Consider the following 57,671-nt stretch of genomic DNA (forward strand, 5'->3'; position numbering starts at 1 on the left):
CTACACTCGTTCAGAGTAACCATTGTCTTCAATATACTGACCGCACTGCTTGCGATGGGTGCAGCACTATTACTTGCAACGGCAGCAGATCGCGTTATCCGCGGCAAGACGTTTTATCGTACGCTCCTGATCTGGCCTTATGCTGTGGCTCCCGCCGTCGCAGGCATGTTGTGGCTATTCATGTTCAACCCGGCGATGGGCACTTTTGCCTATATTCTGCGCCGCAATGGCATCGCCTGGGATCCTCTGCTTGATGGTAATCAGGCCATGGGCCTCGTCGTCGTCGCAGCCGCATGGAAGCAGATTTCTTATAACTTTCTATTCTTTGTTGCAGGGTTACAGGCAATTCCTAAATCGTTAATCGAAGCAGCCGCCATCGATGGCGCGCGAGGATCGCGACGATTCTGGTCTATCGTATTTCCACTTCTCGCACCCACATCATTCTTCCTGCTGGTCGTGAACACTGTCTATGCCTTCTTCGACACATTCGGCATCATCCATGCTGTGACAGGCGGGGGACCTGCCAGAGCAACCGAAACGCTAGTCTATAAGGTTTACAATGACGGTTTCGTCAACCTGAACCTCGGCTCTTCTTCGGCACAGTCCGTTATTCTGATGGCAATTGTTATTGCCTTGACAGCCTTTCAGTTCCGCTTCGTCGAGAAGCGTGTGCATTATTCGTGAGTGAGGCGACAATGATAGAAAAACGCCCAGTCTCAAATCTTATCGGACATCTGATTCTGATCGTAGGCATCATTATCGTCGCCTTTCCGATCTACTATACCTTCGTCGCTTCGACGATGACTTCAACCCAGATTATCCGCCCGCCAATCTCGCTGTTGCCCGGCGATCATTTCGTGGAAAACTACGGCGAAGCCATCTTCGGCGGTGTAGAGCGCGTCGTCGGCGTAAGTCTCGAGCGACTTCTTTGGAACTCGTTCGTGGTCGCCATGGCCATCGCTGTCGGCAAGATCATCATCTCCTTCATGTCGGCGTTCGCGATTGTATTTTTTCGTTTTCCACTACGCATGTTCTTCTTCTGGATGATCTTCATAACGTTGATGCTCCCGGTGGAGGTCCGTATCCTGCCCACCTACAAGGTGATTGTCGATCTCGGCTTGATCGACACCTATGCGGGGCTCACGCTGCCATTGATGGCGTCCGCGACGGCAACATTTCTGTTCCGCCAGTTCTTCCTCACCATTCCCGGAGAACTGGTTGAAGCAGCGCGTATCGACAACGCTGGCCCATTCCGGTTCATGCGGGATATTCTGCTTCCCCTTTCAAAGACGAATATTGCAGCGCTTTTCGTCATTCTCTTCATTTACGGATGGACCCAATATCTCTGGCCGCTGCTTGTTACCAATGACGCCAAGATGAACACGATCATCATTGGTTTGCGCCGTATGGTCGATTGGGCCGATGCGTCCACGCCTTGGAACTATGTCATGGTAACCGCCATTCTGGCTATCATCCCACCGATCCTCGTTGTGGTGCTGATGCAGCGCTGGTTCGTCAAAGGTCTCGTTGAAACGGAAAAGTAATGAGCAAAATCGTTCTTGATAACGTCCGCAAGAGCTATGGCGGCAATGTCGAAGTCATCAAAGGCGTATCGCTGGAGATTAACGACGGCGAATTTGTAGTGCTGGTTGGCCCTTCAGGCTGCGGTAAATCCACTCTTCTGCGCATGATTGCCGGTCTGGAAGGCATTACATCCGGCACAATCTCTATTGGAGAGCGTGTGGTCAACGATGTTGAACCTGCAGAACGCGATATCGCCATGGTATTCCAGAATTATGCGCTCTATCCGCATATGACGGTTCGAGAAAATCTTGCCTATGGCCTGAAGAACCGCAAAACGCCAAAAGATGAAATCGAACGTCGCATTGCCAAAGCGGCAAAGGCACTCGAAATCGAGCCTTTTCTTGAGCGTAAGCCGCGCCAACTTTCCGGTGGTCAGCGCCAACGCGTCGCCATGGGGCGTGCAATTGTGCGTGAACCCGCAGCTTTTCTCTTTGATGAACCGCTTTCCAATCTGGATGCCAAACTGCGCGTGCAGATGCGTGTAGAGATCAAGCGCCTCCAACGCTCGCTCGGCACCACCAGTGTTTACGTGACACATGACCAGATGGAAGCCATGACCATGGCGGACCGTCTCGTCGTGCTGAATGCTGGCCATATCGAACAGGTTGGCACACCAATCGAGCTTTACGAAAAGCCAGCCTCCACGTTCGTCGCAACGTTTATCGGCTCGCCGTCGATGAACCTGCTGCAAAGCGCAGACACCACTGGCTGGAAAACTGGCAATGCAGTGAAAACACCCGCCGGAAACTTCACCATCGGCGTTCGTCCGGAAGATATCCGTATTCTGGAGGATGGTGAACCAGATGTTGATGGTTTCAATGCAACCGTCCGGATTGAAGCTGTCGAACTTGTCGGCGCAGAAAGTTATATCCACGCTGGTTTGCCGGATGGTAAGCCGCTTATTTTCCGCGTTGCAGGACGCTCGGCACACAATATCGACGAGACCGTCAGGGTCGGTGCCCTAGCAGGAAATGTGCATGTTTTCGACGGTGACGGTCAGCGTTTAAATGATTGACATCAAAGCGGGTTGCGCCCTCAAGGGAGCGCAACCCGCTATAATAATCGATTTCTGTTTTAAAAATTATCCGCTACACAGAAGTGGAATATTTTTCCGCCTGTGAGGAAATTCCGATAGATGACGCATCAGCAGATACTCTCCTTTGCAGTAATCATACTCATGATGGGGGCGTTTATCTGGGGCAAATTCCGTTATGATGTGGTTGCACTCTGTGCGCTCCTCCTGGCGATAGCTGTTGGGGTCGTCCCCTTCGATCAGGCTTTCTCAGGTTTCAGCGATGACATTGTTATCATTGTTGGCAGTGCCTTGGTGGTGAGCGCAGGCGTTGCACGTTCAGGTCTCATGCAAGCGGCAGTCCAACGGTTCTTGCCAGAAATGAACAGCGTCAGGCTACAGCTTGTCGTTCTGGTGGCAGTCGTTACTATACTCTCCGCCTTTGTGAAGAACGTCGGTGCACTGGCAATCATGATTCCAGTCGCTTTTCAGTTCGCGCGCCGTTCCAACGTATCCCCCTCGACCTTTCTCATGCCCATGGCATTCGGCGCACTGCTCGGCGGCTTGATGACCCAAGTAGGTACTTCGCCGAATATCGTCGTTTCTCGTATACGTGGCGAGATGGTCGGCGAACCATTCACTATGTTTGACTTCACCCCCGTCGGTGCCGTGCTATCAGCCGTAGGGCTCATCTATCTGGCGCTTTTTTATTGGCTCGTTCCACAACGCACTCGCGAAAACGTATCGCTGGACGAAGCAATCAAGATCAAGAATTACGCGTCCGAAGCACGTATCACCAAATCTTCGACGATGACCGGCAAGCGCGTGACCGATCTCATCAAGGCGGCTGAAGGCGAAGCGATGGTGACTTCCATCATACGCAACGACCAGCGATTGACACCACTTCCCGATACGATGCTGACCGAAGGAGATGTCGTCCTTCTCGAAGGAGACCCAAAGGCGCTCGATGCGATCATAAGCGCTGGAAAACTCACCTTGTCCGAAAATCGCAACCCCTCCGAGACTAGCGGCTCCACCGACATCGAGGTGGTAGAAGCCGTTATCGGCAAGAATTCTCGCCTCGTCGGACTGACAGCCCAGAGACTTGCCCTTTTCGCGCGCTATGATCTCAACTTGCTGGCTGTCAGCCGACCGGGTGAACGTATTACCGAACGTCTCAGTGAGGTCATTCTACGCTTCGGTGATGTGATCGTGTTGCAGGGCAGACAGGCAAATCTATCCACCTTCCTGCCAGAGTTCGAATTACTGCCGCTCGCCCGCCGCAAGCTGATGCTCGGCAGCGTCAGGCGTGGATTGATCCCACTCGCCATTCTGATCGCCGCCATCGGGGCAACCGCATTAAGCCTTGTGCCTGTCGCAGTCGCTTTTTTTGCCGCTGCCGTCGCCATGCTGTTGTTCAAGGTGATCCCTCTTAATGAGGTCTATGACGAAATAGATGGTCCAATTCTGGTGATGCTTGCGGCACTCATCCCTGTTTCGGATGCGCTACGAACAACCGGCGGCACAGATCTCATAGCAGAAGGGCTCGCCACAATCGGCCATCAATTACCGCCAGCGGGTGCATTGGCGCTCATTCTTGTGGCCGCGATGATGGTGACACCATTTCTCAACAATGCCGCAACGGTGCTTGTTATGGCTCCCATCGCAACAAGTTTCGCTTCCGGACTCGGTTTCAAGCCGGAAGCATTTTTGATGGCGGTTGCGATCGGCGCTGGTTGTGATTTCCTCACACCAATCGGCCATCAATGCAATACGCTGGTTATGGGACCGGGCGGTTACAAATTCAGCGATTATCCGCGTCTGGGATTCCCACTATCAATCATCATAGCGATTGTAACAGTCCCAACACTGATGTTTTTCTGGCCACTGAAATAGCGCTAAAGCTGAACTGAGCGTATCCATTCGACGCTATCAGAGACTATCTTTTCCACAGGCTCGGCAATGTCTGCGCGGAAAACCTGCGGTTCGCCAACAGGGCTTTCCAGCGTAGCGATCTGGCTTTCCAGCATCGTTACCGGCATGAAATGCCCGGTGCGATGCCCCATGTGCTCGTGCAATACTTCAAAGCTGCCGTCCAGAAAGACAAACAGCACCGGCGCTCCTGCCGCAGAGCGAAGACGATCACGATAGCTCGTCTTTAGTGCGGAGCAAGAAATGACAATTCCATCGGTCGAGGCCGCTAGACGTTCACCAATTTTGTCGAGCCAGGGCCAGCGATCCTCATCCTGCAAAGGTATGCCCGCCGACATCTTATCGACATTGGACTTCGGATGCAGGGAGTCGCCTTCAAGAAACGGGAGAGCCAGCAAATCGGCAATTTTCTCACCCACGGTCGATTTTCCGGAACCCGAAACACCCATAACGATAATACGCAGCATCAGTTCCTCATACACTAGCGGTCATGCCGCCATCGACGTGCAAAACCTGTCCATTTACGAAAGAGGAGGCATTGCTGCTCAGGAAGACTGCAGCGCCGACCAACTCTTCCACATCGCCCCAACGGCCGGCCGGCGTTCTTTTTTCCAGCCATGCCGTAAATTCGGGATTATCAACCAATGCCTGATTCAGCGGCGTCTTGAAATAGCCGGGAGCAATCGCATTGATCTGCAGGCCATGTCGGGCCCAATCGGTGGCCATGCCACGTGTCAGATTACGGATTGCCCCTTTTGTCGCCGTATAGGGCGCGATGGAAGGCCGCGCTAGTTCACTTTGAACCGAAGCAATGTTGATTATCTTGCCGCGTCCTCGCGCGATCATATGGCGTGCAGCGGCCTGTCCAGCATAAAAAGCGCTGGAAATATTGGTTTCCAGAAGCTGCTGCCATTTCTCGATCGGAAAATCTTCGAGCGGGGCGCGATACTGCATCCCGGCATTATTGACCAGAATATCGAGCGCCCCGATTTCCTCTTCAATCCCATCGATGGCCGCGCGAACTTCTTCGGCATCCGTCACATCAAACGCAGATGCAAGGATCGTATGGCCCTCTTTTTCCAATAGCGCGACCGCCGCATCCACCTTGGTCCGATCACGGCCATTGATGATTACCGTGGCGCCATGTTCTGCAAGCCCTCGCGCCAATGCAAAACCGATGCCCTGGCTGGAACCGGTGATCAGGGCTATGCGCCCTTCCAGACTGAAAAGTTCGAAAGAAGAAGTCATCAGAAAGTTTCCAGTTTGAGACCGACGCGGCTTGCTGCCTGCACAATGTGGTGGCGCATCACTTCACGCGCTCGCAAGGGGTCACGTGAATGGATAGCATCCCTGATTGCCGTGTGCTCATCGATTGTGATTTCGACAATCTGTTCAAGCACCGCTCGTGCACGCGCCGCATTGATTGCCTGATTGATCCTCTCGGCAATGAAACCGAGGACCAATGGAAAATACTCATTATGTGTTGCGGAAGCGAGTGCGCGGTGAAATGCGAGATCAGCAGCTATACCTGTATCTGTCCATTTTTTCGAGCCGCTCATTTCCGCTAGTGCTTCATTAAGTTGCATCATTTCGTGTTCGTCATGATGCACTGCCGCGAGCCCGGCAGCTTCTATCTCCAGCGCCATTCGCAACTGGAACAGGCTGCGGAAACTATCACGATTGGCGAGTGTTTCAGGCTCTATGCGAAGAGCATGCCGCCGGTCGGGTTCCGTTACGAAAGCACCTACACCCTGTCGAGTTTCAACTAGGCCTTCATTGCGCAGCTGGGCAATCGCTTCACGTACAACCGAGCGACTGACACCAAAGCTCTGTGCGAGATTATGTTCTGTCGGGAGCTTTTGTCCCGGCAGAAGGCTACCTTCACTGATCTGCCGCGTAATTTCGGAAGCGATGCGTCCGGGAAGCTGCTCATTGCGCCTGATTTCACCAAACAAAGTGATAAAGTCTCCCTGATTGCCCGTGCGATTGGTGTGTCGTCACCCTTTTGAAGAGTCAAGCAAAAGCTGGCAGCCCGGATTCATGATATTATCTGGATCAATGACTTGCTTGAGAGCTTCAAGCAGTTTTCGTCGTGCAGGATCAATGCGCTTCTCGAAATCGTCCCTTTTCAAGCGACCGATGCCGTGTTCGGCGCTAATGCTACCTGCATAGCGATCCAGGACAGCATTGATCGTTTCTTTCGCAAGCTTGATCTTCTTGTCTTTCGTTGCAACATCGAGATTGCTTTCCGGAATGACATTGAGATGCACATTGCCATCGCCGACATGTCCGTAAGAAACGGCGAGACAATCTGGAAGAATCCTGGTCAGTTCCTGTTCAGCTTCGGCAACGAATGATGCCAGTTTTGAAAGCGGTACAGAAATATCAGTACGAAGGTGCTTACCGCGTAACGCCTGCCCCTCATTCATGGCCTCACGAAATGTCCAGAGATTTTGACCTTGTGCACGAGAGGACGCGATTGTTCCGTCAAGAACGAGGCCGTCTTCCATTGCGCCAGCGAGAAACTGTTCCATCAAGGATAGTATATCGACCAGCCCCGAACCTGAAATCTCCATCAAGACATAGGCGGGGTACTGTCCAAGTGGCATGGCAAGCTCTGGTATCGCCTCTTGCGCCAATGTAAAAGCAACCGGCGGCATGAATTCAAAAGCAGACATCAAATCACAGCATTGCACACGCGCGCGCCTATAAAGTGCAATCGCATCACCGAGCGAATTGAGCCCCAGCAGGGCTGTTTCCACCTTGTCTGGCAAAGGCATAAGTTTGATTGCCACACCGGTCACCACTCCCAGAATGCCTTCTGCCCCTATAAATAGCTGTTTCAGGTCAATGCCGCGATTGTCTTTCCTCAGTGTCGAAAGACCATTGAATACCGTACCGTCAGGCAGCACAACCTCCAGTCCCAGCATCAACTCGCGAGTCATGCCGTACCGCAACACATTGATGCCGCCGGCATTGGTGCTGACATTTCCCCCGATGCGGCAGCTTCCCTGAGCGCCGAGGGCTAATGGAAAAAACATCCCTTCGGCTGCCAGTTTGTCTTTCAGTTCGGAGAGAATGCAGCCGGCATCCACAATCGCTGAAAAATCATCCGGATCGATCTTACGAATACGGTTCATTCGCTCAAGGCTTAGAATGACAAGATTATCTTGACCATCCGGCACGCCGCCTTGCACAAGACCGGTGTTTCCGCCTTGCGGAATGATGGACAATCCCAGTGAGGCGCAGGCTTTAACCGCAGCAGAAACACCCTCTGTCGAACGCGGACGGATGACGGCAACCGCCGTATTTGCCACATCTCCCGGCCAGTCGCGACAATAGCCAAGCATGTCGTTTTGCCCGGTCATAACCAGATCATCGCCCAAAAGAGCAACGAGATCAGTTTGCTTGTTTCCGGTCATGTGCCCCAAACCGTACATGATATCCTCTTGGCTTTACCGATGCGCAATGTGCTGTCGCGGATGTACAACAGTCTTTGAGATGCGACAGGCTTTTCCGTTTCATTCCTGTGGCAAGACGGAGAAAACTGTTTTCAACGCCTACATATAAGGTTATCAGACAACCCTACAACACAAATCTGGTGGGAGATCGGATAAGTGTCGAAGTGGTAGCCAACGCGAGACATTCGAATAGGGTCGGCTGCAAGGCAGGGAGGAGGCCTTCTAAATGCATATCGCAATCATCGGTGCTGCAGGTATGGTCGGACGCAAGCTAACGCAGCGCCTTTCAAACGATGGTCATCTCGGGGAAACCCCAGTTGAAGAGCTCACACTTATCGATATCGTAGCAGCAGAACTTCCGAGCGGCTTTGCAGGATCGGTCGATACTCTCGCAGCGGATATATCCACCATGGAAACCGCTCAGAAGATCGTGTCAGGACGACCTGACGTTATCTTTCACCTCGCGGCAATCGTGTCCGGTGAAGCAGAGATCGACTTCGATAAAGGATATCGAATCAATCTGGATGGCACTCGGCATCTGTTCGACGCAATCAGGCTTGCCCACATTGCCGATGGCTATAAACCTCGCGTAGTTTTCACGTCGTCCATCGCCGTTTTCGGCGCCCCGCTCCCCTACCCGATCCCCGACGAGTTTCACACGACCCCGTTGACAAGTTACGGTACGCAGAAGGCAATCAGCGAGCTCCTGTTATCGGACTACACCCGGCGCGGCTTTTTTGACGGTATCGGCATTCGCCTGCCGACGATCTGCATACGCCCCGGCAAACCGAACAAGGCCGCATCCGGCTTCTTCTCCAACATCCTGCGTGAGCCGCTCTCCGGACAGGAAGCAATCTTACCTGTTCCCGAAGATGTCCGGCATTGGCATGCTTCACCACGCTCAGCCGTCGGCTTTCTGATCCATGGAGCCACCATCAATACGGAAGCAGTTGGAGCACGTCGCAATCTCTCCATGCCTGGTCTCAGTGCCACTGTAGGCGAGCAGATTGAAGCGTTGCGTCGCATTGCCGGAGAAAAAGCCGTCGGTCTGATCCGACGTGAACCAGACGAAATGATCATGCGTATGGTTGCAGGCTGGGCTCCCGGTTTCGAAGCAAAACGCGCACAGGCTCTTGGCTTCAGCGCAGAAACATCCTTTGATGAGATCATTCGCGTTCACATCGAAGATGAAATGGGAGGCAAGCTTTGACACGCAAGATCGCTTTTCTTGGAACCGGCCTGATGGGCGCACCAATGGCCAGTCGGCTGCTGGATGCCGGCTTTGATGTAACCGTCTGGAACCGGAACAGCGCCAAGTCTGCTCCTCTCGCTGAAAAAGGTGCCGCACTCGCTCAATCGGCCACCGAGGCAGTGGAGACGGCGGATGTTATCATCACGATGTTGACCGACGGTCCGGCGGTACGCGACGTTCTTTTCGACCAAGGGACCGCTGCCGTCTTGAAAAAAGGCAGCGTGGTCATCGATATGAGTTCAATTTCGCCAGACTTCGCGCGCGAACATGCCAAGCGTCTGGCGGCAATAGGCGTCGATCATATCGATGCCCCGGTTTCCGGTGGCGTAGTGGGCGCCCAGGAAGGCACGCTTGCCATCATGGCCGGAGGAGATGAAGCAATCATTGCTGGCCTAGCCGATGTTTTCAAGTCCATGGGGTGCCTTACCCGCGTTGGCCCGTCGGGTGCCGGTCAACTCGCAAAACTTGCCAATCAGCAGATTGTTGCCGTAACCATTGGAGCGATTGCAGAGGCAATGGTCCTGGTCGAAAAGGGTGGCGGGTCGCGCGCCGCATTTCGAGACGCTATCCGCGGCGGTTTCTGTGAAAGCCGCATTCTCGAATTGCACGGCAAGCGGATGATTGAGCGCAACTTTGAACCGGGCGGCACATCGCGCATTCAGCTTAAAGATCTCAATTCGATCCTCCAGACCGCGAGCGACCTATCGCTGAGCTTGCCATTGACCGAGACCGTACGCGAAGCCTTCGCATCTTTCGTGAAGGAAGGCGGTGGCGAGAAGGATCACAGCGCCCTGCTCCTGCATCTCGAAAAGCTTAACGAGAGCCATAAAGGCTAGCGCGTTGGCAATCCAATTGCATTTGGGAGGTGTAATGAAGATCACCGCAATCGAAACCACTCGCATCGCCGAACGGCCAAACCTGTTGTGGGTGGAAGTTCACACAGACGAAGGGATTACCGGACTCGGTGAGACCTTTTTCATGTCTGAGACTGTTGAGGCTTATCTGCACGAATATGTCGCGCCGCGCGTTCTCGGTCGCGATCCGCTGCAGATTGATCTGCTGGCTTCAGATCTTGTGGGGTATCTCGGTTTCCGTTCAACTGGCGCGGAAGTGCGTGGCAACTCCGCTTTCGATATCGCCCTGTGGGATTTATACGGCAAGGCTGCAAACCTGCCGATCGCCCAACTTCTCGGCGGCTTCAGCCGTCAATCCATCCGCACGTATAATACCTGTGCCGGAACGGAATACATCAAGAAGGCGACGGGCCAGCAATCTGCCAATTATGGTCTGGCTGGTGCTGGGGCTAATTATGACGACCTTAATGGCTTCCTGCACCGGGCAGACGAACTTGCACTCTCGTTACTGGACGAGGGCATAACGGCGATGAAAATCTGGCCGTTCGACATGGCGGCGGAAAAGACCCGCGGGCAGTATATCTCTCAGCCTGATCTAAAGGCGGCATTACAACCTTTCGAGAAAATCCGCACGGCTGTCGGTGACCGCATGGATATAATGGTCGAGTTCCATTCCATGTGGCAGCTTCTGCCGGCCATGCAGATCGCCCGTGAGCTAGCACCTTTCAAGACCTTCTGGCACGAAGACCCGATCAAGATGGACAGTCTTGGCAGCCTGAAACGGTATGCGGAAGCAAGCATTGCACCGATCTGTGCCTCCGAGACGTTAGGAAGCCGCTGGGCGTTTCGCGACCTTCTCGAAACCGGCGTAGCTGGCGTCGTCATGCTTGATCTGAGCTGGTGTGGCGGCCTTTCAGAAGCCCGCAAAATCGCAGCTATGGCGGAAGCTTGGCATCTACCGGTCGCACCACATGACTGTACCGGGCCAATCGTCCTCTGTGCTTCGACGCACCTGTCACTGAATGCGCCGAATGCACTTATTCAGGAAAGCGTTCGTGCGTTCTACAAGACTTGGTATCGCGATCTGGTCACAGCTTTGCCCGAAGTAAAGAATGGTATGATTACCGTTCCCCCCGGTTCCGGGCTCGGCATGGAACTCAATCCGGAAATGGACAAGGCCTACTCGGTCAGCCGCAGAAAAACAGATCGATCTAATTTTTGATGCGACCACGACCTGAAGGCTGGACTCAACTCCGGACTGCAAATAATAGTATTATTGTTGTCAGACATCCTGACAACATATGGCCTGCGGGATATGGTCATGCATTGGGAGGATATCTGTGCAAGACAAGCGTGAACTGAAAGCAAAGACAATTTTGCCTGACGACAGCCATTCAGCGGTTTTAATCGGCCGGGTGTGGTCAAAAGCTGAAAATGGCCCTTGTCCAGTATTGGTGAAAAGCGGTCATTTGCACGATCTATCCAGCTTGTCTGCTACTGTTTCTGGCCTTCTGGAGCGAGATTCACTGATTAGCGAATTGAAAAATGCAGAAGGCTTTCCAAATCTCGGCTCTGTTGACGATTTTCTTTCCGGTGATCGCGGGGAACTGCTTGCCCCCATCGATTTGCAATCCATCAAAGCAGCGGGCGTCACCTTTGCTGACAGTATGCTTGAACGCGTGATCGAAGAACAGGCAAAAGGTGATCCTTCCCGCGCTCGCGAAATTCGCGAACGCCTCGCCCCAGTCATCGGTGACAATCTGCGAGGTGTCGCAGCAGGCTCCGAGAAAGCCGCAGGTGTCAAAGCACTCCTTCAGGAAATGGGACTTTGGTCCCAGTATCTCGAAGTGGGCATCGGCCCTGATGCAGAGATTTTCACTAAATCCCAGCCGATGTCCGCCGTCGGCTGTGGTGCGACCGTCGGTATTTTACCAATTTCACAATGGAACAATCCTGAACCGGAAGTGGTTCTGGTCGTCACTTCGGACGGACGTATTGTCGGCGCAACTCTGGGTAACGACGTCAATCTCAGGGACGTCGAAGGACGTTCCGCTCTCCTGCTTGGCAAAGCCAAGGATAATAATGCTTCCTGTGCTATAGGTCCCTTTATTCGCCTGTTCGATGGCGAATTCACCATGGATGTGTTGCGCAAGCTCAAGCTGTCGCTAACTGTCCACGGAGCTGACGGCTTCGAGATGACCGGCGAAAGCCCGATGGAAGCGATCAGCCGTGATCCCGAAAACCTCGCATCGCAGATGATGAACCGCAATCATCAATATCCGGATGGCGCGGTATTGTTCCTCGGTACAATGTTCGCGCCCGTCAAGGATCGTCGCGGTGCCGGACAAGGTTTCACCCACGAAGTCGGCGACCGTGTGGAGATATCAACTCCCAAGCTCGGCCGCCTCATCAATTGGGTCGACCGGACCGATAAATGTCCAGAATGGACATTTGGCATCAGGGCGCTGATCCAGAACCTGCAAGCGCGCGATTTGCTCGATAAAGTCTGAGGGCGGATAGATGACGAAAGCCATAGACTTCTTCTACAAGATACTTGGCGCAATTCTCGTCTTCCTCCTTGCTGGCATGGCCATTATGGTTTTCGTCAACGTGATTTTGCGCTACGCCGCAAATTCCGGACTGACCGTATCGGAAGAACTTGCGCGTTATTTCTTCGTCTGGGTGTCGTTTCTCGGAGCCGTCCTCACCTTTCGCGAGAACAGCCACTTGGGCATCGAGTCACTTGTCGCCCGCTTCGGGCGACAAGGCCGCATTACCTGTATGGCAATCAGCTATCTGATCGTCGCGTTGTGCTCGGCAATTTTCTTCTGGGGCACTTGGAAGCAATTCGACATCAACGCCAGCATGGTCGCACCCGTCACCGGGCTTTCGATGATCTGGGTTTACGGTGTCGGACTATTCACCGGCGGCGCGATGTTTATCATTGCAGCCGAGCGCTTTCTCCGTGCCGTTACCGGTCGTCTGACCGATGAGGAAATTGCCACCTTTGCGGGCGAACATTCGCTCGACCATCTGATGGAGTAGACGACATGACGCTTGTAGTATTTGTCGGCTCGCTCCTCAGCGCCATGGCAATCGGCGTTCCGATCGCCTTTTCGCTTATGTTCTGCGGTGTCGTTCTCATGTGGTACATGGGAATGTTCAACACGCAGATCATCGCGCAGAACATGATTGCCGGTGTCGACTCCTTTACCCTTCTGGCAATCCCTTTCTTCATTCTGGCTGGTGAACTGATGAATTCGGGCGGCTTGTCCCGCCGCATCATTGATTTCGCCATAGCCTGCGTCGGCCATATTCGCGGCGGTCTCGGTGTCGTTGCCATTCTTGCGGCCATCATCATGGCCAGCGTATCGGGTTCGGCTGCTGCCGACACTGCGGCGCTAGCAACCATCCTCGTCCCCATGATGGCGAAAGCAGGCTATAATATCCCACGCTCAGCCGGACTGATGGCAGCCGGTGGCATCATCGCACCGGTCATTCCGCCGTCCATGGCAATGATCGTATTCGGTGTTGCGGCAAATGTATCCATAACGCAGCTTTTCATGGCGGGCATCGTGCCAGGTTTGATGATGGGTATTGCCCTGCTCTTCACCTGGCAGATCGTCGTCAGAAAAGACAACCTCAAAGTACTACCCAAGCAATCCGGCAAAGATCGGCTACAGGCAACCGGACGTGCACTATGGGCGCTCGGCATGCCGATCATCATTCTTGGCGGCATCCGAATGGGTGTCATGACGCCCACAGAAGCTGCAGTAGTCGCCGCAGCCTATGCCCTTTTCGTCGGCATGTTCATCTATCGCGAGCTGAGATTTGTCGATCTCTATGGCGTCTTTTTACGAGCAGCCAAGACAACATCCGTCATCATGTTTCTTGTCGCGTCCGCGCTGGTTTCGTCATGGCTGATCACCGCAGCAAACATTCCGGCGGAAATCAGCGGCTATATCGCTCCGCTGATCGACAGCCCGAAGCTGCTAATGTTTGCGATCATGATCCTAGTGCTTGTGGTCGGAACGGCATTGGACCTCACACCGACAATTCTCATCCTGACGCCGGTCCTGATGCCTATCGTTAAGCAGGCAGGTATCGATCCCGCCTATTTCGGTGTCCTGTTTATCATGAATAACAGTATCGGGCTTATCACGCCGCCGGTTGGCGTCGTGCTGAATGTGGTGAGCGGCGTCTCAAAGGTGCCGCTCGGAAAAGTGGTTGCTGGCGTCAATCCGTTTCTGATTTCGCAAGTGATCGTTCTGTTCCTGCTGGTTCTGTTTCCAAGTCTCGTACTGGTACCCATGAACTGGCTTCATTAGGTTCAACATCAACTCTGGGAGGAGAGTTCAATGAGAAAACTGATTATGCTGGCAACGACTGCTCTCATAGCAGGAGCGCTAACCGTACCTGCATTTGCCGAATTCCAGGATCGCAACATCCGCGTTTCGAATGGCATTAACGAGGACCATCCGGTCGGCAACGGCATCAAAGCGATGAATGAATGTCTTGCCGAAAAATCCGGTGGCAAGATGAAGATGACCGCGTTCTGGGGTGGAGCACTGGGAGGCGATTTGCAGGCAACACAGGCACTGCGCTCCGGTGTACAGGAAGGCGTCGTCACATCGTCATCGCCGCTCGTGGGCATCGTTCCCGCACTCGGTGTCTTCGATCTGCCATTTCTCTTCGCTAATGATAAAGAAGCAGATGCCGTCGTCGATGGCCCCTTTGGCAAGATGATGGACGAGAAGCTTGCGTCCGTCGGCCTCGTCAATCTTGCCTATTGGGAAAACGGCTTCCGAAACCTTTCAAACTCAAAACATCCGGTTAATAAGTGGGAAGACTTCAGCGGCATGAAAGTCCGCGTGATGCAGAACAACATCTTCCTCGACACGTTCCAGAACTTTGGTGCCAATGCGACCCCGATGGCGTTTGGTGAAATTTTCTCCGCGCTGGAAACAAAAGCTATCGACGCGCAGGAAAACCCTTACGTCACAATCGATACGTCAAAATTCTTCGAAGTGCAGAAGTACATCACAGAAACGAAACATGCATATACACCGTTTCTGTTCCTGTATTCCAAGCCGATCTTCGACACATATTCACCGGAAGAACAAGCTGCCTTGCGTGAATGTGCCGTTGTCGGTCGCGACATCGAACGCAAGGTCATTCGCGAACTGAACCAGAAGTCGCTCGAGAAGATCAAGGAAGCGGGTCTGGAGGTAAATACCCTCTCGCCGGAAGAGCATGCCCGCATGCTCGAGAAATCCCAGCCGATCTATGCCAAGTACAAATCCCAAATCGGTGACGATGTCATCGATGCGGTACAAAAGCAGCTAGGTGAAATCCGCAAATAGTAAAAGCCTGAACCAAAAGAATAGGCCGCGCTCACTGCGCGGCCTATCTCATTTCACTCAAGCCGCTTTCAGACGATTGTTAACTCGTTCAGCCAGCTTGCGGGCCCGTGCAAGACTATCGGCTTGTTCGGTACTGAAGCGATCTTCCCCGATTTCCATAATCACGAACGTATCGGGCAAGAAAGTCAGTTCATCGAAAATTTCTTCCCACGGAATATCGCCCCATCCGATCGGCAGGTGCAGATCGCCAATGCCGAGGGCTGTCGCTTCCGCAGGATGATAAAACTTGTTCATCGTATAAGGGCGACCAAAACTGTCGTGTATGTGCAGATGTCCGGTCACAGGCGCCATAGCGCGAATCTGCGGACGCCAATCCAGACCCAGGCGTGTGCATTCAATATAGGCGTGGCTGAAGTCGATCAATCCACATACGGACGGATGATTGATCGCGGCAACCGTTTCGGCGACCTGGGCCGGTGTCTGCCGATATTCAGCGTCGCTCATAGCGAAGATATTCTCCAGTGCGATCCGGACGCCATAGGTGTTTGCAAGCTCCGCCATTTCAGCGAGCGCATCTCGTTCCATCTTATCGAGATCAGGAATACGAGAAAGCGCTGGCATGGGAGCATGGCCAGAGTGATGAACCAGAATTTCCGCCCCGACACGGTCGCAAAGTTCGAGCATCGCTCGAACAACAGCCTTCTGATACTCTAGATGCTCGCGATCCATGAAGTTGGAAACGATCTGTCCGTGGACACTGTAGCGCGTATCAAACTGTCTGGTGATATTGACAAGACGATCCACGCGTTGCGGAATGAGACGTCCGCCCGAGATTATTTCCTCGCCATATAGCGACAATTCTACAGCTTCCGAACCAAGTTCGACGATGTTTCGGATTGCGCCCTCAAGCGTGCTGAAATTGCCGTCACCCGTCGGGGTGCAGAAGCCAATCGCTGATATTGTGTGGTCAGAGGTCATGATGCTCGTCCTGTCAGACATGAAAAATGCGCGAGCCGAATATCCGACATCGCGCATCCCCTCTGGCACGCGCCTATTTCAGGCGTATGACTATGAGAAACGATTTCTCCTCAATTGAGAGGAATCGCGTTTCCATCTTTGCTTGCCTGATATGTGTCGGACAATTCATCATATTTGGCGAAAATGGCATCAAGTCGTTTGCCAAGACGCTGGCGGTCGGCATCAGGCAGGGAGGCAACCATCTTTGGGATCGAGTGACTATGCCAGAAGGCATTATCGCGGTTATATCCACCCGGCTCCAGCGTGAAGACTTCCTTGAGGATCTTCAAATCGTGGGGGATCGAGAAAGAATCTCGTGAATCCTCGTGACTGAACAGGTAGTAGAAATTGTCAAAGCCACTCCATGTAATTGCCGAAAGGCACATGGAACAAGGCTCATGAGTGGAAAGAAAGACCATGTCTTTCGTATCCGGACGCCCGCTCTCCGGCATTTCGTAGAAACGCTTCAAGGTATGCACTTCACCATGCCAGAGTGGATTTTCAGTCTCGTTGTTGGTTTCCGCAAGAACAAGAGATAGATCCGATTTGCGCAACAAAGCTGCACCGAAAACCTTGTTGCCCTCTGCCACGCCTCGTTCAGTCAGCGGAATGACATTCTGCTCGATAACGTCGATCAGCTTTTCAAGCAGTTTCAGTTCATCTGTCTGCACAGTTCTATTCCTCCGGATGTTGCAGAAAAGCGCCGGGCTGTCTTAAGCCCGGCGCTTCTATTGTCACTCCGCAAAGAATGCGAAGCGGATGACGAAGAGTGCTGCAACCAGCCAGGTAGCCAGATGTACGTCACGCGCCTTGCCGGTGAAGGCTTTGAGCACGACGTAGCTGATGAAGCCGAAGGCCAAACCGTTTGCGATGGAATAGGTGAACGGGATAGCCAATGCCGTCAGCGCGGCAGGAGCAGCTTCCGTTACGTCATGCCATTCGATCTCGGTCAACTCACGCATCATCAAGCAGGCAACGTAGATCAGGGCCGGTGCTGTCGCATATGCAGGGACAGAGCCGGCGAGCGGCGAAATGAACAAGGCTGCGAGGAACAGCAGTGCAACAACCAGAGCCGTCAGACCTGTGCGACCGCCAGCCTGAACGCCCGATGCACTTTCGACATAAGCCGTCGTGGAAGACGTACCGAGAAGCGAACCACCAAGAATTGCCGTGCTGTCAGCAAAAAGCGCGCGTCCAAGACGGTTTGGCTTACCCGGTTCGATCAGGCCGCCGCGCTTCGCCACACCGATTAGGGTGCCGGTGGCATCAAAAACCTCGACCAGTACGAAAACCAGGATCACGTGCAGAATGCCCGTATGCAAGGCGCCCATCACATCAAGCTGAAGGAAGGTTGGCGCTAGGCTCGGAGGAGCCGAGAAAACGCCGCCGAACTGGCTGATGCCGAGAGCAATCGATGCAACAGTGACGACGAGAATACCGATGAGGATCGCACCGCGAACTTTCAGGGCATCCAACACAGCTATGATGAAGAAACCGGCAATCGCCAGCAGCGGGCCAGCTTTGGTCAAATCCCCAAGACCAACCAAGGTTGCCTGGTTGCCAACGACAACCCCAGCGCTTTTCAAACCGATCAGAGCCAGGAACATACCGATACCTGCAGCAATCGCGCTACGCAGAGAATGCGGGATACCCTCAACCAACCAGCGACGTATACCCGTCACTGTCAAAATCAGGAAAATAATGCCGGAAATGAAAACGGCACCAAGCGCCTGCTGCCAGGAAAAGCCCATCGCCCCAACAACGGTGAAAGCGAAGAAGGCATTGAGGCCCATGCCGGGCGCCATGCCGATAGGCCAGTTTGCGACGAGCGCCATGATAATCGAGCCGAGCGCCGCCGCAAGGCAGGTGGCGACAAAAACGGCATTTCGATCCATACCTGTAGTGGACAAAATATCCGGGTTTACGAAGATGATGTAAGACATCGTCAGGAAGGTCGTCACGCCGGCAATGATTTCCGTTCTCGCCGTAGTGCCGTGTTCCTGTAATTTGAACAGCTTTTCGAGCATCGTCCCTCCAAGGCAAGCGCCCGTCAATTAGCCCCTCAGTTCGCGTGAAATTGCGACGCGCAACACGTTGCGCTTCGTAATATGCCGAGCCGAGGCAACCTATGCGATTGCCATAATGTTAGTTGCCGCTGCAGATTTGCAGTCGGACATGTTCCCCATACACCCATCGCGGTCAAAAGCACAGTTCTGCCGTGTGAATGCCAGTTTGTTGACATGATTTAGTGTGGACTGAGATATCGCCACGCGCCAGTCACTGATTTGCCGGGAAATATTTGAAACAGATTCAAAAAAGACAGCTCATGAGAGCGGTTTTGATAGTTCTAACTGACTGTTTGAAATGAACTTTGCAACATCAAGGCCGTGCCGTACATGCCTAGCGCAAAAAACGTATGCGCAATAAGATTGAGCAAACGAACGTTACGCGCATTCGGCAATTTGGATGCCGCCCAGCCGATTCCCAAGCCGGGTTGCAACAGAAACCACCCTGCCGATACTGTCAGTATACCAAAAATCCAAACCGGCAAAAAGACAGGGTCCGCAAGCCATTCCGCACCACCATAGATGGCGAAGATAACACCGTAAAGAATACCGACCGCATAGTGCCCAATCCAGCCAAGAGCTACTTCATGCTTATAAGGCTTGGCATCAGAAATATCATCGTGGAAAATTTGCCCGTGGCGGAGATGCCAGAACCACCGACCGACCAGCCCCCAATTTGGGCGCGCCTGCCCCGGCATTGCTGCCAGTATCAATGCCCACAAGTCCATTATGATCGTTGCGCCGATCCCAATCAGGATTCCACCCCAGATAATGTCCATGTTTATTGTTCCTCTGCATCACCGGACGGCCAGATAAGCCTGAGACCGCCCGATGATGCAAGTGATAGATATGCGTGCACTCCTGCATTCCACGCAATACTAACTGGCAACGACTTCGCACAATAAAAAACAAGCACCGGCAATAGACACTGCTATGAAATAAAGGCGATGAAGATAGGTAAGCCAACCGCAGCTACAACGGAAAGGTCGTATCTTCATCGCCTGCCCCCGCAAAAGCAACTTGGCGGAAAATTGAGAGAACGACAATCGCGATCTGTCCCAAAATGGTACGGATTATGTCTCATTTCCTATGTAAGAAGAGCGATCAGTTAAAATTTGCGCTGCTGTCAGCGCGCTAAACGAAATTATACAAGCCGGAGCTGGAATCTCAGATCAAAGAATTAGCTATAGAAAAAACAAAAGCGCCGGGACTGGAGACCGACGCTTTGTTACTTTATTCGATTTTCACTTACGGGGCGATCTTTCAGGAGACACGCCATAAGTTATTACTTACCGAAAACCGCGCTCTGAATCTGCGAACGCGAAACACCAATATCGGCAAGAAGATGGTCGTCCATTGCACCAAGCTCACGAATAGCGCGGCGGCGGGATACGAACTGCTGTACTTTCTGACGAATGTTCATTTGCTTTCTCCTCGTTTGGATGATTGCTAAATAGGCGTTTGCCCAAATTTCCACCACGGATATGATTGCAAATGAGGCATGCGTTTTTGCTTGAGCTCAAAACCTTGAAAAGGTCGAATTTACTTCTTTTCCAAGCAATGATCCAATTATAGACTTAAATGCAGAATTTCAGAAATGTCTTTTGCCAATGAGCTTCTAATCGATTAAGGGAGCGGAAGGAATGAATTCCTCCCCGTTTCTTTCGGACATCGCCATGCTTTACGGTATTTTTCTCGCATTTGCGTCCTATGCGGCATTCGCTGTCAGCGACGCCTGCGTCAAGTTTCTTGATGGCATGCTCTCGCCATATGAAGTCGCATTCTTCGGTGCAGTGCTAGGTCTGCTGGCTATTCCTTTTACAAAGAAAGCTGACGATGCCTGGTTCGATATGTTTCGCACCACCAACATCAAGATGTGGCTGTTGCGGACCGTAACCGCTGCCATGGGCACGATAGGCAGCGTTACGGCATTCACGCATCTCTCCATGGCAGAAGCCTTCGCGCTCATTTTCCTGCTCCCAGCCTACGTAACAATACTTTCAGTGGTGTTCTTGAAGGAGCAGGTTGGCTGGCGGCGATGGTCGGCAGTTCTCATCGGCTTTGTCGGTGTTCTGATTGTGCTTCGCCCCGGTTTCAGAGAACTCTCGATCGGCCATCTCGGGGCTCTTGCCGCTGGCATGGGTGGCGCGATGAGCATCATCATCTTCCGCGTCATGGGGAAGCATGAAAAGCGCATATCGCTTTATACAAGCGGGCTAATCGGCCCTATCATCATCTGCGGGGCTTTAATGACCCCGTCCTATGAAGCGCCAAATACCGAGCAATGGATTTACCTCGCGGGCTACGGCCTGCTTGCAGCCCTCGCCAATATCCTACTGATGCTTGCGGCCCAACGCGCTCCAGCGAGCGCTATTGCCTCTCCACAGTATAGCCAGATGATCTGGGCGATCCTTTTCGGATATTTTGTTTTCCACGATCATATAGATACGCCAATGCTGATCGGCATTGTTCTCATTACTATTTCCGGCCTCTTCACCTTCATCCGCGAGAGACAACGCGGCGTTAAGGGGCCTCCGGCTGTTGTCACATCGGAACCGACTCCGGCGCTTTTGGAAGCCAAAGTGGAACAATCTTGAAGCTCGACAGCGACAAGTTCGCGCTTGTCTCGGACGTTGCCTGCTCCTACGATGTGGACAGCCTGTCTAGGATCGACGAAATAACGCTTCAAACAGAAGTGCTTAGGACATTGATCTGATTCAATCATATCGAGGCGCACCAAGCATTTTTCCGATAGCGATCTGTGTTTGAATGCGCTCTGACGCTGGCAGAAGCATGAGAAATATACTTGTCAAAGGACTAGGGAAATGACCGATAAACGGGCGATGTGGACCTATTACCAGGGCGAATGGCGTGAAGGAGATGTTCGCATCCTCGGTGCGGCATCACAAGCTACTTGGCTTGGTTCGCTGGTATTTGACGGCGCACGCTTGTTTGAAGGTGTTACGCCGGATCTCGACCGTCACTCAGCACGTGCCAACGACTCAGCCCGTGCTCTGGGATTGGAACCGACACTTTCCGCCAATGACATCGAGGCGCTTGCGCGCGAGGGCCTGAAAAAATTCGCACCGGGCACAGACGTTTATATCCGCCCCATGTACTGGGCAGAAGAAGGTGACGCCAGCGCAGTCGCTCCACTTGCATCATCCACGGATTTTGCACTCTGCCTTGAAGCGATCCCCATGGTCGAGCCGAAGGGCTTCACCATAACCACGACATCGTTTCGTCGGCCATATCTGGAAGTCATGCCGGTCAATGCCAAGGCGGCCTGCCTCTATCCAAACAATGCTCGCATGCTGCGTGAAGCAAAGGCAAAAGGTTTTAACAATGCACTGGTGACCGACGTCGTCGGCAACGTTGCAGAGACGGCCACATCGAACGTTTTCATGGTGCGTGGCGACGAAGTTTTTACGCCAGTTCCCAACGGAACCTTCCTCAACGGTATCACGCGCCAGCGTGTCATAAGTTTGCTGCGCGCAGCGGGCGTTACCGTTCACGAAACGACACTGAAGATCGAAGACTTCCGCCGGGCAGACGAAATCTTCTCCTCCGGCAATATGAGCAAAGTTGTGCCGATTATCGGTTTTGATGATCGCAAACTGGAATACGGGCCGCTGACCAAACGCGCTCGTGCTCTTTATTGGGAGTGGGCTCACGCCTGATCTCCAAACACAACATCTCCGGTCGTTGGATCGGAGATGTTTGTTCCTTCTCCCACAATAGCTGACCTCATCATCACATGATCGAACATACGCCCCTTTTTCTCGCAATTGCAGTTATTGCGGCATTTCTTGTCGGGCTTTCGAAAGGTGGCTTGCCGTCGGTCGGTACACTTGCCGTTCCGTTGATGGCATTGGTCATATCACCAGTTACTGCTGCCGCTCTTTTGCTTCCGATCTATGTCATCAGCGATATGTTCGGCCTGTATCTTTATCGCCACCACTTTTCCGCGCGTAATCTGGCGATCCTGACCCCGGCGGCAATTCTCGGCGTAGGCATTGGCTGGATGTTCAGTGCGCATCTGTCTCCGACATTCATCGGAATGCTTGTCGGATTGGTCGGCATCCTTTTCTGTTTCAATGCATGGTTCGGCGCACGCTATCGCAAACAGGCACGAAAGGCAGACGTTCCCGGCGGTGCCTTCTGGGGTGTACTTACCGGCCTTACCAGTTTCGTCTCTCATTCCGGCGCACCACCGTTTCAGATGTATGTGCTGCCGCAACACCTTCCAAAACTGGTCTTTGCTGGCACATCGACTATTCTTTTTGCCATCGTCAACGCCGCAAAGCTCGTGCCCTACTGGCAATTGCAGCAGTTTTCCAATCTCGACACATCACTCGGCCTTTGGCTCGTCCCTGCCGCCGTCATTGGCACCGTTGTTGGCGCAAGACTGACACGGATCATGCCCGACGGCCCATTCTTTCTGCTGGTGCAGCTGACATTATTCGGACTTTCCATCAAGTTGATTGCCGACTGGATTGCGCCTTATTTCTTCGGTTGAATACATTCGGTCACCGCTTGCAACACTTCACCCCTTCGGTCACGATGCTTTCATCAAGCGCCTTTTGGGAGAGAGGAAGCGGGGATGGCCGATGCTGATGCGATAATCATTGGAGCAGGGCTGGCGGGACTTGTCGCCGCTCACGAACTAGCTGCAGCCGGACGCAAAGTCATTCTCCTTGAGCAGGAAGGGGAAAATTCCATCGGTGGACAAGCGTTCTGGTCTCTCGGTGGGCTCTTCATGGTCGACAGTCCCGAACAGCGTCGCCTTGGCATCAAAGACAATATCGACCTCGCGCGACAGGACTGGTTCGGATCGGCACAATTTGACCGTTCCGAAGATCACTGGCCAAAACGCTGGGCTGAATCCTATCTCGAGTTTGCCGCCGGAGAAATGCGGGCGTGGCTTCATGGTCTTGGCATGCGCTGGTTTCCTGTTGTCGGCTGGGCAGAGCGTGGCGGAGCAAAAGCAGATGGTCACGGTAATTCAGTGCCGCGGTTTCATGTGACCTGGGGAACGGGACCGGCTGTTGTAGCACCGTTCGAACGGTCGCTCCGCGCAGCAATCAGCGAAGGACTCATAACCCTAAAATGCCGTCATAGGGTCAACAGCATCGCTACTAGCGGCGGGCGCGTCGGTGGCGTCTATGGAGCGGTGCTGGCGCCATCGACCGCCGAGCGCGGGCAATCTTCGTCACGCGATACTATTGGCGAGTTTGCCTATTTTTCTGACTGCGTAATCGTCACATCTGGTGGCATAGGCGGCGACCCGGACAAAGTTCGAAGGGCATGGCCACGCGACAGGCTGGGCATTCCTCCGAAAGAAATGGTATTGGGCGTTCCGGCTCACGTTGATGGACGCGGCATCGATATTGCCGTGGCTGCTGGTGGACATGTCATCAATGCTGATCGCATGTGGCACTATACGGAAGGCGTGCGAAACTGGAACCCAATCTGGCCAAACCATGGCATTCGCATTCTGCCCGGGCCGTCATCCATGTGGTTCGACGCCAGGGGCAATCGTCTCCCCGCGCCCTGTCTTCCCGGTTTCGATACGCTTGGCACTCTCAAGCATATTCTCTCGACCGGCTACGATTATTCCTGGTTCATATTGACTGAGAAAATCATCCGCAAAGAGTTTTCACTATCCGGATCGGAACAAAATCCGGACCTCACCGGCAAAAACTGGAAGCTTTTGCTTAAAAGCCGCCTCGGCAAGGCTTCCCCACCGCCGGTCAAGGCGTTCTTGGACAATGGAGCCGACTTTATTACAGCCGGAACGCTGGACGAACTTGTTGCAAGAATGAACGGTTTGACTGACGAAAAAATCCTCAATCCAGATCATATCCGCTATCAAATGGAAGCGCGGGATCGCGAAATAGCGAACCGTTATTCCAAGGATGCACAGGTGATGGCAATCCACAATGCCCGCGCCTATATCGGTGATCGTCTCACACGCGCGGTGCCGCCGCATTCTCTGCTCGACCCAACCAATGGTCCGCTTATTGCTGTCAAACTTCATATTCTGACGCGCAAGACGCTTGGTGGCTTGCATACCGATATGGATGCCCAGGTGCTGAATGCGGCTGGCGAAAAAGTGCCTGGATTATATGCAGCAGGCGAGGCTGCTGGCTTTGGCGGCGGCGGTTATCATGGTTACAACGCGCTTGAAGGAACATTTCTCGGAGGCTGCATCTTTTCCGGCCGGACAGCCGGACGTGCAGCGGCAGCCAGAATATGACTCCCATTTCTGAAAAGTATCAGACTCAACATCGGCCTTCCGCGGCCTCATTCCATATATGAGTTTTTTATTTTTCAGTGTCGCGCCTACTCTCGAAACCCTATGCGGTGCGGCAACATAATGCCCCTGTAAGAAACAGGGAGTCCCTTAGGGGCAGTTCAGGCATGACAATGGATTTCGCCGTCCTTGCAATTGGGATTGGCTTTTTCGCACTGATGTTCGGCTATTTGCGCATCTGCGAACGGCTTTGAGGCATCGCCATGATGATTGAATACATCGCTGGCGCTTTGGTTGCAGCCTTCATAGCCGCTTATCTCCTTTACGCGCTCATACGACCGGAGCGGTTCTAGGCCAATCTGTGGCCCAGCCCGCGTAACCGGCAGCCTTTCAGGCCTCGGAAAAGACCATGACACTCAATGGATGGATTCAGATCCTCGTTTTTTGCGGGATCATCATTTTGCTCGTCAAACCGCTCGGCGGTTACATGACACGCGTTTTCAGCGGTGAGCGGACCTTCCTTTCACCTGTCCTCGTTCCAGTCGAGCGTGGGCTTTATCGCCTCGCAGGCGCAAGCGAACGAGAAGAACAGCATTGGATGACCTACACCGTCTCCCTCTTGCTATTCAATTTGGCCGGCTTTCTGCTGCTTTATATACTGCAACGGTTTCAGGGCTCCCTGCCCTTCAATCCGATGGGTATGAGCAACGTGCCGGCAGATCTCGCCTTCAACACCACTGCCAGTTTTGTCACCAACACCAACTGGCAGAACTATGGCGGTGAAAGCACTATGTCCTACCTGACACAAATGGCAGGGCTGACAGTGCAGAACTTCGTTTCAGCCGCTACTGGCGTTGCCATCGCCATAGCGCTCATTCGCGCGTTCTCGCGCAAATCCATGAAAACGCTTGGAAGTTTCTGGGTCGACCTCACACGCTGCACGCTCTACGTCCTTTTGCCCTTGTGCATTGTTCTCACTCTAGCTTTCGTCGGCCTCGGCGTACCGCAAACGATTGGGGCTTATGCTGAAGCAACGACGCTGGAAGGCGCAAGACAGGTGATCGCACTCGGACCGGTTGCTTCGCAGCTTGCCATCAAGATGCTCGGCACCAATGGCGGCGGCTTCTTCAATGCCAATTCGGCGCATCCCTTCGAAAATCCTGACGCTATCTCCAACATGATCCAGATGGTTGCGATTTTCGCTATTGGCGCGGCCCTCACCAACGTCTTCGGACGAATGGTCGGCAACGAACGCCAGGGTTGGGCGATTTTTGCTGCCATGGGCATATTGTTCGTTGCAGGCGTTGCTATCTGCTACTGGGCGGAAGCGGCAGGCAACCCCCTTATCCATGCGCTCGGCATCGATGGCGGCAACATGGAGGGCAAGGAAACGCGTTTCGGCATTGCAATGTCCGCACTTTTCGCCGTCGTTACGACCGCCGCGTCTTGCGGTGCGGTGATCGCCATGCATGACAGCATGATGGCACTGGGCGGAATGATCCCCATGATCAATATGATGCTGGGAGAGATTATCATCGGCGGCGTAGGCGCAGGCTTTTACGGAATTGTTCTGTTCATCGTCGTTGCCATTTTCGTGGCCGGGCTGATGGTTGGACGCACTCCTGAATATCTCGGCAAGAAGATCGAGGCCAAGGAGGTGAAAATGGCGATGCTCGCCGTACTCTGCCTGCCGCTGTCGATCCTTGGCTTTACGGCAATCGCCTCCGTCATTCCGGCAGGCTTGAGTTCCATTGCCAATCCGGGACCGCACGGTTTTTCGGAAATCCTCTATGCCTATACGTCGGGAACCGCCAATAACGGCTCGGCATTCGGCGGGCTCTCCGGCGACACGCCCTGGTACAATATCACCATCGGTCTCGCCATGCTGATGGGCCGATTTCTGGTGATCGTTCCTGCAATGGCAATAGCCGGTTCACTTGTCGCCAAGAAAGCAGCTCCCCAATCTGCAGGCACCTTCCCTACAACCGGCCCGCTTTTCGTAGGCTTGCTGATCGGCGTCATCCTTGTGGTTGGAGGTTTGATCTTCTTCTCAGCGCTGGCACTCGGTCCCATTGCCGAACACCTCGCTATGGTGAAGGGGCAGATGTTCTGATGCTGAAACCCTCTAGCTGCATTCTCTCGATCCTTCTAGCAACGACCGTTCTTCTTCTCGCGGTTCAGCTTGCCGGATTGATCTGAGCTTTCCGAACGGAAACGTAATTTTACTGGAGCCTCTGTTATGAGCCAGTCCAAATCCGCGAGCATTCTCGATGCCCGCATCCTTTTACCCGCCATCGGCGATGCCTTTCGCAAGCTCAACCCCAGAAGCCTTGCACGCAATCCGGTAATGTTTGTGGTTGCCGTCGTTTCGCTACTCACGACATTGCTGCTTTTGAAAGACGTGGTCGCCGCCAATCCAAATGTCGGTTTCTCATTCCAGATCGTATTGTGGCTGTGGTTCACAGTCCTGTTTGCCAATTTTGCCGAGGCCGTCGCAGAAGGCCGCGGCAAAGCGCAGGCAGATTCGTTGCGTCGGACGCGAACGGAAACTCAAGCCAAACTTCTGGATAATCCCGGAGGCCCAAGCTGGAAAAGCGTGCCGGGAACGAGCTTGAAAGTTGGCGATATCGTTCTGGTAGAAGCGAATGACATTATTCCCTCAGACGGAGAAGTCATCGAAGGTGTGGCATCCGTCAACGAAGCTGCCATCACTGGCGAATCCGCGCCGGTCATCCGAGAATCCGGCGGCGACCGCTCTGCCGTTACAGGCGGAACACAGGTCCTGTCCGATTGGATCAAGGTTCGTATCACAGCCGCGCAAGGTTCGACCTTCATCGACAAGATGATCAGTCTCGTGGAAGGCGCCGAACGCCAGAAAACGCCAAATGAGATCGCGCTCAATATTCTGCTTGCAGGCATGACGCTGATCTTCGTTCTCGCCGTCGTTACGATCCCGAGCTTTGCGACTTATGCAGGCGGCTACATCTCTGTCACGGTACTGGTCGCACTTTTCGTCACCCTGATCCCGACCACAATCGGTGCCTTGCTTTCTGCTATTGGCATTGCAGGCATGGACCGCCTCGTACGCTTCAATGTGCTTGCCATGTCCGGGCGTGCAGTAGAAGCAGCAGGTGACGTCGACACCCTTCTCCTCGACAAGACCGGAACGATCACTCTTGGCAATCGTCAGGCAACTGCTTTTGTGCCGGTCAATGGCGTGACTGAGCAAGAACTTGCCGATGCAGCGCAACTGGCCTCTCTTGCCGATGAAACACCGGAAGGTCGTTCCATCGTCGTTCTCGCCAAGGAAAAATACGGATTGCGCGGGCGCGATATGCAAGGTCTTCACGCGCATTTCGTACCATTCACAGCACAAAGCCGCATGAGCGGGGTCGACATTGAAGGTTCCATCATTCGCAAAGGCGCTGTGGATGCTGTGCTTGCCTATGTGGGGCAGAGCAGGCACGCCGATGAAAGAACACACTCGGAACTGCAATCCATCGCTGACACAATCGCCAAGGCTGGCGGCACACCACTTGCGGTCGCTAAAGACGGCCACCTTCTTGGCGTTGTGCACCTGAAGGACATCGTCAAAGGCGGCATCCGCGAACGTTTTGCAGAGTTGCGTCGCATGGGGATCCGCACGGTCATGATCACCGGTGATAACCCGATGACCGCTGCAGCCATAGCTGCTGAAGCCGGTGTGGACGACTTTCTTGCGCAGGCAACGCCTGAAAACAAGCTGTCGCTGATCCGTGAAGAACAGGCGAAGGGCAAACTAGTTGCAATGTGCGGGGACGGCACCAATGATGCCCCCGCCCTGGCTCAGGCCGATGTCGGCGTGGCCATGAATACCGGTACGGTTGCCGCACGTGAAGCAGGCAATATGGTCGATCTCGACAGTGACCCCACGAAACTCATCGAAATTGTTGAAATCGGCAAGCAATTGCTGATGACACGCGGAGCGTTGACGACCTTCTCCATTGCCAATGACATTGCAAAATATTTTGCCATTATTCCGGCGATGTTTCTGGCCTTCTATCCTCAACTTGGCGCGCTCAACATCATGGGACTCGCTACGCCACAGAGCGCTATTCTGTCAGCCATTATCTTCAACGCCTTGATTATTGTAGCCCTGATCCCGCTTTCGCTGAAAGGCGTTACCTACAAGCCGGTTGGCGCTGGAGCGCTCCTCTCGCGCAATCTACTGATCTACGGCCTCGGCGGCGTCATCGTGCCGTTCATCGGCATCAAGGCCATCGATATGGCCATTACCGCCCTTGGCCTCGCATAAGGATTAGCAAAAATGCTGAAACAACTTCGCCCAGCGCTTGTGATGATCGTGTCGCTTACCGTCATAACGGGATTGCTCTATCCGCTTGGTATGACGGGTATCGCACAGGCGATCTTTCCTGCCAATGCCAATGGCAGCCTGATCGAAAAGGACGGTACAATCATTGGCTCCGAATTGATCGGACAAGGCTTCACCGGTGATCGCTACTTTCACGGTCGACCATCTGCCGCAGGACAAAACGGTTATGATGCCGCGAGTTCCGGCGGTTCCAATCTCGGCCCAACCAACCCAAAACTCATCGAGCGCATTAAAGCCGACGCCACTGCGCTGGCACAAAGCGAAGACTCCGCGCCACCGCCAATCAACCTCGTGACAACTTCCGCAAGCGGCCTCGATCCGCATATTTCGCCGGAGGCGGCTTTTTATCAGATATCCCGCGTTGCGAAAGCGCGCGGGATGAATGAAGCCGCATTGCGCGGAATTGTCGAGCAACAGATTGAAGCTCGCGAACTTGGCTTCCTCGGTGAACCGGTGGTCAATGTTTTGAAGCTGAACCTTGTTCTGGACAGGACAGGCGCCAAGTAGAATAACTGGCGGCGGCATGATTTGCCGCCCCTTCCTTTCAGGAGTGTTGTTTGACATCGGACCCGCTTCGCTTCGGCGAGAACAGACCTTCCCCCGATGCTCTGCTTGAACAGGCGGAACGCGAAACGCGTGGCCGCCTGAAGATATTTCTCGGTGCTGCGCCGGGCGTCGGCAAGACCTATGAAATGCTGATGTCGGGCCGCGCGCGCAAAGTCGACGGAATAGATGTCGTCATCGGCGTTGTGGAAACACATGGGCGAGCGGAAACCGAAGCCCTGACTGAGGGGCTTGAAATCGTGCCTCGTACGCAAGTGTCCTACCGTGGTCATCAACTTGATGAAATGGACATTGATGCCGTTTTGGCTCGCAAACCGCAACTGGTTCTTGTGGACGAACTGGCGCACACAAACGCATCGGGCAGCAGGCATCCCAAGCGCTATCAGGATGTCGAGGAAATTCTGGCGCGTGGGATTGATGTGTATACGACGCTCAATATCCAGCACGTCGAAAGCCTCAACGACGTTGTGGCGCAAATCACCCGCATCCGGGTACGCGAAACAGTGCCGGACAGTATCATCGACCGTGCCGACGATATAGAATTGATCGATCTCACGCCGAACGATCTCATCAAGCGCCTCAATGAAGGCAAGATTTATCTCCCGAAGACTGCAAAACGGGCAATCCGAAATTATTTTTCTCCGGGAAATCTGACCGCGCTGCGTGAATTGGCGCTGCGCCGTACGGCCCAGCGCGTGGACGAGCAGCTGCTCAGCCATATGCGCGCGCACGCTATTGAAGGGCCATGGGCAGCTGGCGACCGCATACTAGTTGCAGTCGATGATCGTCCCCGTAGTGTATCGCTGGTTCGCTATGCACGTCGGCTAGCAGACCGCCTGCGTGCGCCGTGGGCGGCCATTCATATCGAAACCGCACGTTCTGCCGGGCTTACTGAAGAAGCAAAAGACAGGCTTGCAACCGCATTAAGGCTCGCTGAACAGCTTGGCGGCGAAACAATCATCATTCCGGGCCAGTCCGTCGCTGAAGATATTGTCCGCTACGCTTCAGCCCACAACTTCACTCAGATCGTCGCCGGGAAGTCCATAAAGTCGCGCTGGCGTGAGATGATTGACGGCTCCACTGCGCGTGAACTTGTTCGGCTTTCCGGCGCTATCGATATTCATATTACGGCAGGTGTCGAGCATGAAAACGGAGGAGCCGGCCGCAAGGTCAGTACCGCTAGGCAGAACGCGACGCTCGATATCCGACCTTATCTGATCGGTATCGCCATTACTGGTGTAGCGCTTATCGCTGGATTGCTTCTCGACCAGTTTCTGGACGTACGCAGCATAGCTCTGGTTTTTGTTGTCGGCGTCCTCGGCGTTGCTGTCACCCTTGGTCTTTGGCCCGCGCTTTTCGCGTCCGTATTGAGCGCTTTCGCCTATAATTTCTTCTTTCTTTCTCCCCTCTATACGCTTTCCATCGCCGACCCCGAAAGCGTCGTAGCGCTTATTTTTTTCCTGTTTGTGAGCTTTATTGCCAGTAATCTGGCTAGTCGCGTTCAGCGGCAGGCCGCCGCTGCGCGACAACGCGCCCGCATGACGGAAGACCTGTATCTTTTCAGCAAAAAACTGGCGGGAACCGGTTCAATCGATGACGTGCTATGGGCCACCGCGTTCCAGATCGCATCGATGCTCAAGGTCCGCGCGGTGATCTTGCTCCCCGAAGGAAACAGCATCGCCGTCAGGGGCGCATATCCGCCCGATGACACTCTGGATGACGCTGATATCGCTGCCGCACACTGGACTTGGGAACATGATCTTCCTGCGGGGCGCGGTGCCAATACGCTCCCAGGTGCCAAGCGGCTATATCTGCCACTCAAAACCGCACGAACATCTGTGGGTGTCATCGGACTCGACAATGATCGCATAGGCCCCATTCTCACACCAGAACAGCAGCGCCTCTTCGAAGCTTTGGCCGATCAGGCCGCAATTGCTATCGAACGCGTTCAGCTTGTCGGTGATGTGGAGCGAGCCAGGCTTGCAGCGCAAGCCGACAAGCTGCGTTCAGCTCTCCTGACTTCAATCTCCCACGATCTGAAGACCCCGCTGGCCGCAATTCTCGGTGCCGCCACAACCTTGCGTGATTATTCCAGCTCATTGCCAGAGGCCGATCGGTCCGATCTGGTCACAACGATGGTAGACCAATCGGAACGCTTGAACCGTTTTATCGCCAACCTCCTCGATATGACACGGATCGAAGCGGGTGCGATGAAGCCCAATCTGTCCCTTCATTATGTTGGCGACCTCATTGGAGCTGCACTCAATCGTGCAGCCAAGATACTGGTCCATCATCAGGTCAATATTTCTGTTCCAGCTGATTTGCCCATGGTTCAGCTTGATGCTGTTCTGTTCGAGCAAGTTCTGTTCAATTTGTTCGACAATGCGGCGAAATATGCCCCTGAAAACACATCGATTACGATTAAGGCCCATGCTGGGCCGTCTCGTATGACACTCGAAATCAGTGATCGGGGCCCCGGCATTCCACCGGATGATCTGGAACGTGTATTCGATACATTCTATCGTGTACGTAAAGGTGACCATGTGCAGGCCGGAACCGGACTGGGTCTTTCAATCGCTCGCGGTTTTATTGAAGCGATGGGAGGCTCTATTCGAGCAAGCAATCGGCATGAAGGCACCGGTGCCGTTTTTACAATCACTTTGCCCGTCCTTGCTGATGAAGTTGACAAAAACTCATGAACGATCCGAAATTAAAGATTCTCGTTGTTGACGATGAACCCGCTATCCGGAAGTTGTTGCGGGTTGGGCTAACCACGGAAGGCTATACCGTTGTCGAGGCGGTGAACGGCGGCGAAGCTGATACACACATCGCAACGGAAAAGCCCGATATCGTGCTTCTCGATCTGGGGCTTCCAGATACTGATGGGCACGCTCTATTGCAACGCTGGAGAGAAACCGGTGTGACCTTGCCGGTTCTCATCCTCTCAAGCCGGACCGACGAAGCGGGGATCGTCCGTGCCCTCGAAGAGGGAGCCGACGATTACGTTCCAAAACCTTTCGGTATGAAAGAGCTTGCTGCGCGTTTGCGGGTCGCACTGCGACACAGGCTGCAACAGCAGGGAGAAAAGCCGCTTTTCCAAAGCGGCGGCCTTACGGTCGATCTTGTTCGCCGCATTGTGAAACTCAACGGCGAAGAAGTTAAATTGTCGCCGAAGGAATATGACATCCTTCGACTCCTCGTACAGCATGCCGGGAAAGTATTGACACACCATTTCATTCTCAACCAGGTCTGGGGGCCTGCGGCGGACGTTCAATATCTTCGCATCTATGTTCGTCAGCTACGACAGAAGATTGAAAAGTCGCCAGATCAGCCGCATTATATTCTAACTGAAACAGGCGTCGGCTACAGGCTGCGCGAAGCTGATCCAGCTCCCTGAGAAAGCCGGAACCAAGCCTTTGCGAAAGCGTTGTTTGCCAAACAACCAGGGTGATGGAGGCAAGCGTGGTCGAGCTGGTCAACAATATCGAGAATCTGGAATTTATCATTGCCAAAGCCCGAGAATATGATGTTCAGGTTCCCGCAACCGATGAAGAATCCGGTTCGAATGCCAGCGACGACAATGAAGTCGATATTCTCGATGCCTCGCTGGCAAACCCCACTCGCAAAGAACTTTTTGCGGCTATCCGCTCCCTAAATATCGACGAGCGGCAGGAATTGCTTGCCCTTATGTGGGTGGGTCGCGGCGACTTCAGCGCTGATGAATGGGACGAAGCCCTTTCAACTGCCGCCGATCGCGACAATGGTCGCGAAGCTAAATATCTCATCGGTACACCACTTCTGGGAGATTATCTGGAGGAAGGACTGGTCGCCCTCGGCTTCGATGTCGAAGCCTACGATAATGAATAAGAAAAATTGATGTTTCCATGTACCCTTCTGTTTTGACGCCGCCATATCCGCGCATTAGTGTCGAGCGCAAATCGGGTTGGTTCATGCTGACCCTGAACATTAAGCGCGACGGAGGACGGCACGATGCTTCAGAAAAACCTCGACCAGAAAACTGACTTCTATATTGATGGGGCGTGGCGCGCTCCATTAGAAGCCAAGACCATTGAGGTCATCAATCCCGCCGACGAAAAGCCTTATGCCGTCATTTCTGCGGGTTCTTCACAGGACATTGATCTGGCGGTCGCAGCCGCACGCAAGGCTTTTCCGACCTGGAGCGAAACGCCAGCAGAAGAACGCATCGGCCATATCCGGCGGTTAGTAGAAATTTACGAAACCCGTTTGGAGGAAATGGCCAAGGCAATTTCGCTCGAAATGGGTGCGCCAATCACACTTGCGCGTGAATCGCAGGCCGCAGCTGGCCTCTCTCATACCAAGGCTTTCATCGCGGCCTTCGAAAACTTCGAGTTCGAAGAGATCCTTTCTCCGAAACACCCGAACCAGACGGTCGTGCGCGAACCGATCGGTGTTTGCGGCCTCATTACGCCATGGAATTGGCCAATGAACCAGATCGCGTTGAAAGTAATTCCCGCGCTTGCTGTTGGCTGCACCGTCATCCTGAAACCGTCCGAAATCGCGCCGATGTCGGCTATGCTGTTTGCAGAATTTGTGGATCAAGCAGGCTTCCCGAAAGGTGTTTTCAATCTCGTCAATGGTGAAGGCACCGTTGTTGGCGAAGCGTTGTCGCAACACGCAGACGTCGACATGATGTCCTTCACGGGCTCCACCCGCGCAGGAACGGCAGTTTCGCGGGCCGCAGCAGCAACGGTAAAACGCGTTTCGCTGGAACTTGGCGGCAAGTCGCCGAACATCGTTTTTGCCGATGCCGACTTGGAAAAAGCTATGTCACGCAGCCTTGCGCATTGCTTCGAGAATACAGGACAGTCGTGCAATGCACCGACGCGCATGCTGGTTGAGCGCTCCGTTTACGACAAGGCCGTGGAAATCGCGAAGAAGGTGACCGCAGGTACCAAGGTAGGCGACCCGGCCAAAGAAGGCGATCACATTGGGCCGCTTTCCTCCTCGATCCAGTTCGAGAAAGTTCAGCAGTTGATCCAGAAGGGAATTGATGAAGGTGCGCGGCTTGTGGCAGGTGGTACAGGGCGTCCCGATGGGTTCACCGAAGGTGATTTCGTCAAGCCGACCGTCTTTGCAGACGTGAACAATGACATGACGATTGCCCGCGAAGAAATCTTCGGGCCGGTGCTTGCAATGATCCCTTTCGAGACGGAAGAAGAAGCCATTGCCATTGCCAACGACACTCCATATGGACTTGCAGCCTATATTCAGACCGGTAGTCTGGAACGTGCAAAACGCGTGGCTCGCAAATTGCGCGCTGGCATGGTGCAGATCAACGGCACATCGCGCGCACCCGGTAGTCCGTTCGGCGGCTACAAACAATCGGGCAATGGTCGCGAAGGTGGCAAGTGGGGTCTGGAAGACTTCATGGAAGTAAAACTTATCAGTGGATGATCCTTACACGATCACAAGAAAAAGGCGCCGCTTAGCGGCGCCTTTTAGTTTCCCACTTGAGGTTCAAGTTTTCTCGATAACACGGATACGCTGATCCCCACCAATATCGATGAACTGCGTTGGTGGCGGCACTTCGTGAACATCATGTGAGCCGAAACTCTCAGGATAGAATCCATACCCCTGAGGAGCTTGGGGTGGGTTTTGATCGTCGATCAAACGACCGCCTGTTAGCTCCGTCATCGGATCGGGAATGGCCGAGATCAGTCGCCGGGTGTAAGGATGCATCGGATTTGAGAATATCCGGTCCCATGGCCCACTCTCGACAATCTGGCCAAAATACATCACCGCCACCCGATCGCTCATATGCTCCACGACACTCAAATCATGGCTGATCATGATATAGGAAAGGCCAAGTCGCTCTTTCAACTCCAGCAGCAGATTGATGATTTGTGCCCGGATTGAAACATCAAGCGCCGACACGGGTTCATCAAGCACGATAACTTTCGGATTGAGGAGTAATGCGCGCGCAATTCCTATGCGCTGGCGTTGGCCACCAGAAAACTCGTGCGGAAAACGCTTTGCCTGCTCGGGCTTCAAACCGACCAGACGCAGAATTTCTTCGATACGTCCATCCACTTCACCACGCGACGTCACACCGTGAAGTCGCAGAGGTGCGGCTAGCGACGTGTAGACTGTCTGCCGCGGATTGAGTGAAGCAAATGGGTCCTGAAAGACCATCTGCGCCATCTTGGCTCGTTCCAACCGGGATGGTTCGTTCTTTCCGGTGATCGGACGTCCTTCGAAATAAATCTGCCCACTTGTGGGCTTCTGTAAACCGACGATGGACAGTGCAAGTGTAGACTTACCGCAACCAGATTCTCCCACAATCGAAAGGCACTCACCCTTGTTAAGAGTCAGGCTGAGATTATTAACGGCGCGCAACATTTGCTTGGAAGGACTGAAAATGCCACCGCTCACCGGGAAGTAAACGCAGACATCGTCGATGCGGACCAATGGTTCTACCAGTTTGGTTGAATGTATGTCATTCATGATGGAAACACCTCACCACACCGGCATCCTCAAGTGGCGTCCAGCCCGGTTTTTGCGCACGACAAACATCGGTCGCGCGCGTGCAACGCGGCTCAAACCTGCAGCCTTTTGGAAAAGCGGAAATCGACGGCACGACACCTTCGATCTCCTGCAGCCGCAACTGACCTTCTTTCTGGCGAGAACCAAGCTGCGGGAGCGAAGCCAGAAGACCATGCGCATAAGGGTGCGCAGCATGGTGAAACAAGCCCGCTGTTATGCGTTCTTCGACCAGATGTCCTGCGTACATCACACCCACGCGACGGCACATTTTCGCAATGACACCCAGATCGTGACTGATCATCAGAACGGAAGTCCCTCGCGCTGTGCAAAGTTCTTGCATCAGACGCAAAATTTCCGCCTGAACCGTCACATCGAGCGCGGTCGTGGGTTCATCAGCGATCAGCAAATCAGGATTGCATGCAAGTGCAATAGCAATCATCACGCGCTGACGCATACCACCCGACATCTGATGCGGATAGTTCTTCACACGTTGCTCTGGCGCAGGGACTTGAACACTCGCAAGCGCTTCGACCGCCTTACGCTCAGCCTCGTGCCAAGTGGCACCTTGGTGCAGCACGAACATTTCCGCAATCTGCCGACCTACTGGCGACAACGGATTGAGAGCAGTCATCGGCTCCTGAAAGATCATCGCTATACGATTGCCACGCAGCTTGCGCATTTCGCGCGACGAGATGGACCGCAAGTCCTGCCCTTTAAAGCGGATCGCTCCTCCGGTTATCGACAGCGGCTTGCGCAGAAGCCCGATCATCGACAGCGCGGTGATGCTTTTTCCGCAGCCAGACTCTCCGACCAGACCGAATGTCTCGCCAGCTCCAATAGTGAACGATACATCCTCGACCACATTATGTTTGCTCGAACCGGAGACGATATCGATCCGAAGGTTTTCTACCTCAAGAAGTGCTTGTTCGCTCATATCTTACGGGTCCTCATATGCGGGTCGAGCCAGTCGCGAAGACCGTCGCCGAACAGATTGAGCCCAAGTACTGTGAAGAATATGGCGAGGCCGGGAAACACTGCAGCCCAAGGCGCGTTCACGATCAACTCACGCGCATCGGTGAGCATGTTGCCCCAGCTTGGATCTGGTGGACTGATACCGAGACCAAGATAGGAAAGTGCTGCCTCGGCGAGAATTGCATCCCCCATTCCGAGCGTGCCTATCACTAGAACAGGTCCGATCATGTTGGGCACGATCTGCGTGATCATGATACGTACGTCGCTATAACCAAGCATTTTGGCAGCCTGAATATAGCCCTGCTTTTTGAGCGACAGAGTGGAACTTCGCGCAATGCGGCAAGTCCAGGACCAGTTCGTCAGACCAAGTGCAAGCAGAAGGCTCGGCAAGCCAGGGCCAAGGACAGCCATGATTGCCAGCGCGAAGATCAGCGACGGAATTGCGAGCATCAGATTGGTGAGGCCGTTGACGAAATCGTCCCACCATCCGCCGAAATAACCGGCCGAAATGCCAAAACACAGACCGATAACAGTGTTGATGCATTGCGAGACGACACCAACAGTCAAAGATACTTGCGCACCATAGAGGATACGCGAATAAACATCGCGGCCTTGTGCATCCGTGCCGAACCAGAACTGTGCATCAGGCGGAAGTTCGGCATTCATCAGGTCGGCATCAAGAACGGGATTATAGTGTGCCAGCAATGGCGCAAAGACAGCCGCGGCCACAATGACAATACACACGAACCCGCCAAATGCGAGATTGAAACGCAGCTTCATGGGCTTACTCGTGGCTTATGCGCGGGTCGATAACCGCGTAGAGAATGTCAACAATCGTATTGATGACCAGAAACCACAATACGATTACGAGAATTGCCCCCTGCACGACCGGAATGTCGCGCAAAGAAACGCTATCGATCAGCAAGGAGCCAAGACCCGGCCACGAGAATAGTTTCTCCACCACCACGGCCTGTCCCATCATCGATCCGAACTGTAGGCCGATGGTCGTGATAATCAGCACCAGCGCATTGCGCATGACGTGCCATTTCACCAGGCGAAAGCTGCTCATGCCTTTAGAGCGGGCGGTACGAATGAAGTCAGCCCCCATAACTTCCAGCACGGCTGCACGTGTTGTTCTTGCTAGCAGTGCCAATGGCGCAACACCCAAGGTCAGCGCTGGGAGGACAATGTTTCGGATACCGCCATCACCATAGCCAAAGCTCGGCAACCATCCAAGTGTCAGTGCAAATAGATACATGGCCAGCAGGCCCAGCCAGAACTGTGGTAGCGAGAGGCCCGAGACTGCGCCTATCATCGTCACACTGTCGAGAAGGCTTCCGGGTTTAAGTGCCGCGAGAAACCCAAGCGGTACGCCTATCAGGATCGCAAACCCCATAGCCGCAAAAGCAAGCTTCAATGTTGGCCACATGCGCTCCTGAATAAGCGAGACAACCGGCTGTCTTGATCGATAGGACGTACCAAGATCAAACTGTGCCAGTTGAACCAGATAATTGCCGAAACGCACATGGACAGGCTTGTCGAGGCCAAATTCCTGAGTGATCTTTTCGACCATCTTCGGGTCGTTCATGCCCTTGCCATTGGCAATTAGGCCAGAAGCGATGCTGCCCGGAACAACACTGAAAATGACGAAGATCAGCAGTGATACAGCGACAACCGTCGGTATCATCTGCAAGACGCGCCGAAAAATAAAATAAAGCACATGGTCCTCCTTTCGGATCAGCGTAAACTACGCTGGAGCAAAGGGGATCAGTGGCCCGCCCGATAACGAGCGGGCCGATCCAGATCAGCCGGAATTAGCGACCGGTTGGAACTGAGTCATCAACCCACAGCTTTTCATAGGATTGAACTGCGAGCTCCGCCGAGTTCGGCTGCAGACCATGCAACCATGGCTGATGTGCCATGACCGCCTTGTTGTAGTTGAAGAACCACACCGGTGCTTCTTCCTGCAACAGATTGTTGGCCTTCTTTAGAAGTTCATTCTTCTCTTCTTCGGTTTTCGCCACCTTTGCCTCATCGACAATCTTGTCGAATTCCGTGTTAGAGAATTTCTGGTAGTTGCACGCAGATTGTGGAGTCGTGGAATAGAAGCACTGCATCGCCGTCAGTGCATCCGGACCGCTTTCGAGCGACCACATATAGGCCTGGAAATTGCCCGCCGGAACTACATCCGCAAGCACTGACGCTTCGACCGGCTTTGCCTTCACCTTGATACCGACCTTGGCGAGCATCGGAATGATCGCTTGAACGATGGTCAGGCCCCAGCTCTCGTTCTGCGTTGCCGTCAGCTCAAACTCGAAGCCGTCAGGATATCCAGCTTCAGCAAGCAAAGCTTTTGCTTTTTCAGGATCATACGGATAAGGCTTCGCATCCTTGTCGAAGGCTGGCGATGAGTTCGGAAGCCAACCAACAGCACGATAAGCCTTATCTTTGACAAGGCGCTTGATGATGAGATCGCTATCGATAGCGTAGTTGATTGCCTGACGGACGCGTTTGTCCTGGAACGGCTTGAAATCAGGATTGAAGCCAACGGCGCGCGTGTAAACCTCGGCCACCTCGACCATGTTCTTCGCAAGCTCGGGATCGGCTAGATAGGCTGTATACTGCGCTGGCCCGAGCACCGCTACGTCAATTTCCTTATTGCGGAACGCAACGTCGCGCGCGGCCGCATCACCCATGATCATGATGTTGATCTTGTCAGCGTAAGGCTTGCCCTTCTCGTAATACTTGTCCCACTTCTCAACCGTCAGGCGGGAGCCGGGAACGTATTCGGCAAATTTATATGGTCCGAGGCCGATCGGGTGACGCTGAAACTCTTCGCTATCGCCCTCACCTGCCGGATAAATGGCAGTGTTATTGCGCATGAACTGGAAGCCGGGATCGATTGGCTGCTTCAGTGTGATTTCGAGCGTATGGTCATCGATCTTCTTCAGACCGGAAATTTCCTTGGCCTTGCCCTGCGTATATTCTTCAGCCCCTTTGATCTCAGCGATGTAACGTGCCGGTGGGAATGCTTTTTTCGGGTCCATTATCCGGGTATAGCTCCAGATAATGTCGTCTGCTGTCAAAGGCTTCCCATTGTGGAAAAAGGCATCCTGTCGAAGCTTGTAGGTATAGACGAGCCTGTCATCGGACACTGTCACATCGGTTGCCAGACCGAGTACCGGCTTGTTGAGATCCGCATCCCAATCATAGAGTGTGCGGTGAATAGCTTTGGCATAGAACTCGTCCTGCGTGGCAGGCGAAGCCTGAATGTCGAGAGTCGAGAAGCTGTCGCCGTAAGGTGCGACAAAATTGATGACCCCTCCCGAACGTGGCTCGTCCGCAGCATAAGCTGCCGTTCCGGCCAACAGAACTGCAGACAGCGCCGCCAGAAATGCAAATTTTCTCATATTGTTCCCCTTCAAGTGTCGTTCTTGCGATTCAAATGAACCGTTCTTCAGGCAGTTCTGCCGAAACCTCGCTGCCCGAAATTGCCCCGAAGCGTTTAGCTTCAATTCTTTTTATCGCCCCCGAAAACCGGGAGCATTTATTTCATGACCGTTCAAATACGACCTCACCGTCACGCATAGTAAGAACACAATGCGTGTCGTTGAGAATCTCTTCCGGCTTCGCGGTAAGCATATTGCGTGAAAAGACTGCAATATCAGCAACCTGTCCAGGTGCAAGCTTACCCTTCACATTCTCCAGTTTCTGAGAGAACGCACCAAACTCCGTGTAGACCTGCAGGGCTTCTTCAATGGTCACGCATTCGCGGGCATCCATCACTGTTCCCTTGCCCGTTTCGCGCGTCAGCATCGAATAGATGTTCGGATAGGGATTCGGATGACAAACCGGTGAATCACTGCCAGTCGCAGGCTTGAAGCCCAGATCTTTCCAGGTTTTCAGCGGGTAGCTTGAAATTGCGCGCTCTTCGCCGAGAACAGAAATGTAGGCATCACCAAAGTCGTAGATGAAGACCTGCTGTGGGCATGGATAAATGCCAGCCTTTTTCATCCGATCATGCTGTTCTGGCGTAGAGAAACCGCAATGTTCGATACGATGGCGGCGATCTGGATCGGGATAAGCAGCGAGCGCCTTTTCATACGCCGTGATCAGCTGGCCGATGGCTGCGTCGCCGATAGCATGACATGCCAGTTGATAGCCCTTTTTATGGGTATCCAGCACCAACGCTTCCAGTTCCGCGTCTGGCAATATCTGGACACCAATATTGTCATCGTCGCCGAGATACGGCTTGCTCATCCATGCAGTTCGTCCGCCTGCAGAGCCGTCGAGGAAAATCTTGACAGCGCCGACCGTCAGCATGCCGTCACCAACGCCGGACACAAGACCTGCTTTATAGCATTCCTCCACGATGGAAGGCCCCGGATCGCCGAGCAGTACGAGCCAGGTGCGCACTGGCAAACGCTTATCCAGCTTGGCGAGATTATAGGCGCGGATTTCATCGAAACCTGCGACCTGACCGACAGCGGCATCCATGACGCTGGTTATGCCATAGGAAAGAAGCAGATTACCCGCAGCCTCAATGGCCTCGATCATCTCTTCCGTCGTTGCCTTGGGGATGGCCTTGCGGACAGCCCCTTGAGCATTTTCGGCAACCATACCTGTCAGGGTGCCATTTTTCTGCTCAATCAGCCCGCCCTCTGGCACAGGCGAACTTTCGTTAATACCTGCCAGTTCAAATGCCTTTGAATTGAAGATCGAAACATGGCCGCATGCGCGTACCACCATGACGGGATTGTTTGGAGCAACAGCATCAAGTTCCGACTTATGCGGATGGCGACCGACATCAAGCTTCGTCTGGTCATAGCCGCGCGCCCTGATCCATGCCCCCGGAGGTGCAGAAGCAGCCTGTTCGCGAATGGCGTCGAGCAAGCTTTGCAATGTCGGTGCTGCCTGCGGCGTCGCATCGATCCACTTGAGTGTCAGTCCCACGGAAATGAGATGCAGGTGAGCGTCGTTCAGCCCAGGCGTGGCAAAGCGCCCTTTGAGATCGATCAAACGCGTATTAGCGCCCTTCAAAGACCAGATCTGGTCCCGTGTACCCGTGGCAAGAACCTTTCCTTGCCAGATGGCTAGGGCTTCAACCGTGCCCTCTTCATATCCACGCCAGATCGTACCGTTATAAACTATGGTATCGGCACACAATTCGGGCATTACAGGCATTTCAGCGATCCCCTCCCTACGTCACGCTTATATAAGGTAAGGGAGATTTCCATCGATGCTTTGACCGATCAAGCCGTGGATTTGTTAAATTTAGAGGGTGCAAATTGTTCAAAATGACAACCATGCAGTCAATTTGCCGAAACTTTTGCAAAGTCGACGTAACGTTTTCCTGACAAATAGCCAAAAACCGACATCGAATTGATGCCCCTCGCCGCCACCCTGCCAGCAATCGCAGCTTTTAAATCTCCGTATTCCAGCAAAGTATAGGTGGCGTCATTCGTTAGAGTGTCGCTTGATCCGGGAAACCGCGGATCAATGGCATACCCCCGGCCCGTTCCTTGGCGACTTAAGCGACCAGCGTACTTTAATCGTCAAGGGATGGGTTAAACAGGGCACCACGGTCGCGTGACAGTGGTGCCCTGAAAAAGACTATCAACCTCTCAATATGCCGATCCGGGTGTGTGATCTCCCAATTGTTCAGGCGTCAACAAGTCCGCATGATGGACTCGAGCAACATCTGGATGCGACCGGAGGCGACTTTTGAGATTATTTGCGCCGACCTCACGGAAGATTGGATTCAGCGCATCGACGGTGACGCCGCGCTCCTTAGTCTTCAACTCATTCGGCAAATCTATAACCGGGATAGTTGCATCGTATCGAGCACCCAGGAAGAAGGCGACGGAAAAGCGCTCCACGCCAGCTGGAGGTGCAACAACACCGTGTACATCCGCCCGCACGAATCCATTGGTGGCAAGTTCAAGCAATTCTCCCGTATTGATAACAAAAGTCCCTGGACCCGGGGGGGCATCAATCCATTCGCCATCCTCCCGCTGAACGCGCAGGCCGGGGACAACATCCTGTAGCAGCACAGTAACGAAACCGCCGTCCTTATGTGCCCCCACTCCTTGCTCGCTTTCCGCCACGTCGCGCCCCGGATAACGGATAATCTTCAGCAGTTGGGATGGATGCGGCTCATAAATCTGGGCGAAAAAGTCTTCCGACTGTCCTAAAGCCGCAGCAATGGCCTTCAGAATATCAATGCCAACGCGCGTCACCTCAGCCTGATAGGCAAGCAGCAACGGCTTAAGTTCGGGCAATGCTTCCGGCCACTGGTTCGGGCCGATCAGACGCTTCCATGCCGGGCTATCGGGACCAATCTCGGCTGTTTCTGATTCCGTGTTGATATCGAGCTGCTCTCGCCAATCCTGCTGGCCACGAGTGCGTTCAAAACCAGCACGATTATAACCGCGAAAATGGGATGATTTCACCATTTCGATCTTGAGTTTTTCTTCCGCAGGAAGTGCGAAAAATCTCTTTGCAGTCGCAACTACGTCTTCCACGAGTTTCGGATCGACGCCATGCCCTGTCAGGTAGAAAAAGCCATGATCGTGAAGCGTCCGGCGCAGTTCCTCGACGAAACTGGCGCGCTCTTCGACACTTCCGTTGAAACGGGATAAATCAAGCAAGGGCAGATTGATCGGCGTGGTATGTATAGTCATTGAAACCTCCTGAAAAGCTCTCAGCGTGAGCGACGGCTGCGCGCCACGCGGTGATTGACGAAACGAGCGGCGTGGTCGCCCGTGATCTGAATGGATTGCACGATTGCAACCAGAATGATGACGACGGCGACCATGACTTCCGGCATGAAGCGCTGATATCCGAAGCGGATTCCGAGATCGCCCAAACCACCACCGCCAACTGTCCCTGCCATCGCCGAATATCCAACAAGACTGACAAGTGTAACCGTTTGCCCTGCAATGATCCCGGGCAGCGCTTCAGGCAGCAGCACTTTGAAGATGATCTGAATGGGTGTAGCACCCATGCTTTCGGCGGCTTCAATCAGGCTTTGGTCTACTTCGCGCATCGCAGTTTCGGCAAGACGCGCATAGAGAGGCGTGATGGCCACTGTCAGCGGCACGATGGCCGCATAAGTACCAACTGTTGTTCCCGCGATCAGACGCGTCAAGGGAATGATCGCCACCATCAGAATGACAAATGGTGTAGATCGAACCAAATTGACGATCGTGCCTGCAACGCGATTGAAAACCGAGCGCTCAAGAAACTGCCCTGGACCGGTAACAACCAGTGCAACACCGAGCGGCAGGCCGATCAAGGTAGACAGAATGGCAGATGCGGCCACCATAGTCGCCGTCTGCTTCAGCGATTCAAGCAAAAGCCCGACGAGCGCCGGCGGAAGCAGACCGGACAACATGACCGATGACCTCTCCATGAAGATTGAGTGAAGACAGATAATTGCGAACGTCCGCGAGATCGGCGGAACCACCCTCAGCGATGAGTGTTATGATGCCCAGTGGTCTGCCACCGATATAGTCTATGCGCCCGTGCAATATATTCGGATTTATCCCGAAGCGCTGCACGAGCGTTGCGACGACCGGTTCATGGGCAGCTTCCCCAGAAAATATGATGCGCAGAACCGGGGCTGACCCGCCAACAGGTTGTAGAAGCAACCGCTGCGATACTTCGGGCGGCAAGTCGTGGGCGACGATGCTCGCTAAAAACGAACGGGCAATTGGGGATTGAGGAAAGGCGAAGACATTGAAGGTCGCTCCGCTTTCAACGACCTTGCCACCATCAAGAACCGTCACATGGTCTGCGATCTGGCGCACCACATCCATTTCATGCGTAATGAGCACAATCGTCAGCCCCAGCCGCTGATTGATATCTTTCAATAACGAAAGAATTTGTTCCGTGGTTTCAGGATCAAGCGCCGATGTCGCCTCATCGGACAGCAAAACGCTCGGTTCCAGAGCCAATGCCCGCGCGATACCCACACGCTGTTTCTGACCACCAGACAATTCCGATGGATAGGCATCGGCCTTTCCCTTTAGACCCACCAGATCGAGCAGATCGTTCACCCGAGTTCTTATGGTGCTACGTCCAATGCCTGCGAACTCCAATGGTAGCGCTATGTTGCCAAAAGCAGTTCGTGAAGACAGCAAACTAAAATGCTGAAATATCATTGATAATTCACGACGAACCTGTCGTAATTCGTCTTGACGCAACGTCGTGATCTCACGTCCTGAAACAAAGATTTCTCCTTTGCTTGGATGCACAAGACCGTTCAGACAGCGCACGAGCGTACTTTTCCCGGCCCCCGAACGACCAATGATGCCATGGATCGTTCCCCTCGTGATCTTGAGTGAGACATCATCGATAACCGGACCAGCCGTCTCATCATAAATCTTTGTCAGCGAGCGTATGTCGATAATTGGCGGAACCGAACCCGTTTCGTCCGGTACAGCTTTTGACACAGATTCGTTCCGCACCAGCACGTTCATCTCACCAACCCGCTATGATGTTGCCATCGAACTTCTTTTCGATGAAGGCTTTGACGTCAGGAGACTTATAGGCTTCGACCAGCGTTTTGACCCAGGGTGCATCCTTGTTCTTCTCCGCGACGGCAAGCAGGCAGAAATAATCGGATAGCTGGTCTTCGATCAGGATCGCATCACGGGTCGGAACTAGCCCGGCACTCAGCGCAAAATGTGAAGTGATAACGGAAAAATCCACATCTTCCAGCGACCGCGGAAGCTGGGCTGTTTCCATCGGAATGATTTTGACCTTCTTCGGGTTATCGACAATATCGAGTTCAGTTGCGTTGAAAGTCACACCCGGCGTCAGCTTGATAACGCCGCCTGCTTCGAGAAGCTTCAAGGCGCGACCCGCATTGCTGGGATCGTTGGGGATCGAAATTTGCGCCCCTTCAGGCAGTTCAGCAAGAGATTTGTGCTTGCGCGAATAACCAGCCATCGGCAGCAACACAGTGCGTCCACCAACGGCAACGAGATTGAGGCCTCGATCTTTGTTCTGCTGATCGAAATACGGCGTATGCTGAAAGCCATTGGCGTCAAGATCGCCGTCATTTGTTGCCGGATCGATCAGTGCGCCGTCCGAAAACTCCACAATCTCGATATCCAGGCCCTTTGCTTTGGCAACGGGTGCGAGTGCTTCGGCGATTTCCGCATGCGGCCCCGAGGTCACACCAAACCGGATTTTTTCCGCAAGAGCTGGTGAAGCGACTAACATTGAAAAGAGTGCTGCAGAAACCGCGCCGCGCAAAAATAAAACTGAATGCATCTTGTTTCCCTGTAGTGATTTCCGGACGCGCCTATGATGCGGCGCGCCAATTGTACTTATTGGTCCAGCGAACCAGTCGTGAAACGGCCTCAAGCAGCGTTTCTTCGCGCTTGGCGAAACAGAAACGGACGTGACTGCGCACATCGCGCGCACCATAAAAAGATGAGATGGGAACCGGGGTTACACCTGCTTCAAGCGCCAGCCGTCGACAAAAATCGAGATCATCGCCTTCTGGATCGAGCGCCTCTATATCGGCCACTACGAAATAGGTGGCAGGGACCGCTACGACAGCAAAACCTGCAGATTTCAGCCCTTCAACCAGAATATCCCGTCGCGATGCCAACGTTGCCCTGAGTTCAACGAAGTAGCTATCAGGCAACGAAAGCCCAACGGCAACCGCAGACTGCAATGCCGGCGGCGTGGTGAAAGTGACATACTGATGGGCACGGGCAATCGGTGCTAAAAGCTTTGCGGAAGCCGTCACATAGCCGACCTTCCACCCTGTTAATGAAAAGCTCTTTCCAGCAGAGCCAATTCGCACGACACGGTCGCGGACTTTCTCAACACCGAACATAGAGTGAAACGGACGACCGTCGAAGATGAGATGTTCGTAAACCTCATCCGAAACGATCACGAGATCATGCTTGATCGTGAGTTCAGCGAGAAAGTCCAGCTCGTCCAAATCGAATATCTTGCCGATTGGGTTCATCGGCGTATTGACGACAATGAGTTTGGTGCGGGGAGAGATAGCGTTTACCAGTTCCTCTCGCGGTAATTCCCAATGAGGTGGCCTCAACCGCACCGGCACAACTTTCCCGCCAGCACGCCGGATAAGTGTTGCATAAGCATCGTAGACCGGCTCGAACAGGATAACCTCGTCGCCCGTATCCAGATATGCCAGAAACGTATCGGCCAGAGCTTCCGTGGCTCCGGAGGTGACTAGAACCTCCTTTTCCCAATCCACATCAAGACCGGGAAACCGCCTGGCGTTTTCTGCGACAGCCTGACGAAGAATAGGCAGGCCCATCATAGGTGGATATTGTTGCGAGGTTTCACGAAGGGCATGAGCAGCCGCATCAAGAAGTTCGGGAGGCTCAAAGCCTTCTGGAAACCCTTGTCCCAGATTGATGGCTCCACGTTCGGCTGCAAGCTGCGACATCGCCTCGAAGATCGACGTTCCCGCCTCGCCGAATACCTGATTGACCATTGAGGCTCCCCTGTTGCAATCGAACTTACAGGGAGAGGATAAAGCCTATAAAATTAGTGGACAAAGCATGGACTTGCCGCCCTCGACGGCCACGGGAAAAGCTTTTTTCAAATTTTACGAAACGTGAAACATTTTTAAGTTTCTCAGTTGCAACTGCATCCGCATTATGCCGCTACCCGATTGTGGCGATTGCGCCAGAGTTCCTCGGCTCTCTCAAAGAACTGCGCATGGCTTTCGTTTTCTGCGGAGGCCGCCGTCATCATGGCCATGGCTGCTGTCGCGACGATTGTGTTTTCTGCACGTTTATCCACGGCCGCGCCAGACCAGACGCCGTACCAGTACTCGAATGAACTGAAATTAGAATGCTTGTCGCTGCTCTCTTTGGAAAGTGTGGGAAGCAACAAATCCGTTTCCCTACCGTCAAGCAGCCTATAAATCATATGGGTTCTATGTGGAACCAGCTCGGCAACGTCGCGGCAGGTTGAAACGACGGAAATCGATGGGGTGCCAAGAAGCGCGCCCGCATCGCGGTGCAATTCGCGATATGCGGACTGGGTAACACCGAGAAATGTCGCCCCGAGATTCAACGGATTGAGAAGATGAACGAGACTGTTCATCGATGAACGCGACTCGAACAAAGGGTAAAGCGCCAGCAACGCATAAATCTGAGGAGCGAAACCAGCTATCGGCATGAAGCAGATGCCGTGCGCTCTCAATGCGCTTTCCGCGAGCGAGTGTGATGTTGCGATCGGCAGATTGATAGCTTCAGCCGCCAATTCAAGTTTGCCCGAGATTTCACCTGTGCCGCAGTTGCCATGCAGAGCGACGGGATAGCCGGCTCTTGCCACGAGCAAGGCCGAAAGCATGAACCATGGCGATTGCATGGAGTTCGGTGATAGATAGGCCGGCCAATCCAGAGCAGGCATGTTCAATTCTGCGTCCACGGAATAAATATGTCTCGCTGCACGCACCATGCCTGCAAGTTCTGGAGCAGTTTCTCCGCGATAATGAATAAGCCGGAGCAACGCACTGATCTGCATCGGATCGGCTTCACCGTTAAAGATCGTCGTGAATGCATCCTCGGCTTCGGACATTTCGAGAGGACGGGTATGCCCGACCTTCCGTCCGACAACGGCGATGTATTTTGCAAGCCTTCTGAGCGGATCGTTTTCACCCTGGATATTGGCGAACTGCGCGGCGAGCTGCTCTGGTGTTGGATGGTTTTCGAGTTCTACGACCTTACGAATACCAAGCGGAGGAGGCGCCGTAATGGTGCTTCGCTTCCATCCATGGTGTCCTGTGCAGCTCGATTTCGGCAATTCAGTCAGGTCTAGGCTCAGCAGCGTCTCAGCTTCATTCGCCAGCCGCCGCAGACGTCCACGCAGGGCTTCTGCTTTCGGCGTCGCTATCATGCTTCGACCAGAACGAACGAGAATAGGATCGTTGAACTTCTCGCGAATCTGACCGAGCAGTCGGCTCATAGCCGCAATACTCAAGCCCATCTGCCTGGCAGCACCGCCAACACTGCCTTCCACAAGAAGTGCATCAAGCGCGATCAGCAGGCGCAATTGCCCCAAACGAAGGCTTTCATTTTCACCTTTCTCCGTTTGTTGCTGCGTTTTCACCGGCTTGCCTGACATCGCCTTATTGCCCGTTCATTTGCGGTTTTCGAAATTTAGAATGCTTATAAAACATGACGATTGACGTCACCTTACTGCCATACATAAGGAGAGTTGAAAACTCAACTTTAAACGGTGACGAAAATGACCAGCTTGTTTCGGGGATTGTGGGCCAACGGTACACAAAACAGGCGTTGGGCCAGCAAATCGCTCATTTATCGGGCGGTTCTTGCGGGGACCTGTCTTTCTACAACACTACTTCTGAGCGAAACGATTGCTATTGCGCAAACAGCAACCAGCGCTGCAGAAGAAGCAACTTCAGATGAAGCCGCTGCCAAGAAAAGACAGTCATCTGTGACAGAAACGGGTATCGAAACAACAGCTGACGGCGCCGTCAAGCTCAATCAGATCGTTGTCACTGCAACCGGGTTCGAACAGAATATCACCGACGCTCCGGCAAGCATTACGGTGGTTCCTGGCGAAGAATTGGAAAAGGGCGCCTATCGCGATCTAACCGACGCTCTGAAGGACGTTCAGGGCGTTGCTGTCACTGGTTCGGCTGCCGAACGTGACATATTCATTCGCGGTCTCCCCGGTTCCTATACTCTACTGCTTGTTGACGGCAAGCGCCAAAGCACGCGCGATGCACGTACCAACGGAAATTCCGGCTTTGAACAAAGCTTTCTGCCGCCTGCAAATGCTATTGAGCGCATCGAAGTTATTCGCGGCCCTATGTCGTCTCTCTACGGATCCGACGCGATGGGTGGTGTTATCAACATCATCACCAAAAAGGTCTCCGACAAGTGGAGCGGTTCTTTCACGGTAGACGGTACGGCGCAGCAACACTCAAAGTTCGGCAATTCACTTCAAGGCTCTTACTATATCACGGGACCATTGGTTCCGAACCTCGTCGGCGTGCAGGTCTGGGGTCGCGGACTGAAGCGTCAGGAAGATAAAATCATCAACGGAACGCCAGAACAGAAAGATATTGACATCACCGGGCGCGTCACGATCACTCCCAATGAAGATCACGACATCATGCTCGAACTCGGCAAGACACGTCTTCGCCGTGATTCAACTGTCGGCAACAATATCGACCCAGTCCCCACGCGGGGAACCGCACCAGTCGATACTTACAATTACAACGATCGCGATCACTGGTCGATCAGCCACACCGGCCGTTGGGGTCCGACCACCTCTGATTTCTCCTTCATGCAGGAAACGGCCCGGCGCAGCAGTTTCTCCTGGGACAAGAAAAGCGATAACTTTGTCGAGGCAACCCGGTCTCCGCATATTCGCAACTCCATTCTCGATGGAAAGTTCACCACGCCATTCGAACTCTATGGCAATCACACCCTTGTAACGGGTGGTCAGTTTATGGACTCAGTTCTGACCGATCAGAATCCAGGTCGCCGCACCGGGTTTGATGAAGAGTTCAGCATCAAGCAGTGGGCACTCTTCGCGGAAGACGAGTGGTGGCTAACACCAGATTTTGGTTTGACCGGCGGTCTGCGTATGGACCACCATGAGATTTACGGATCGCATTGGAGCCCACGCGGATATGCCGTTTGGCACGTAACGGAACAACTGACCCTTAAGGGTGGTATTTCAACGGGCTTTCGTGCCCCTGAAATCCGGACAATTGCGCCCGGCTACGCTTACACGACTGGCGGCGGAAATTGTACCTACGGTCCGAGCGGCACTTGCGGTGTAATTATCGGCGATCCCAATCTGCAACCAGAAAAGAGTACCAGCTATGAAGCCAGCGCTCTTTGGGACAACCAGGAAGGTCTTCGCCTGGGTGCGACCTATTTCTATACAAAATTCACAGACAAGATCGCCAGCAACATCCAGTATGATCCGGTAACCGGCGAGCCGCGCCGCTGGGATCAGGATCCAAACTATGTTCTCTACTACAGCTACAACATTGACGAAGCTGTTTTACAGGGCGTGGAACTGACAGGTGAATGGGAAGCTACTTCCAGCCTCAACATTCGCGCAAGCTATACCTATACGGATTCCGAGCAGAAGACCGGCGAATATGCCGGGTTGCCGCTAGCTCGCACACCCAAGCATATGGCAAGTATCCGCGCCGACTGGATGACCCCGGTCGATGGGCTCAAGGCCTGGGCCTCCGGGAACTACCATGGCGAGGAAATCAATGCTGGCCTGCGCATTGGCACTGTTGGTGAACCCTATGCCTACAATGACAAAGGCAACGTTATTGCTCGCAAGTACAAAGCTTATGCGACATTCGACATCGGCGGTTCGTATGATTTCAGCGAAAATGTAACCCTCAATGCAGCCGTCTATAATATCTTCGATAAAAAGACGACTGTCGACGAACTCAACAACGTCGTTGAGGGTCGCCGCCTCTGGGTCGGCATGACCTCCCGCTTCTAGGATCGTAACAACAAGACGTCTGCCAGCAATGGCGGGCGTCTTTCCATGAATGGATGCTCATATGAGCGTACTGACGAATATCGTAAAAAAGATGCACCTGATGATGGCAGGGGTACTAGCAGCTTCCGCTGCGCAGGCTGCTGAGCCAACCACCTCGTCCTTTGACATGGAAGCCAACGGCATCGCCTATCGTATATTCATCGCTGCACCGCAGGAAGCTGCACCCGAAGGCGGTTATCCGGTCATATATTTGGTCGATGGCAATCGTATGTTGCCGATCGCGGCAAAACTCATGGCAGAGAACTCCGCCCTAAAGGCTGTATTTGTCGGTATCGGCTACCCGACTGACGATCAGGAAGAAATTGTTCGCCTGAGATATTTCGACCTCACACCTCCAACCCCTGACGATCTAATCCCCGTTCATTTCAACGTACCGAAGACCGGGGGACGAGATGCGTTCTTCGATTTTATCGACAATAAGGTAAAGCCCGAAGTCGAGAAGCGTTTCAATGTTGATAAAAGCCGGCAAGCCCTGTTCGGCCATTCCCTGGGCGGATTGTTCACCCTTTACGCCCTGTTCAACCACACGGAATCCTTCCAGATCTATAGTGCGGCAGATCCATCAATCTGGTGGAACGACCGCTCAATTCTAACAGATAAAGATCAGTTCATCACGCGCTTCAAGATTGCCCCTCGCCCGATCCGTTTGCTTATAGAAACCTCCGGCAAGCGCGGGAGCCGCCCCGGTCAGACGAAGCAGGACAATGAACGGCTTAAAAAACTCCGTGGCGGACCTTCCGGTTCAGACGTCTTCAAAGAGCTTTCAGAATTATCGCAGATGGATGCTGCCTTTCGTCGTTTCGAAGATGAAAGTCACGGCTCGATGATCCCGCTCACCGTTGAAGACAGCCTCAATTTCATTCTGCTCGGCAAAAACCCCGAGGCAAAAAACAACTGAATTTTGTCTCTCCGTCTTTGACGGAGAAGATACTTGACTGTAAAGCACAGGATTGATGAAAGGATCGAACACCATGCCGAATATCGCTCAACAAGTTACACGCTTGTGTGGCGCCGCCATCATGGCGCTGGGCATTGCTGCAACTGCAAATGCTGCGGGTCTAACCATCAAGCATGCTCAGGGTGAGACAGCGGTGCCAGCCTCACCGGCAAAGGTATTGATTTTCGATCTCGGCACTCTCGACAATCTGGACCGCCTTGGTATCAAGGTAAGCGGTGTTCCAAGCGGCATATCCTTCCCTGAATATCTTAAGAAATATCAGAGCGACGATTATGCGAAAATCGGCACATTGTTCGAACCGGACTATGAAGCCGTCAATGCAGCAGAGCCGGACCTGATCATCGTAGCGGGTCGCTCGGCCGCGAAATATGGTGAGCTTTCAAAAATTGCTCCCACCATCGATCTGACGACCAACGCGAAGAACTTCATCGCCGATACGGAAGCCAATGTCGAGAAACTTGGCCAGATTTTCGGGAAGGAAACAGAAGCGAAGGCGGAAGCCGAGAAGCTTGATGCCTCACTCGCTGCATTGAAGGAAAAGGCCGCCAACAAGGGCACCGGCCTTCTGATCCTCACTTCCGGTGGCAAGATTAGCGCTTATGGTCCCGGATCACGCTTCGGCGTCCTGCATGACAGCTTCGGGGTCAAGCCCGCAGCACCGGACCTTTCCATCGGTAATCATGGCCAGCCCGTCAGCTCGGAATTCATCCTCGAAACCAATCCCGACTGGCTGTTCGTCATAGACCGCGATGCGGCCATTGGTCGTGAAGGCAATTCAGCCAAGCAAGTTCTCGACAACGAACTCGTGCGCCAGACCAATGCCTGGAAAAAGGATCAGCTTGTCTATCTGAACGCTCAAAACTGGTATCTGATCGGCGGTGGCCTCGGCGCGCTTCACAGCACGATCGATCAGCTGTCACAGGCTTTCGACAAAGCGAAGTAACAGTTTTCCAAACCCAATCCGGTCGGGCCACCCATCGGTGGCCCGAATTCGCGATCAGGCAACAGAACAGGAAATGAGCTTGAAGGGACTTGCAGCAGCCGTAGCCGTTGTTGCCGTACTGGCTGTCATCAGCCTGTTAATCGGCGTCAGCGATGTGTCGCTGGGCACACTTTTCGGAGCCGGAAGAACCGACCGCGCAGCCGAAGTTTTGCTCATCAGCCGCATTCCACGCACCCTTGCAATCATTCTGGCGGGCATGTCGATGGCCGTTTCAGGCATGATCATGCAGATGCTGACACGCAACCGTTTCGTTGAACCATCGACGGCTGGCACAGTGGAATCTGCCAGTCTCGGCATTCTTCTGGTGATATTATTTGCACCCGAAACGCCTGTAATCGGCAAAATGCTGGTTGCTTCTGTCACAGCGCTTGCCGGAACCGCCCTCTTTCTTCGTATTCTTCGCGCGATTCCGTTGCGGTCCGTACTTGTGGTGCCCTTGGTCGGCCTCATGCTTGGTGGTGTCGTCAGTGCAATCACTACTTTCATTGCTTACCGCTTCGATCTCCTGCAATCGCTCAACTCTTGGACAACCGGCGATTTTTCAGGTGTCCTCCGTGGCCGCTATGAACTCTTATGGCTTGCATTTTTCCTGACCGTTATCGCCTACTTCGCCGCCGACCGCTTCACGGTCGCAGGACTGGGCGAAGATTTTACCACCAATCTTGGCCTCAATTACCGGCGCGTGGTTACGCTTGGCCTCGTCATCGTTTCAATGGTCAGCGCATCAGTCGTTGTGACTGTGGGCATGATACCTTTCCTAGGTCTTATCGTCCCAAACGTAGTCAGCATGTTCATTGGAGACAATATGCGGCGCGCGGTGCCCTGGGTGGCAGTTCTTGGCGCTGGGCTCGTTCTTACCTGCGATATTGTTGGGCGGCTGGTCCGCTTCCCTTACGAAATTCCAATCGGCACGATGATGGGAGTCGTGGGAAGCATCTTATTCCTCTACCTTCTGTTGCGGCGAGGTTCACGCCTTGCTTAAACGTCCTAGTTTGGTTCTCCTGCTGCTTTGCGTGCTCGCTCTCGTTGCGATGGCAGCATTCATGACAATCGGCGCAAAAGGAAGCTGGTCTTTCATCCTGTCCTTCCGTGGGACCAAGCTTGCGGCTATGGTACTGGTCGCATACTCGATTGCCGTTTCAACGGTGTTGTTCCAAACTGTTACGAACAACCGTATCCTGACCCCTTCGATCATGGGGTTCGACGCGCTCTATATCCTGATCCAGACATTGGTGATTTTCTTCTTCGGCGCCGTCCAGATCGATTGGATCGGACCGAATATTCGCTTTCTGGCAGAAACCGCTATCATGGTGGTTTTCGCTAGCGCACTCTATTACTGGCTCTTCTCCGGAGCAACGCGCAGCCTGCATCTCGTTATGCTTGTCGGCATTGTTTGCGGTGTTTTTTTCCGCAGCATTTCCAACCTGATGCAGCGGATGCTTGATCCAAATCTTTTCGCTGTCCTGCAAGACCGCTTTTTCGCCAGCTTCAACACCGTCAATAGCGACATTCTGATTATGTCAGCCGTCATCGTTGCTGCAGTTTCGCTCTACGGTCTGCGCTTCATCTATATCTTTGACGTCCTGTCACTCGGTAGGGATCCGGCAATCAATCTGGGCGTCGATCATCGGCGCATCGTGCGTAAAATCCTGTTCATGGTCACGGTGCTGGTTTCGGTTTCCACCGCACTGGTAGGGCCGATTACCTTTTTCGGTCTTCTGGTCGCCAATCTAGCTTACATGCTTGCCGGTTCGGCAAAACACCGGTTTATCCTGCCTATAGCCGTCTTGCTTGCAATCCTTTGCATTGTTGGCGGACAGACTATTCTTGAACGTGTTTTCTCGTTCAACACCGCACTCAGTGTCATCATCGAGTTTCTGGGCGGCCTCGTCTTCATCATCCTTCTCGTCAGGGGGCACGCACGTTGATAGAAATCAGCCAAGTCAGCAAATCCTACAACGGCACGTTTGTCGTCGATGAAGTGACTCTAAAACTACCTGCTTGCGGCATAACCTCGATCATCGGACCGAATGGTGCTGGAAAATCCACCTTACTCTCCATGGTCAGCCGTCTGCTGCCTATGGATAAAGGCCGTGTGACCGTAGACGGGCTCGATGTTTCAACGACATCCGGTGATGTACTGGCAAAGCGCCTGTCGATCCTGCGGCAAGAAAATGCAATCAATTCCCGCCTGACCGTGCGTGACCTGGTAACTTTTGGCCGTTACCCTTATTCCAAAGGCCGCCCAAACAGCGAAGATCGCAAACATGTCGAGCAGGCCATCGGATATCTTGGCCTTGGCGATCTGAGCGGACGCTTTCTGGATGAGCTTTCAGGAGGACAACGCCAGCGCGCATTCGTGGCGATGGTGTTATGCCAGGATACAGATTATGTGCTGCTGGATGAACCGCTCAACAATCTCGATATGAAGCATTCCGCTTCAATGATGAAGCTGTTGCGGCGGGCTGCAGACGAACTTGGGAAAACCGTCGTTCTGGTTCTGCACGACATCAATTTCGCATCGTGCTATTCCGACCATATAGTCGCCATGCGTCACGGCAAGGTCGTCCATCAGGGAAGCCCGGATGAACTCATTCATCCAGAAATTCTTGCAGACATTTATGAGATGGAGATTGCCGTCGAAATCATCGGCGGCAAGCGCATTGGCGTGTATTATCTTTAAGCAAACCTGTCCGAAGAAAACAGCGCTTGCAAGGCATCATAGGACGCCAGCACGGTTTCCATTTGCGCCGTGTGTCCCTTGACGAAAGCATCGCCATAGACCGTTTCATCCGGATATTCGGTGATGAGCGTCAATGGCACCGTATGGCGGTCATCGACGCCGACAAGGCACGGGAAGCCGTTGATGATGCGGAAGCCCGTTTCGCCTGCATGCTGCTCGAAAAGCCTGATCTGGGCATTATTGTACGCAACCAGACCATCAATCGCGGCCAGATGTTTCGTCACGCGGTCGATCAGTTCTTCTGCTTCCTTTTCCCAGGAGGCATGGTGGCGGATGATCAGGAAAAAGCCCTTCGGCAGCGTCCACATCGCAAAGGAACGCGGCACATAGCCGGAGAGCGGGCGCGTCCATTCATGCGACGGATAGCCGTGCAGGTTAACGTGCAGTTTCGCGTCCGTCCGCTTTTCTGCCTCGACGCGAATGGCTTTTTCGTAAAGCCCCTTGCCGCTGCGATATTCCAGATCATCACCCAGCGCCGTATAGCGCGCCGCGTGATGCATGTGATGCGGCTGAAGTGCGCAAAGCCGCTTGTGTATCTCGTATCCGTCCGGGTTTTCCTGCGGGGAGATCGTGAAATGCGCGCCTTCGCGCGTGGCAAGCCGGTTGGCTGCGCGCAACGCCCCGACAACACCCGTCGTCTCATTGGCATGCTGACCGGCGCTGATCATCATCGCGGCATCGCTGCCCTTGCGATACGTCGCACGCACCGTTCGGCTAGAGCGGGTCTTGGCGTCGAATGGCTCACCGCCCAATCTGGCGATTTCACGGCGGATCTGATCGGCGGAAAGCGGCGCTTGCGCCGTTTCCAGAACCTGCTCTGCAGTCAGCGCATCATCCGTGGAAAGTGGGCGCGTTTCCACTTTGACGGACGGTTCTGCATCGCGGAAGCGAACTTCCGGCACGATTTGGCCCGGTTGCAAGCCACGGTCACCGACCGGGCGACCGGACTTTTTCTGAAAAACTTCCAGCAGCGAGAAATAGATATCCTCGTGCATGGCTTCGGTGAGGCTCAGCGTCTCCTCATCGTAAGGCAGACGGCGATCGGTGATCGGCAGGCTGACTGCGATGTTCAGCTCATCGAAATAAGGTTCGCCGCGCTCCCAGTCATGGGCCGCAATGGTCGAAACCGTGTCATGAAACAGCTTTTCATACGAAGTCTCATAGCG

Annotated in this window: 51 protein-coding genes (2 of these 51 cut by a window edge); 29 read left to right on the forward strand and 22 right to left on the reverse strand. The window is 53.6% G+C overall.

Annotation, left to right across the window (positions count from 1 at the left end):
* The 4 genes from ugpA to F9K91_RS15165 form a co-directional block, all read left to right on the forward strand.
* Nucleotides 1-684, forward strand: the 3' portion of a protein-coding gene (ugpA, locus tag F9K91_RS15150) for a sn-glycerol-3-phosphate ABC transporter permease UgpA (protein ID WP_061347106.1). It extends 198 nt beyond the left edge of the window; only the last 684 of its 882 coding nucleotides appear in the window; the start codon falls outside the window, past its left edge; it ends in the stop codon at nt 682-684.
* A gap of 11 nt (nt 685-695) precedes the next feature.
* A complete protein-coding gene (ugpE, locus tag F9K91_RS15155) occupies nt 696-1,544 on the forward strand; it encodes a sn-glycerol-3-phosphate ABC transporter permease UgpE (protein ID WP_061347105.1) in 849 nt (282 codons plus the stop codon).
* Entirely contained in the window at nt 1,544-2,599 is a 1,056-nt protein-coding gene (locus F9K91_RS15160) for a sn-glycerol-3-phosphate import ATP-binding protein UgpC (protein ID WP_151554573.1), read from the forward strand. Before ugpE ends, F9K91_RS15160 begins: the two co-directional genes overlap by 1 nt.
* 120 nt (nt 2,600-2,719) lie before the next feature.
* Nucleotides 2,720-4,492, forward strand: coding sequence for an SLC13 family permease (locus F9K91_RS15165; protein WP_151554572.1), 1,773 nt, complete (start codon nt 2,720-2,722; stop codon nt 4,490-4,492).
* A 2-nt stretch (nt 4,493-4,494) separates the two neighbouring features.
* On the opposite strand, the gene F9K91_RS15170 is transcribed toward F9K91_RS15165, so the two are convergent.
* Genes F9K91_RS15170 through F9K91_RS15185 form a run of 4 tightly spaced genes read right to left on the reverse strand, consistent with a single transcriptional unit; the run spans nt 4,495 to nt 7,968 of the window.
* On the reverse strand, nt 4,495-4,995 hold the full coding sequence (locus F9K91_RS15170) for a gluconokinase (protein ID WP_151678111.1): 501 nt from the start codon (nt 4,993-4,995) through the stop codon (nt 4,495-4,497).
* Nucleotides 4,996-5,002: 7 nt separating this feature from the next.
* Nucleotides 5,003-5,776, reverse strand: coding sequence for an SDR family oxidoreductase (locus F9K91_RS15175; RefSeq protein ID WP_151678112.1), 774 nt, complete (start codon nt 5,774-5,776; stop codon nt 5,003-5,005).
* A complete protein-coding gene (locus F9K91_RS15180; protein ID WP_061347100.1) occupies nt 5,776-6,483 on the reverse strand; it encodes a FadR/GntR family transcriptional regulator in 708 nt (235 codons plus the stop codon). The genes F9K91_RS15175 and F9K91_RS15180 overlap by 1 nt, the downstream gene beginning before the upstream one ends.
* Nucleotides 6,484-6,525: 42 nt before the next feature.
* Nucleotides 6,526-7,968, reverse strand: a complete 1,443-nt coding sequence (locus F9K91_RS15185; protein ID WP_151678113.1) for an FAD-binding oxidoreductase — start codon at nt 7,966-7,968, stop codon at nt 6,526-6,528.
* Between the two features lie 247 nt (nt 7,969-8,215).
* On the opposite strand from F9K91_RS15185, the gene denD reads away from it, so the two are divergent.
* The 7 genes from denD (at nt 8,216) to F9K91_RS15220 (ending at nt 15,458) form a co-directional block, all read left to right on the forward strand.
* Nucleotides 8,216-9,199 (forward strand): D-erythronate dehydrogenase, encoded by a 984-nt coding sequence (denD, locus tag F9K91_RS15190; protein WP_151678114.1) that lies wholly within the window; start codon nt 8,216-8,218, stop codon nt 9,197-9,199.
* Entirely contained in the window at nt 9,196-10,077 is an 882-nt protein-coding gene (locus tag F9K91_RS15195) for an NAD(P)-dependent oxidoreductase (protein WP_151678115.1), read from the forward strand. Before denD ends, F9K91_RS15195 begins: the two co-directional genes overlap by 4 nt.
* Before the next feature lie 34 nt (nt 10,078-10,111).
* The gene (locus F9K91_RS15200) at nt 10,112-11,317 is read left to right on the forward strand and encodes a mandelate racemase/muconate lactonizing enzyme family protein (protein ID WP_151554565.1); all 1,206 of its coding nucleotides are present in this window, start codon (nt 10,112-10,114) and stop codon (nt 11,315-11,317) included.
* A gap of 79 nt (nt 11,318-11,396) precedes the next feature.
* Nucleotides 11,397-12,605 carry a fumarylacetoacetate hydrolase family protein gene (locus tag F9K91_RS15205; RefSeq protein ID WP_235913062.1) on the forward strand — a complete coding sequence of 403 codons (1,209 nt, stop codon included), beginning with the start codon at nt 11,397-11,399 and terminating at the stop codon, nt 12,603-12,605.
* 10 nt (nt 12,606-12,615) lie between these two features.
* Nucleotides 12,616-13,140, forward strand: coding sequence for a TRAP transporter small permease (locus F9K91_RS15210; RefSeq protein ID WP_151554563.1), 525 nt, complete (start codon nt 12,616-12,618; stop codon nt 13,138-13,140).
* 5 nt (nt 13,141-13,145) lie between these two features.
* Nucleotides 13,146-14,423, forward strand: a complete 1,278-nt coding sequence (locus F9K91_RS15215; protein WP_151554562.1) for a TRAP transporter large permease — start codon at nt 13,146-13,148, stop codon at nt 14,421-14,423.
* Between the two features lie 30 nt (nt 14,424-14,453).
* Nucleotides 14,454-15,458: a TRAP transporter substrate-binding protein gene (locus F9K91_RS15220; protein ID WP_151678116.1), complete on the forward strand. Its 1,005-nt coding sequence runs from the start codon at nt 14,454-14,456 to the stop codon at nt 15,456-15,458.
* 57 nt (nt 15,459-15,515) lie between these two features.
* Here F9K91_RS15220 and F9K91_RS15225 read toward each other — a convergent pair whose 3' ends face one another.
* The 5 genes from F9K91_RS15225 to F9K91_RS15245 all read right to left on the reverse strand — a co-directional run bounded on the left by F9K91_RS15225 (nt 15,516) and on the right by F9K91_RS15245 (nt 19,964).
* Nucleotides 15,516-16,436, reverse strand: a complete 921-nt coding sequence (locus F9K91_RS15225; RefSeq protein ID WP_151651134.1) for a sugar phosphate isomerase/epimerase family protein — start codon at nt 16,434-16,436, stop codon at nt 15,516-15,518.
* 110 nt (nt 16,437-16,546) lie between these two features.
* Nucleotides 16,547-17,146 carry a deaminase gene (locus F9K91_RS15230; protein WP_151651133.1) on the reverse strand — a complete coding sequence of 200 codons (600 nt, stop codon included), beginning with the start codon at nt 17,144-17,146 and terminating at the stop codon, nt 16,547-16,549.
* A gap of 63 nt (nt 17,147-17,209) precedes the next feature.
* Entirely contained in the window at nt 17,210-18,502 is a 1,293-nt protein-coding gene (locus F9K91_RS15235) for an NCS2 family permease (RefSeq protein ID WP_061347091.1), read from the reverse strand.
* A gap of 320 nt (nt 18,503-18,822) precedes the next feature.
* A complete protein-coding gene (locus F9K91_RS15240; RefSeq protein ID WP_151678117.1) occupies nt 18,823-19,320 on the reverse strand; it encodes a DUF2938 domain-containing protein in 498 nt (165 codons plus the stop codon).
* A 506-nt stretch (nt 19,321-19,826) separates the two neighbouring features.
* Nucleotides 19,827-19,964, reverse strand: coding sequence for a DUF1127 domain-containing protein (locus tag F9K91_RS15245; RefSeq protein WP_006471330.1), 138 nt, complete (start codon nt 19,962-19,964; stop codon nt 19,827-19,829).
* Nucleotides 19,965-20,217: 253 nt separating this feature from the next.
* Between F9K91_RS15245 and F9K91_RS15250 the strand changes: the two genes are divergently transcribed.
* From F9K91_RS15250 to F9K91_RS15305, 12 genes are all read left to right on the forward strand, one after another.
* Entirely contained in the window at nt 20,218-21,138 is a 921-nt protein-coding gene (locus F9K91_RS15250) for a DMT family transporter (protein ID WP_151678147.1), read from the forward strand.
* Nucleotides 21,139-21,366: 228 nt separating this feature from the next.
* Entirely contained in the window at nt 21,367-22,221 is an 855-nt protein-coding gene (locus F9K91_RS15255) for a branched-chain amino acid aminotransferase (protein WP_151678118.1), read from the forward strand.
* 77 nt (nt 22,222-22,298) lie between these two features.
* A complete protein-coding gene (locus F9K91_RS15260; RefSeq protein ID WP_151678119.1) occupies nt 22,299-23,060 on the forward strand; it encodes a sulfite exporter TauE/SafE family protein in 762 nt (253 codons plus the stop codon).
* Between the two features lie 84 nt (nt 23,061-23,144).
* Complete coding sequence (locus F9K91_RS15265) at nt 23,145-24,800, forward strand: FAD-binding dehydrogenase (protein ID WP_151678120.1); 1,656 nt, start codon at nt 23,145-23,147, stop codon at nt 24,798-24,800.
* Nucleotides 24,801-25,063: 263 nt separating this feature from the next.
* Nucleotides 25,064-25,150 carry a K(+)-transporting ATPase subunit F gene (gene kdpF, locus F9K91_RS15270; RefSeq protein ID WP_151554661.1) on the forward strand — a complete coding sequence of 29 codons (87 nt, stop codon included), beginning with the start codon at nt 25,064-25,066 and terminating at the stop codon, nt 25,148-25,150.
* A gap of 56 nt (nt 25,151-25,206) precedes the next feature.
* Nucleotides 25,207-26,910, forward strand: coding sequence for a potassium-transporting ATPase subunit KdpA (gene kdpA / locus F9K91_RS15275; RefSeq protein WP_151678121.1), 1,704 nt, complete (start codon nt 25,207-25,209; stop codon nt 26,908-26,910).
* Between the two features lie 126 nt (nt 26,911-27,036).
* Nucleotides 27,037-29,091, forward strand: coding sequence for a potassium-transporting ATPase subunit KdpB (kdpB, locus tag F9K91_RS15280; protein WP_151678122.1), 2,055 nt, complete (start codon nt 27,037-27,039; stop codon nt 29,089-29,091).
* Between the two features lie 12 nt (nt 29,092-29,103).
* Nucleotides 29,104-29,676: a potassium-transporting ATPase subunit KdpC gene (gene kdpC / locus F9K91_RS15285; protein WP_151678123.1), complete on the forward strand. Its 573-nt coding sequence runs from the start codon at nt 29,104-29,106 to the stop codon at nt 29,674-29,676.
* 50 nt (nt 29,677-29,726) lie between these two features.
* On the forward strand, nt 29,727-32,432 hold the full coding sequence (locus F9K91_RS15290) for a sensor histidine kinase (protein WP_151678124.1): 2,706 nt from the start codon (nt 29,727-29,729) through the stop codon (nt 32,430-32,432).
* On the forward strand, nt 32,429-33,130 hold the full coding sequence (locus tag F9K91_RS15295; RefSeq protein ID WP_151678125.1) for a response regulator: 702 nt from the start codon (nt 32,429-32,431) through the stop codon (nt 33,128-33,130). The genes F9K91_RS15290 and F9K91_RS15295 overlap by 4 nt, the downstream gene beginning before the upstream one ends.
* A gap of 65 nt (nt 33,131-33,195) precedes the next feature.
* Nucleotides 33,196-33,600: a DUF3775 domain-containing protein gene (locus F9K91_RS15300; protein ID WP_109986488.1), complete on the forward strand. Its 405-nt coding sequence runs from the start codon at nt 33,196-33,198 to the stop codon at nt 33,598-33,600.
* A 123-nt stretch (nt 33,601-33,723) separates the two neighbouring features.
* Complete coding sequence (locus F9K91_RS15305; protein WP_151554548.1) at nt 33,724-35,169, forward strand: aldehyde dehydrogenase family protein; 1,446 nt, start codon at nt 33,724-33,726, stop codon at nt 35,167-35,169.
* A 63-nt stretch (nt 35,170-35,232) separates the two neighbouring features.
* Here the strand turns inward: F9K91_RS15305 and F9K91_RS15310 are convergent, their stop codons facing one another.
* The 12 genes from F9K91_RS15310 to F9K91_RS15365 all read right to left on the reverse strand — a co-directional run bounded on the left by F9K91_RS15310 (nt 35,233) and on the right by F9K91_RS15365 (nt 49,359).
* Nucleotides 35,233-36,219, reverse strand: a complete 987-nt coding sequence (locus F9K91_RS15310; protein WP_151678126.1) for an ABC transporter ATP-binding protein — start codon at nt 36,217-36,219, stop codon at nt 35,233-35,235.
* Nucleotides 36,212-37,192 (reverse strand): ABC transporter ATP-binding protein, encoded by a 981-nt coding sequence (locus F9K91_RS15315; RefSeq protein WP_151678127.1) that lies wholly within the window; start codon nt 37,190-37,192, stop codon nt 36,212-36,214. The genes F9K91_RS15310 and F9K91_RS15315 overlap by 8 nt, the downstream gene beginning before the upstream one ends.
* Nucleotides 37,189-38,010, reverse strand: coding sequence for an ABC transporter permease (locus tag F9K91_RS15320; protein WP_151554545.1), 822 nt, complete (start codon nt 38,008-38,010; stop codon nt 37,189-37,191). The genes F9K91_RS15315 and F9K91_RS15320 overlap by 4 nt, the downstream gene beginning before the upstream one ends.
* A gap of 4 nt (nt 38,011-38,014) precedes the next feature.
* Nucleotides 38,015-38,950 (reverse strand): ABC transporter permease, encoded by a 936-nt coding sequence (locus F9K91_RS15325; protein WP_151554544.1) that lies wholly within the window; start codon nt 38,948-38,950, stop codon nt 38,015-38,017.
* A gap of 94 nt (nt 38,951-39,044) precedes the next feature.
* Complete coding sequence (locus F9K91_RS15330; protein ID WP_151554543.1) at nt 39,045-40,640, reverse strand: ABC transporter substrate-binding protein; 1,596 nt, start codon at nt 40,638-40,640, stop codon at nt 39,045-39,047.
* 142 nt (nt 40,641-40,782) lie between these two features.
* Nucleotides 40,783-42,405 carry an amidohydrolase gene (locus tag F9K91_RS15335; protein ID WP_412842169.1) on the reverse strand — a complete coding sequence of 541 codons (1,623 nt, stop codon included), beginning with the start codon at nt 42,403-42,405 and terminating at the stop codon, nt 40,783-40,785.
* Between the two features lie 449 nt (nt 42,406-42,854).
* Nucleotides 42,855-43,913 carry an isopenicillin N synthase family dioxygenase gene (locus tag F9K91_RS15340; protein WP_151678129.1) on the reverse strand — a complete coding sequence of 353 codons (1,059 nt, stop codon included), beginning with the start codon at nt 43,911-43,913 and terminating at the stop codon, nt 42,855-42,857.
* A gap of 20 nt (nt 43,914-43,933) precedes the next feature.
* Nucleotides 43,934-44,626, reverse strand: a complete 693-nt coding sequence (locus F9K91_RS15345) for a methionine ABC transporter permease (protein WP_151678130.1) — start codon at nt 44,624-44,626, stop codon at nt 43,934-43,936.
* Nucleotides 44,580-45,713 (reverse strand): methionine ABC transporter ATP-binding protein, encoded by a 1,134-nt coding sequence (locus tag F9K91_RS15350; protein ID WP_151678131.1) that lies wholly within the window; start codon nt 45,711-45,713, stop codon nt 44,580-44,582. The genes F9K91_RS15345 and F9K91_RS15350 overlap by 47 nt, the downstream gene beginning before the upstream one ends.
* Before the next feature lies 1 nt (nt 45,714).
* On the reverse strand, nt 45,715-46,512 hold the full coding sequence (locus F9K91_RS15355; protein ID WP_151678132.1) for a MetQ/NlpA family ABC transporter substrate-binding protein: 798 nt from the start codon (nt 46,510-46,512) through the stop codon (nt 45,715-45,717).
* Nucleotides 46,513-46,543: 31 nt separating this feature from the next.
* Complete coding sequence (locus tag F9K91_RS15360; RefSeq protein WP_151678133.1) at nt 46,544-47,719, reverse strand: aminotransferase; 1,176 nt, start codon at nt 47,717-47,719, stop codon at nt 46,544-46,546.
* A gap of 164 nt (nt 47,720-47,883) precedes the next feature.
* Nucleotides 47,884-49,359, reverse strand: a complete 1,476-nt coding sequence (locus F9K91_RS15365) for a glycosyl transferase family protein (RefSeq protein WP_151678134.1) — start codon at nt 49,357-49,359, stop codon at nt 47,884-47,886.
* A gap of 123 nt (nt 49,360-49,482) precedes the next feature.
* Between F9K91_RS15365 and F9K91_RS15370 the strand changes: the two genes are divergently transcribed.
* The 6 genes from F9K91_RS15370 to F9K91_RS15395 all read left to right on the forward strand — a co-directional run bounded on the left by F9K91_RS15370 (nt 49,483) and on the right by F9K91_RS15395 (nt 56,445).
* On the forward strand, nt 49,483-51,741 hold the full coding sequence (locus F9K91_RS15370) for a TonB-dependent receptor domain-containing protein (protein ID WP_151678135.1): 2,259 nt from the start codon (nt 49,483-49,485) through the stop codon (nt 51,739-51,741).
* Nucleotides 51,742-51,802: 61 nt separating this feature from the next.
* Complete coding sequence (locus F9K91_RS15375; RefSeq protein WP_151678136.1) at nt 51,803-52,699, forward strand: alpha/beta hydrolase; 897 nt, start codon at nt 51,803-51,805, stop codon at nt 52,697-52,699.
* Nucleotides 52,700-52,754: 55 nt separating this feature from the next.
* A complete protein-coding gene (locus tag F9K91_RS15380; protein ID WP_151651113.1) occupies nt 52,755-53,702 on the forward strand; it encodes a siderophore ABC transporter substrate-binding protein in 948 nt (315 codons plus the stop codon).
* 79 nt (nt 53,703-53,781) lie between these two features.
* A complete protein-coding gene (locus tag F9K91_RS15385) occupies nt 53,782-54,744 on the forward strand; it encodes an ABC transporter permease (RefSeq protein ID WP_151678137.1) in 963 nt (320 codons plus the stop codon).
* The gene (locus F9K91_RS15390) at nt 54,737-55,690 is read left to right on the forward strand and encodes an iron chelate uptake ABC transporter family permease subunit (protein ID WP_151651112.1); all 954 of its coding nucleotides are present in this window, start codon (nt 54,737-54,739) and stop codon (nt 55,688-55,690) included. Before F9K91_RS15385 ends, F9K91_RS15390 begins: the two co-directional genes overlap by 8 nt.
* On the forward strand, nt 55,687-56,445 hold the full coding sequence (locus F9K91_RS15395; RefSeq protein ID WP_151554530.1) for an iron ABC transporter ATP-binding protein: 759 nt from the start codon (nt 55,687-55,689) through the stop codon (nt 56,443-56,445). The genes F9K91_RS15390 and F9K91_RS15395 overlap by 4 nt, the downstream gene beginning before the upstream one ends.
* Here F9K91_RS15395 and F9K91_RS15400 read toward each other — a convergent pair.
* A protein-coding gene (locus F9K91_RS15400; protein ID WP_151678138.1) for a M14 family metallopeptidase crosses the window boundary here: on the reverse strand, nt 56,442-57,671 show its 3' portion. Its footprint extends 516 nt past the window's final position; 1,230 of the gene's 1,746 nt are visible here — the last part of the coding sequence; the start codon falls outside the window, past its right edge; it ends in the stop codon at nt 56,442-56,444. The genes F9K91_RS15395 and F9K91_RS15400 overlap by 4 nt on opposite strands.

The sequence above is a fragment of the Brucella tritici genome (assembly GCF_008932295.1).
Lineage (GTDB): Bacteria > Pseudomonadota > Alphaproteobacteria > Rhizobiales > Rhizobiaceae > Brucella > Brucella tritici.

Coding starts and splice junctions, on each gene's coding strand:
- F9K91_RS15170 (WP_151678111.1), bottom strand. CDS start 4,995: ATGCTGCGTATTATCGTTATGGGTGTTTCGGGTTCCGGAAAATCGACC.
- F9K91_RS15340 (WP_151678129.1), bottom strand. CDS start 43,913: ATGACTATACATACCACGCCGATCAATCTGCCCTTGCTTGATTTATCC.
- F9K91_RS15320 (WP_151554545.1), bottom strand. CDS start 38,010: ATGAAGCTGCGTTTCAATCTCGCATTTGGCGGGTTCGTGTGTATTGTC.
- F9K91_RS15235 (WP_061347091.1), bottom strand. CDS start 18,502: ATGCTCGAAAAGCTGTTCAAATTACAGGAACACGGCACTACGGCGAGA.
- F9K91_RS15260 (WP_151678119.1), top strand. CDS start 22,299: ATGATCGAACATACGCCCCTTTTTCTCGCAATTGCAGTTATTGCGGCA.
- ugpE (WP_061347105.1), top strand. CDS start 696: ATGATAGAAAAACGCCCAGTCTCAAATCTTATCGGACATCTGATTCTG.
- F9K91_RS15220 (WP_151678116.1), top strand. CDS start 14,454: ATGAGAAAACTGATTATGCTGGCAACGACTGCTCTCATAGCAGGAGCG.
- F9K91_RS15380 (WP_151651113.1), top strand. CDS start 52,755: ATGAAAGGATCGAACACCATGCCGAATATCGCTCAACAAGTTACACGC.
- denD (WP_151678114.1), top strand. CDS start 8,216: ATGCATATCGCAATCATCGGTGCTGCAGGTATGGTCGGACGCAAGCTA.
- F9K91_RS15345 (WP_151678130.1), bottom strand. CDS start 44,626: ATGTTGTCCGGTCTGCTTCCGCCGGCGCTCGTCGGGCTTTTGCTTGAA.
- F9K91_RS15165 (WP_151554572.1), top strand. CDS start 2,720: ATGACGCATCAGCAGATACTCTCCTTTGCAGTAATCATACTCATGATG.
- kdpF (WP_151554661.1), top strand. CDS start 25,064: ATGATTGAATACATCGCTGGCGCTTTGGTTGCAGCCTTCATAGCCGCT.
- F9K91_RS15215 (WP_151554562.1), top strand. CDS start 13,146: ATGACGCTTGTAGTATTTGTCGGCTCGCTCCTCAGCGCCATGGCAATC.
- F9K91_RS15370 (WP_151678135.1), top strand. CDS start 49,483: ATGACCAGCTTGTTTCGGGGATTGTGGGCCAACGGTACACAAAACAGG.
- F9K91_RS15360 (WP_151678133.1), bottom strand. CDS start 47,719: ATGGTCAATCAGGTATTCGGCGAGGCGGGAACGTCGATCTTCGAGGCG.
- F9K91_RS15355 (WP_151678132.1), bottom strand. CDS start 46,512: ATGCATTCAGTTTTATTTTTGCGCGGCGCGGTTTCTGCAGCACTCTTT.
- F9K91_RS15250 (WP_151678147.1), top strand. CDS start 20,218: ATGCTTTACGGTATTTTTCTCGCATTTGCGTCCTATGCGGCATTCGCT.
- F9K91_RS15365 (WP_151678134.1), bottom strand. CDS start 49,359: ATGTCAGGCAAGCCGGTGAAAACGCAGCAACAAACGGAGAAAGGTGAA.
- F9K91_RS15200 (WP_151554565.1), top strand. CDS start 10,112: ATGAAGATCACCGCAATCGAAACCACTCGCATCGCCGAACGGCCAAAC.
- F9K91_RS15255 (WP_151678118.1), top strand. CDS start 21,367: ATGACCGATAAACGGGCGATGTGGACCTATTACCAGGGCGAATGGCGT.
- kdpA (WP_151678121.1), top strand. CDS start 25,207: ATGACACTCAATGGATGGATTCAGATCCTCGTTTTTTGCGGGATCATC.
- F9K91_RS15210 (WP_151554563.1), top strand. CDS start 12,616: ATGACGAAAGCCATAGACTTCTTCTACAAGATACTTGGCGCAATTCTC.
- F9K91_RS15295 (WP_151678125.1), top strand. CDS start 32,429: ATGAACGATCCGAAATTAAAGATTCTCGTTGTTGACGATGAACCCGCT.
- F9K91_RS15335 (WP_412842169.1), bottom strand. CDS start 42,405: ATGCCCGAATTGTGTGCCGATACCATAGTTTATAACGGTACGATCTGG.
- kdpB (WP_151678122.1), top strand. CDS start 27,037: ATGAGCCAGTCCAAATCCGCGAGCATTCTCGATGCCCGCATCCTTTTA.
- F9K91_RS15160 (WP_151554573.1), top strand. CDS start 1,544: ATGAGCAAAATCGTTCTTGATAACGTCCGCAAGAGCTATGGCGGCAAT.
- F9K91_RS15375 (WP_151678136.1), top strand. CDS start 51,803: ATGAGCGTACTGACGAATATCGTAAAAAAGATGCACCTGATGATGGCA.
- F9K91_RS15265 (WP_151678120.1), top strand. CDS start 23,145: ATGGCCGATGCTGATGCGATAATCATTGGAGCAGGGCTGGCGGGACTT.
- F9K91_RS15225 (WP_151651134.1), bottom strand. CDS start 16,436: ATGACCTCTGACCACACAATATCAGCGATTGGCTTCTGCACCCCGACG.
- F9K91_RS15175 (WP_151678112.1), bottom strand. CDS start 5,776: ATGACTTCTTCTTTCGAACTTTTCAGTCTGGAAGGGCGCATAGCCCTG.
- F9K91_RS15205 (WP_235913062.1), top strand. CDS start 11,397: ATGGCCTGCGGGATATGGTCATGCATTGGGAGGATATCTGTGCAAGAC.
- F9K91_RS15185 (WP_151678113.1), bottom strand. CDS start 7,968: ATGTACGGTTTGGGGCACATGACCGGAAACAAGCAAACTGATCTCGTT.
- F9K91_RS15240 (WP_151678117.1), bottom strand. CDS start 19,320: ATGGACATTATCTGGGGTGGAATCCTGATTGGGATCGGCGCAACGATC.
- F9K91_RS15350 (WP_151678131.1), bottom strand. CDS start 45,713: ATGAACGTGCTGGTGCGGAACGAATCTGTGTCAAAAGCTGTACCGGAC.
- F9K91_RS15310 (WP_151678126.1), bottom strand. CDS start 36,219: ATGAATGACATACATTCAACCAAACTGGTAGAACCATTGGTCCGCATC.
- F9K91_RS15330 (WP_151554543.1), bottom strand. CDS start 40,640: ATGAGAAAATTTGCATTTCTGGCGGCGCTGTCTGCAGTTCTGTTGGCC.
- F9K91_RS15305 (WP_151554548.1), top strand. CDS start 33,724: ATGCTTCAGAAAAACCTCGACCAGAAAACTGACTTCTATATTGATGGG.
- F9K91_RS15245 (WP_006471330.1), bottom strand. CDS start 19,964: ATGAACATTCGTCAGAAAGTACAGCAGTTCGTATCCCGCCGCCGCGCT.
- F9K91_RS15315 (WP_151678127.1), bottom strand. CDS start 37,192: ATGAGCGAACAAGCACTTCTTGAGGTAGAAAACCTTCGGATCGATATC.
- kdpC (WP_151678123.1), top strand. CDS start 29,104: ATGCTGAAACAACTTCGCCCAGCGCTTGTGATGATCGTGTCGCTTACC.